General features: G+C 61.0%; 48 protein-coding genes and 5 pseudogenes (1 of these 53 running past the window's edge). 35 read left to right on the top strand and 18 right to left on the bottom strand.

What is annotated here, in order from left to right; genetic code table 11:
- The 4 genes from ABID37_RS23710 to ABID37_RS23695 all read left to right on the top strand — a co-directional run.
- Positions 1-154, top strand: partial view of an amidohydrolase gene (locus ABID37_RS23710; RefSeq protein ID WP_354199363.1) — the final stretch only. Its footprint begins 1,292 nt before the window's first position; 154 of the gene's 1,446 nt are visible here — the last part of the coding sequence; the start codon falls outside the window, past its left edge; its stop codon occupies positions 152-154.
- Positions 155-176: 22 nt separating this feature from the next.
- Positions 177-314 carry a hypothetical protein gene (locus tag ABID37_RS23705; protein WP_354199361.1) on the top strand — a complete coding sequence of 46 codons (138 nt, stop codon included), beginning with the start codon at positions 177-179 and terminating at the stop codon, positions 312-314.
- A gap of 188 nt (positions 315-502) precedes the next feature.
- Positions 503-1,449, top strand: a protein-coding gene (locus ABID37_RS23700; protein ID WP_354199359.1) for an IS630 family transposase whose coding sequence is annotated in 2 segments (ribosomal slippage) — positions 503-842 and positions 842-1,449 — 948 coding nt in all. Because the reading frame shifts where the segments join, the coding sequence is not laid out codon by codon here.
- 280 nt (positions 1,450-1,729) lie between these two features.
- A complete protein-coding gene (locus ABID37_RS23695; RefSeq protein WP_354199357.1) occupies positions 1,730-2,947 on the top strand; it encodes an MFS transporter in 1,218 nt (405 codons plus the stop codon).
- Between the two features lie 82 nt (positions 2,948-3,029).
- On the opposite strand, the pseudogene purU reads toward ABID37_RS23695, so the two are convergent.
- From purU to ABID37_RS23680, 3 genes and pseudogenes are all read right to left on the bottom strand, one after another.
- A pseudogene (gene purU / locus ABID37_RS23690) lies at positions 3,030-3,203 on the bottom strand (formyltetrahydrofolate deformylase); the annotation flags it as partial.
- A 25-nt stretch (positions 3,204-3,228) separates the two neighbouring features.
- Positions 3,229-3,468 carry a hypothetical protein gene (locus ABID37_RS23685; protein ID WP_354199355.1) on the bottom strand — a complete coding sequence of 80 codons (240 nt, stop codon included), beginning with the start codon at positions 3,466-3,468 and terminating at the stop codon, positions 3,229-3,231.
- 781 nt (positions 3,469-4,249) lie between these two features.
- Complete coding sequence (locus ABID37_RS23680) at positions 4,250-5,089, bottom strand: AraC family transcriptional regulator (protein ID WP_354199353.1); 840 nt, start codon at positions 5,087-5,089, stop codon at positions 4,250-4,252.
- Between the two features lie 372 nt (positions 5,090-5,461).
- Here ABID37_RS23680 and ABID37_RS23675 point away from each other — a divergent pair, with 372 nt between their 5' ends.
- The 12 genes and pseudogenes from ABID37_RS23675 (at position 5,462) to ABID37_RS23620 (ending at position 16,702) form a co-directional block, all read left to right on the top strand.
- Entirely contained in the window at positions 5,462-7,798 is a 2,337-nt protein-coding gene (locus ABID37_RS23675; protein ID WP_354199351.1) for a xanthine dehydrogenase family protein molybdopterin-binding subunit, read from the top strand.
- Complete coding sequence (locus ABID37_RS23670; RefSeq protein WP_354199349.1) at positions 7,795-8,676, top strand: FAD binding domain-containing protein; 882 nt, start codon at positions 7,795-7,797, stop codon at positions 8,674-8,676. The genes ABID37_RS23675 and ABID37_RS23670 overlap by 4 nt, the downstream gene beginning before the upstream one ends.
- Complete coding sequence (locus ABID37_RS23665) at positions 8,673-9,176, top strand: (2Fe-2S)-binding protein (protein ID WP_354199347.1); 504 nt, start codon at positions 8,673-8,675, stop codon at positions 9,174-9,176. The genes ABID37_RS23670 and ABID37_RS23665 overlap by 4 nt, the downstream gene beginning before the upstream one ends.
- 133 nt (positions 9,177-9,309) lie before the next feature.
- Positions 9,310-10,527: an ABC transporter substrate-binding protein gene (locus tag ABID37_RS23660; RefSeq protein WP_354199346.1), complete on the top strand. Its 1,218-nt coding sequence runs from the start codon at positions 9,310-9,312 to the stop codon at positions 10,525-10,527.
- Between the two features lie 98 nt (positions 10,528-10,625).
- Complete coding sequence (locus tag ABID37_RS23655) at positions 10,626-11,495, top strand: branched-chain amino acid ABC transporter permease (protein WP_354199344.1); 870 nt, start codon at positions 10,626-10,628, stop codon at positions 11,493-11,495.
- Positions 11,492-12,466: a branched-chain amino acid ABC transporter permease gene (locus ABID37_RS23650; RefSeq protein ID WP_354199342.1), complete on the top strand. Its 975-nt coding sequence runs from the start codon at positions 11,492-11,494 to the stop codon at positions 12,464-12,466. Before ABID37_RS23655 ends, ABID37_RS23650 begins: the two co-directional genes overlap by 4 nt.
- The gene (locus ABID37_RS23645; protein WP_354199341.1) at positions 12,463-13,230 is read left to right on the top strand and encodes an ABC transporter ATP-binding protein; all 768 of its coding nucleotides are present in this window, start codon (positions 12,463-12,465) and stop codon (positions 13,228-13,230) included. Before ABID37_RS23650 ends, ABID37_RS23645 begins: the two co-directional genes overlap by 4 nt.
- Positions 13,223-13,933 (top strand): ABC transporter ATP-binding protein, encoded by a 711-nt coding sequence (locus tag ABID37_RS23640; RefSeq protein ID WP_354199339.1) that lies wholly within the window; start codon positions 13,223-13,225, stop codon positions 13,931-13,933. The genes ABID37_RS23645 and ABID37_RS23640 overlap by 8 nt, the downstream gene beginning before the upstream one ends.
- A gap of 41 nt (positions 13,934-13,974) precedes the next feature.
- Positions 13,975-14,436 (top strand): SRPBCC family protein, encoded by a 462-nt coding sequence (locus ABID37_RS23635; protein WP_435521631.1) that lies wholly within the window; start codon positions 13,975-13,977, stop codon positions 14,434-14,436.
- A 296-nt stretch (positions 14,437-14,732) separates the two neighbouring features.
- Complete coding sequence (locus ABID37_RS23630) at positions 14,733-15,041, top strand: helix-turn-helix domain-containing protein (RefSeq protein ID WP_354199335.1); 309 nt, start codon at positions 14,733-14,735, stop codon at positions 15,039-15,041.
- Positions 14,992-15,660, top strand: a complete 669-nt coding sequence (locus tag ABID37_RS23625) for a DUF6088 family protein (protein WP_354199333.1) — start codon at positions 14,992-14,994, stop codon at positions 15,658-15,660. The genes ABID37_RS23630 and ABID37_RS23625 overlap by 50 nt, the downstream gene beginning before the upstream one ends.
- Positions 15,657-16,702 (top strand): annotated as a pseudogene (locus tag ABID37_RS23620) (nucleotidyl transferase AbiEii/AbiGii toxin family protein). The gene ABID37_RS23625 and the pseudogene ABID37_RS23620 overlap by 4 nt, the downstream one beginning before the upstream one ends.
- 24 nt (positions 16,703-16,726) lie before the next feature.
- Here ABID37_RS23620 and ABID37_RS23615 read toward each other — a convergent pair.
- On the bottom strand, positions 16,727-17,026 hold the full coding sequence (locus ABID37_RS23615) for a hypothetical protein (RefSeq protein ID WP_354199332.1): 300 nt from the start codon (positions 17,024-17,026) through the stop codon (positions 16,727-16,729).
- Between ABID37_RS23615 and ABID37_RS23610 the strand changes: the two are divergent.
- A pseudogene (locus ABID37_RS23610) lies at positions 17,021-17,175 on the top strand (transposase); the annotation flags it as partial. The gene ABID37_RS23615 and the pseudogene ABID37_RS23610 sit on opposite strands and share 6 nt — an antisense overlap.
- A gap of 259 nt (positions 17,176-17,434) precedes the next feature.
- Positions 17,435-18,452 (top strand): annotated as a pseudogene (locus tag ABID37_RS23605) (IS110 family RNA-guided transposase).
- Between the two features lie 405 nt (positions 18,453-18,857).
- On the opposite strand, the gene ABID37_RS23600 reads toward ABID37_RS23605, so the two are convergent.
- Complete coding sequence (locus ABID37_RS23600; protein WP_354199330.1) at positions 18,858-24,329, bottom strand: autotransporter domain-containing protein; 5,472 nt, start codon at positions 24,327-24,329, stop codon at positions 18,858-18,860.
- A 435-nt stretch (positions 24,330-24,764) separates the two neighbouring features.
- Between ABID37_RS23600 and ABID37_RS23595 the strand changes: the two genes are divergently transcribed.
- A complete protein-coding gene (locus tag ABID37_RS23595; RefSeq protein ID WP_354199328.1) occupies positions 24,765-26,210 on the top strand; it encodes a sensor histidine kinase in 1,446 nt (481 codons plus the stop codon).
- Positions 26,207-26,923 (top strand): response regulator transcription factor, encoded by a 717-nt coding sequence (locus ABID37_RS23590; protein ID WP_354199326.1) that lies wholly within the window; start codon positions 26,207-26,209, stop codon positions 26,921-26,923. Before ABID37_RS23595 ends, ABID37_RS23590 begins: the two co-directional genes overlap by 4 nt.
- A 131-nt stretch (positions 26,924-27,054) precedes the next feature.
- Here the strand turns inward: ABID37_RS23590 and ABID37_RS23585 are convergent, their stop codons facing one another.
- Complete coding sequence (locus ABID37_RS23585; RefSeq protein ID WP_354199324.1) at positions 27,055-28,149, bottom strand: trypsin-like serine peptidase; 1,095 nt, start codon at positions 28,147-28,149, stop codon at positions 27,055-27,057.
- Positions 28,150-28,460: 311 nt separating this feature from the next.
- On the opposite strand from ABID37_RS23585, the gene ABID37_RS23580 reads away from it, so the two are divergent.
- The 4 genes from ABID37_RS23580 to ABID37_RS23565 are packed head-to-tail and all read left to right on the top strand — an operon-like array spanning position 28,461 to position 39,254.
- The gene (locus ABID37_RS23580) at positions 28,461-35,543 is read left to right on the top strand and encodes a hypothetical protein (protein WP_354199322.1); all 7,083 of its coding nucleotides are present in this window, start codon (positions 28,461-28,463) and stop codon (positions 35,541-35,543) included.
- Entirely contained in the window at positions 35,540-37,351 is a 1,812-nt protein-coding gene (locus ABID37_RS23575; RefSeq protein WP_354199320.1) for a hypothetical protein, read from the top strand. The genes ABID37_RS23580 and ABID37_RS23575 overlap by 4 nt, the downstream gene beginning before the upstream one ends.
- Positions 37,348-37,944 (top strand): SCO family protein, encoded by a 597-nt coding sequence (locus ABID37_RS23570; protein WP_354199318.1) that lies wholly within the window; start codon positions 37,348-37,350, stop codon positions 37,942-37,944. The genes ABID37_RS23575 and ABID37_RS23570 overlap by 4 nt, the downstream gene beginning before the upstream one ends.
- A 41-nt stretch (positions 37,945-37,985) precedes the next feature.
- On the top strand, positions 37,986-39,254 hold the full coding sequence (locus tag ABID37_RS23565; protein ID WP_354199316.1) for a c-type cytochrome: 1,269 nt from the start codon (positions 37,986-37,988) through the stop codon (positions 39,252-39,254).
- Positions 39,255-39,441: 187 nt separating this feature from the next.
- Here the strand turns inward: ABID37_RS23565 and ABID37_RS26270 are convergent.
- The 3 genes and pseudogenes from ABID37_RS26270 to ABID37_RS23550 all read right to left on the bottom strand — a co-directional run.
- Positions 39,442-39,614, bottom strand: a pseudogene (locus ABID37_RS26270) (ISL3 family transposase); the annotation flags it as partial.
- Between the two features lie 644 nt (positions 39,615-40,258).
- The gene (locus tag ABID37_RS23555; protein WP_354199313.1) at positions 40,259-40,807 is read right to left on the bottom strand and encodes a dihydrofolate reductase family protein; all 549 of its coding nucleotides are present in this window, start codon (positions 40,805-40,807) and stop codon (positions 40,259-40,261) included.
- 91 nt (positions 40,808-40,898) lie between these two features.
- On the bottom strand, positions 40,899-41,324 hold the full coding sequence (locus ABID37_RS23550; RefSeq protein ID WP_354199311.1) for a hypothetical protein: 426 nt from the start codon (positions 41,322-41,324) through the stop codon (positions 40,899-40,901).
- A gap of 97 nt (positions 41,325-41,421) precedes the next feature.
- On the opposite strand from ABID37_RS23550, the gene ABID37_RS23545 reads away from it, so the two are divergent.
- Both ABID37_RS23545 and ABID37_RS23540 read left to right on the top strand, forming a co-directional pair.
- Positions 41,422-42,009 carry a TetR/AcrR family transcriptional regulator gene (locus tag ABID37_RS23545; RefSeq protein ID WP_354199309.1) on the top strand — a complete coding sequence of 196 codons (588 nt, stop codon included), beginning with the start codon at positions 41,422-41,424 and terminating at the stop codon, positions 42,007-42,009.
- Positions 42,010-42,218: 209 nt separating this feature from the next.
- Positions 42,219-42,497: a DUF982 domain-containing protein gene (locus ABID37_RS23540; RefSeq protein WP_354199307.1), complete on the top strand. Its 279-nt coding sequence runs from the start codon at positions 42,219-42,221 to the stop codon at positions 42,495-42,497.
- Between the two features lie 6 nt (positions 42,498-42,503).
- Here ABID37_RS23540 and ABID37_RS23535 read toward each other — a convergent pair whose 3' ends face one another.
- The 4 genes from ABID37_RS23535 to ABID37_RS23520 form a co-directional block, all read right to left on the bottom strand.
- Positions 42,504-42,899, bottom strand: coding sequence for a RidA family protein (locus tag ABID37_RS23535; RefSeq protein ID WP_354199305.1), 396 nt, complete (start codon positions 42,897-42,899; stop codon positions 42,504-42,506).
- Positions 42,900-43,079: 180 nt separating this feature from the next.
- Entirely contained in the window at positions 43,080-44,594 is a 1,515-nt protein-coding gene (locus ABID37_RS23530; protein ID WP_354199303.1) for a malonate--CoA ligase, read from the bottom strand.
- A gap of 22 nt (positions 44,595-44,616) precedes the next feature.
- Positions 44,617-45,987, bottom strand: coding sequence for a malonyl-CoA decarboxylase (locus ABID37_RS23525; RefSeq protein ID WP_354199302.1), 1,371 nt, complete (start codon positions 45,985-45,987; stop codon positions 44,617-44,619).
- Between the two features lie 120 nt (positions 45,988-46,107).
- A complete protein-coding gene (locus ABID37_RS23520) occupies positions 46,108-47,079 on the bottom strand; it encodes an isocitrate lyase/PEP mutase family protein (RefSeq protein WP_354199300.1) in 972 nt (323 codons plus the stop codon).
- 193 nt (positions 47,080-47,272) lie between these two features.
- Between ABID37_RS23520 and ABID37_RS23515 the strand changes: the two genes are divergently transcribed.
- The 6 genes from ABID37_RS23515 to ABID37_RS23490 are packed head-to-tail and all read left to right on the top strand — an operon-like array spanning position 47,273 to position 52,939.
- Complete coding sequence (locus ABID37_RS23515) at positions 47,273-47,749, top strand: tripartite tricarboxylate transporter TctB family protein (protein WP_354199298.1); 477 nt, start codon at positions 47,273-47,275, stop codon at positions 47,747-47,749.
- 9 nt (positions 47,750-47,758) lie between these two features.
- Positions 47,759-49,264 carry a tripartite tricarboxylate transporter permease gene (locus tag ABID37_RS23510; RefSeq protein WP_354199296.1) on the top strand — a complete coding sequence of 502 codons (1,506 nt, stop codon included), beginning with the start codon at positions 47,759-47,761 and terminating at the stop codon, positions 49,262-49,264.
- Between the two features lie 14 nt (positions 49,265-49,278).
- Positions 49,279-50,184 (top strand): isocitrate lyase/PEP mutase family protein, encoded by a 906-nt coding sequence (locus ABID37_RS23505; RefSeq protein ID WP_354199294.1) that lies wholly within the window; start codon positions 49,279-49,281, stop codon positions 50,182-50,184.
- A 21-nt stretch (positions 50,185-50,205) separates the two neighbouring features.
- The gene (locus ABID37_RS23500) at positions 50,206-51,171 is read left to right on the top strand and encodes a Bug family tripartite tricarboxylate transporter substrate binding protein (RefSeq protein WP_354199292.1); all 966 of its coding nucleotides are present in this window, start codon (positions 50,206-50,208) and stop codon (positions 51,169-51,171) included.
- The gene (locus ABID37_RS23495; RefSeq protein ID WP_354199290.1) at positions 51,168-52,214 is read left to right on the top strand and encodes an AbrB family transcriptional regulator; all 1,047 of its coding nucleotides are present in this window, start codon (positions 51,168-51,170) and stop codon (positions 52,212-52,214) included. The genes ABID37_RS23500 and ABID37_RS23495 overlap by 4 nt, the downstream gene beginning before the upstream one ends.
- Positions 52,215-52,240: 26 nt before the next feature.
- Positions 52,241-52,939 carry a GntR family transcriptional regulator gene (locus ABID37_RS23490; RefSeq protein ID WP_354199288.1) on the top strand — a complete coding sequence of 233 codons (699 nt, stop codon included), beginning with the start codon at positions 52,241-52,243 and terminating at the stop codon, positions 52,937-52,939.
- A gap of 402 nt (positions 52,940-53,341) precedes the next feature.
- Here ABID37_RS23490 and ABID37_RS23485 read toward each other — a convergent pair whose 3' ends face one another.
- The 5 genes from ABID37_RS23485 to ABID37_RS23465 all read right to left on the bottom strand — a co-directional run bounded on the left by ABID37_RS23485 (position 53,342) and on the right by ABID37_RS23465 (position 56,060).
- Positions 53,342-53,908, bottom strand: a complete 567-nt coding sequence (locus ABID37_RS23485; RefSeq protein ID WP_354199286.1) for an outer membrane protein — start codon at positions 53,906-53,908, stop codon at positions 53,342-53,344.
- A gap of 385 nt (positions 53,909-54,293) precedes the next feature.
- Positions 54,294-54,758, bottom strand: a complete 465-nt coding sequence (locus tag ABID37_RS23480; RefSeq protein ID WP_354199284.1) for a Ros/MucR family transcriptional regulator — start codon at positions 54,756-54,758, stop codon at positions 54,294-54,296.
- 336 nt (positions 54,759-55,094) lie between these two features.
- Positions 55,095-55,358 carry a DUF1488 family protein gene (locus ABID37_RS23475; protein WP_354199282.1) on the bottom strand — a complete coding sequence of 88 codons (264 nt, stop codon included), beginning with the start codon at positions 55,356-55,358 and terminating at the stop codon, positions 55,095-55,097.
- Positions 55,359-55,390: 32 nt separating this feature from the next.
- Entirely contained in the window at positions 55,391-55,570 is a 180-nt protein-coding gene (locus tag ABID37_RS23470) for a YheV family putative metal-binding protein (RefSeq protein WP_354199280.1), read from the bottom strand.
- A 106-nt stretch (positions 55,571-55,676) separates the two neighbouring features.
- Positions 55,677-56,060 carry a hypothetical protein gene (locus ABID37_RS23465; protein WP_354199278.1) on the bottom strand — a complete coding sequence of 128 codons (384 nt, stop codon included), beginning with the start codon at positions 56,058-56,060 and terminating at the stop codon, positions 55,677-55,679.
- 463 nt (positions 56,061-56,523) lie between these two features.
- On the opposite strand from ABID37_RS23465, the gene ABID37_RS23460 reads away from it, so the two are divergent.
- The 3 genes from ABID37_RS23460 (at position 56,524) to ABID37_RS23450 (ending at position 57,533) form a co-directional block, all read left to right on the top strand.
- The gene (locus ABID37_RS23460) at positions 56,524-56,733 is read left to right on the top strand and encodes a cold-shock protein (protein ID WP_354199276.1); all 210 of its coding nucleotides are present in this window, start codon (positions 56,524-56,526) and stop codon (positions 56,731-56,733) included.
- A 136-nt stretch (positions 56,734-56,869) separates the two neighbouring features.
- The gene (locus ABID37_RS23455) at positions 56,870-57,103 is read left to right on the top strand and encodes a hypothetical protein (protein WP_435521630.1); all 234 of its coding nucleotides are present in this window, start codon (positions 56,870-56,872) and stop codon (positions 57,101-57,103) included.
- A gap of 187 nt (positions 57,104-57,290) precedes the next feature.
- Positions 57,291-57,533, top strand: a complete 243-nt coding sequence (locus ABID37_RS23450) for a hypothetical protein (protein ID WP_354199274.1) — start codon at positions 57,291-57,293, stop codon at positions 57,531-57,533.
- Positions 57,534-57,671: the final 138 nt, after the last annotated feature.

Below are 57,671 nucleotides of genomic sequence, written 5' to 3'. Positions count from 1 at the left end.
GTCCACCGCGCTCGATCTATTCGGCGATCCGTCTCTCGTGGAGGCCGCGAAGAAAGAGTTCCGGATGCGGTCGCTCAAGGAACCCTATGAATGTCCGATCCCTCCGGATGTCATGCCCGCGCTCCCATCCCGGCAGGCTGAAAAGGCAAACTAGCACTGCTTTGGCAGATTGAAAGATGATGCTCGATTTGACGGTGGCAGTGGGGGCATCGGCATTCCGCGTCGATCAACATCAGGGTGACAATGACGGCGCGCCGCGAAATCAGAACCAAGGCCTTGGCCTGAAAACGCCGCTACATTGGGACTGGCATTGACTGGTAGAAACAGACCGTTGCCGAAACACAGGCGTAACCAGATTCCGACCTATCGTGACCGGATAAAGCTCTATTCGGCGAAGTTGCCGTTGCATACACTAGAGCGTTTCCCTGACTGATTGAATCGGATGGCTTTGCAAATCAGTCTGGTTCTGATTCAAGCTATCTGCCGATGGAGGTCGGCAGATATGTCGAGAGCTCTTTCCGTTGATCTTCGCATACGAGTGCTCGCGGCCGTTGACGGCGGCGCATCGCATAGAGAGGCGGCCGAGCGTTTCGGTGTGAGCGCAGCAAGCGTGAGCCGTTGGCGTAACCTGCGAACTCACCAGGGAAGTGTTCGACCCGGCCCACTCGGCGGCGACCGCAATTCCCACAAGACAGAAGCTCATGCCGATCTGATCATGACCTGGCTCGGCGAGCATCGGGACGGCACCCTTTTCGAACTTCGCAATGATATGGCTGCCCAGGGCATCGCAATCAGCAAGTCGGTGTTGCATCGCTTTCTCGTCCGGCACGACCAGACGCGCAAAAAAAGACTGGCCATGCGGTAGAGCAAAGCCGTCCGGATGTTCTGGAAAAGCGGCAATTCTGGTTCGAGGAGCAACTCGATCTCGACCCGGAGCGTCTCGTATTTATCGACGAGACATGGACCGCAACCAATATGGCCCGCACTCACGGGCGATGCCGCAAGGGAGAGCGGTTGCGGATGGGTTTTCCTCACGGTCATCGTAAGACGACCACATTGGTTGCGGGCCTACGCAACACCGGGATGGTCGCGCCACTTGTCATAGACGGACCGATCAACGGTGAATGGTTCGAAGCTTATGTTGCCCAGGTTCTGGTTCCGACGTTGAAACCGGGGGACGTTGTCATCCTCGATAATCTGTCCAGTTACAAACGACCGGCAGCAAGGGAATTGATCGAGGCGGTCGGTGCGACAATGATGTTCCTTCCACCCTACAGTCCAGACTTCAACCCCATCGAGAAGGCCTTTTCAAAGCTGAAGGCACTCCTGCAAAAAGCTGCCGAGAGAACCGTCACTGGATTGTGGGATCGCATCGGCAAGTTGATTGATCTGTTCGAGCCAAAAGAGGCTCAGAACTACTTCAATTCCTGCGGATACGATCCAACATGAGAGGGAAACGCTCTAGAAGGAACGGGGCGTTGGTGCCAAATCTTTCCCTTGTTTGACATAGGTATTAAACCATGACTTCTGAGAAGTATCGACTGGGCGCTTATCTTGACTCGCTCCCAATGAACAGGCGGCACTGGACGGTTTTCAGCCTCTGTTCGGCTGGCTTTCTTTTCGACGCCCTCGACTTCCAGTTAATGGCTCTTGCTGCTCCCGCGATCGCGAAGGAATGGAAGATTGAGCCAGGAGCAATGGGCTTTGTATTGTCCGCGACCGTGGTCGGATGCTCGTCGGTACGTACCTGTTCGGAGTTGTTTCTGATCGGCTTGGCAGGCGCTTCGGCTTCCAGATCACGATTGCCATTTTTGCAGTTTTCTGTGGACTTTCCGCCTTTGCTCAGAATGTCGAACAACTCGCTGTTCTGAGATTTCTCACCGGCATCGGAATTGGCGGGCTGGCCCCCGTCGACACTGCCATCATGACGGAGTTCATGCCGAAGCATAGCCGTGGGAAGCTGATGGCGCTTTGGGCGCTTTTCTTTCCGGCAGGCGGCGTCGTTGCGGCTTTTGCAGCTCGATTGATTGTCCCGGAAATTGGTTGGCGGGCGCTCTTTCTGGTTGGGGTTACGCCAGCGTTCCTTGTTTTGTTGATCCGAATGTTAATTCCGGAGAGTCCGAGATTTCTTTTGACTATCGGTAGAACAGACGAGGCGCGCAAGAGTGCCGAATGGCTCGGTATGAAACCGCTGTCGGCGGCAATGGCAACGGCGATTGTTAATGCGCAGCCATCGGCGCAACTAAAGTCGCGCAGCCAAGTCACCCTCAAGACGTTATTCTCGATGGATTATCGGAATAGGACCGTCATGCTGTGGTTGCTCTGGTTTTTCTGGAGCTTCTCATACTTCGGTTTGCTGCTCTGGCTACCCAGCCTGCTCGCTCAATATCACAACTTTGAGCCAACCGATGTGTTCACCTTCGTCATTGGTTTCATGACAGCTGGCATAGTCGGGCGGATCCTGGTTGCGTCGGTCATCGATAAGTTGGGACGACGATACAGTATCTTCTTGCTGGGGCTCGGTGCGGCAGTAATGGCGGTGGTGTTCGGCTACCAAACAGATCATACCAGCCTTTACGTTGCGGGTTTCATTTTTGCAGCGTTTCATGACGGAGGGCTAAGTGCAATTGCACCTTACACTCCTGAACTCTATCCCACGCAACATCGGGCAACAGGTGTTGGATATGCCCAGGCTTGGGGGCGCGTGGCCGCCATTTTGTCACCTGTTACCGTTGGATATCTTTTGTCCGCCGGGTTGATGTCAGTCTTCATCGTCTTCGGCGCGGGCTACCTGCTAGCGGCAATCGTTGTGTTCGCTTTCAATACTGAGACTTCCGGCCTAGTGCTAGAGGAGGCATCACTCGAGGCGGTAGGGAGCAACAAGCATGACGTCGAAACCGGTTGTAAGGTAAGCGAGGACGTGGCGGAGTTGCGCTTCGGGGGGTGAGGGCGGTACGGAGCCGGCTCATTGGATACCTCCCGAGGCCTACGGAAAGAAGCAACAAGGCGGAATTCTCGTTTACGTTAGGCTACCCCATGCGCTCCGAGGCGAAGGAGCCCGGAGATGCAGGGAAGACGACCGTCTTGTTGCCATTGAGGAAGACCCGGTTGTGGATGTGGGCGTGGATCGCCCGGGCGAACACTTGGCTTTCGACGTCTCGGCCGAGGCTGACATAGTCCTCCGGACTCTGCGCAGCCATGATGGTCTCCAGTCGAAAGCGATGAAACTCAGAGGGTGAGCTCGGGTAGGTCGTTCGGGCGCCGGCACGCCATCAGAGCATTAGCGAGAAGGCAGGCAATGGTTATTGGGTCGACGCCGCCGAGAACCGGCGTGAGCGCACTGGCGACCTTGGCAGCGCCGGCATCGATGTCGCCCACCAGCCGGGATTCTCTAACCCGCCTAGTTTGATCCAGTCGGGCTTCACAATGCCGAGCCGGCCCAGCAACCGTCGTGAAAATGGGTTTCATCCTCACGCCCGGGCGCTTATGTCGCTGACGAGCACGGTGTCGCCCTCGCACGCGAGGTCAGCGACTGGTTCATCCATCCGCGCCTGTGCACGGCGGATGACCGCAACAGACGCGCGCCGGCCAGCGTTCCAACCTGCATACCCCCCCGGCTGGAGGCGAGGGTGAAACTCATGACGAGCATCTCACTGATCCACTGTCGCCAGATCCGCTGACCGCGCTGACCGGAATGAGAGTGGGCCAGTTGCACCGCCTGTTCGCTGGCCAGTTCGGCGTGTCGATGTGGTCTTCTATCGGGACCTGCGCCTTGCCAAGCTGATGAGCTTGTACAGCAGAGCGCGCCTTTATTGCTGGAGATCGTCTTGGTGGCCGGCTTTTCCAGTGCGGCGCATTTCACCCGCTGCGTCACCGAGAAATACGGATTATCACCGAACCGCAAACGGCGTGGTAGCGCCTTCATCCGTACGGGTGGCAAATCCAGATGCGGGTTGACTGTACATAGCTCGTAGGCGGTGGTCCAGCGCGCAGCAAATCGGCGTCGGCGCTCATTTTTTCAAGTGAGCGAAGGTTTACCCTATCGTCGCTCGTCGGTGGCCTTGACATCAGATCGACTTTAACCAATCCGACCCTCGCGGAAATGTCGGTGACCACCAGTATGCAGCATCACCTTCTGGAGCAGCATACTGCTGGATTTCCACTGCGGACAAGGAGGGCAGCAGTTCGGTTTCAATTATACGAGACATTGAAGAGGGCAGACGGAGCCGTATCAGTGGGGGGCGAAACCTTATCCTCTGCCGATCCGGTTGCGCATATAAGCTTTTGGTGCTTTGCCGAAAGTACGCTTGAACATCAGCGTAAATGCGCTTGTCGATTTGTAGCCCAATTGCGTTGCGACAGCATCCACGCTGTGTCCCTTGCTAAGCTCATCAATCGCTGTCATCAGAGAAAACTGTTGGCGCCACCGTCCGAATGTCATTCCCGTTTCTCTCAGAACAAGTCGCCGTAAGCTCTTTTCACTAAGTGCAAGTTTGTCGGCCCACTCGGTGATCGTATCCCTGTTGTCTGGTCTCCTGGAGATTTCGTGGACGATAAGGCGCAAACGCTCATTGCGGGGAAGGGGCATAAAGAGTTGCTCAAATGGTAAGCCGGAAACCTGATCCAGAAGCACCCGCGCGAGGCGACCTTCGGCACTCTCTTCAATGTAGTCGGGCTGAATCGTCGCGAAGTGCTGAATGAGCTCGCGGACGAGCGGCGTGATCTGGAGCGTTCCGGGCTCCGTCGGCATCTCCGCGACTGCGCTATCGATGTAGATATAAGTCACGAAGCTATCGGGTTCGGCAAACGTCGCATGCGCCATTCCACCGGGAATCCACAGCGCAGCATCCGATGGGACAAGCCAAATCCCGTTGTCGAGTTCACAGATGACCGATCCGCGTGACGCGAGAGTGAGCTGACCCCGTACGTGTCGGTGCATTGGAACGCTCTGGCGTACATCTTCGATTTTTACCCTAAGAGACACGACAGAGCGATCCATCTCATCTGGATCGAAGGCCAGCAAGCTGGCCATCAAGGCGCCGTGACCAATATTCGACGTATTCTGGCCGGTTTCGCTTCTTTCCTCCATTAATCGCCTCGCGTATTCTCTAAAGAAACAATACTTCGTACGGGTGAAGCTTTCGGCAGCAGAGCAACAAAACTAAGGCGATACCGCCTGCTCGCTGAAATCTGGTCCAAATAGCCGCCTCATTAAAGGCGCCCCCAAACATGGAGATTGTATGATGGGAGCTTTCCATGATTCAATGTCATCGCTCATTTTGGCAAGCTGTTAAAATTATAGAGCTAAGCGCGCTTTTTGGGAAGTCCCGCTGCGCCCCATCGCGGCCAAATCCATCCGTTGGCGACCAGGATCGTTCAGCGTGCGCCGATTGCCCGGCGAGATTTACCTGCCTGGCGGCAATCGAATTTCTACGACAGCGTCGAAAGGATAGCCTAGCAAATGAGTGACCTCTTCATCGGGTCGGCGGTTCTTCGTGGCGAGGATCCGCGCCTGCTCACAGGCAAGGGGCGATATATCAGCGACGTTGCAGCGCCGGGCATGCTTCATGCCGTCGTCATACGCAGCGTTTATGCGCATGCCAAAATCAAATCCGTGGCTGCAAGCAAAGCGCTGGCCCATCCGGGTGTAGTCGCGGTCTATACCGCCGGCGATCTGGGCTCGGCGCAGATGAACCTGCCCTCCTTCGGCCAGTTTCCCAAACAACTCATGAACGAGCTCCGGCCGCTGGTTCGGGAGGCGGCCGTCACGACGCTTGCTTCAGGCAAGGTGCGATACGTCGGCGAACCGGTCGCGCTTCTTGTCGCGGAAGATCCCTACGTGGCCGCCGATGCGGTGGAGCTTGTAGACATAGACTACGAGCCGTTGCCGGTCGCAGCCGATGTGAACGCGACGAAGGTGCGAGTTTTCGACGATTGGCCAGACAATGTGGCTTTGGACATGGTCGTGGGCAAGGGGGATGCTGAGGCGATCGTCAATTCGAGTCCGCATGTGATCGCAGAGAAATTCTACAGCCACCGCTACACGGGTGTTCCGCTTGAAGGGCGAGGCTGTCTCGCGATCCCAGATGCCGGTGGACAAGGTCTGACGATTTGGACAGCCCATCAGATGCCTCATTTTAATCGCTCGCTGGTATGCGAAGCGCTGAGATTGCCCTCTTTCGCCGTTCGGGTTGCGCAACCCGACATCGGCGGCGCGTTCGGGCAAAAGGCAGGGCTTTATCCGGAAGATGTCCTTATCCCTTTCGCGGCCCACAAGCTGCAAAGGCCGGTCAAATGGCTGGAGGATAAGAACGAGCATTTCATGGCTTCAAGCCATTCCCGGGAGCAGATGTTCGAAGCAAGGCTGGGTCTAACCGAAGATGGCGCGATAACCGGCTTGACCTACAGCGCCATCGTTGATGCCGGCGCATATTTGACGTTTCCGGTCGTTCTTCCCTATCTGGGGTTCTGCCATCTCCTGGGTCCTTATCGAATTCCCGTGATCCGTGCGCACATCCAGTCCATTCTGACGAACAAAGTCACGTCAGCGCCGTATCGCGGCGCAGGCCGACCCGAGGCCGTATTCATGTTGAACCGGCTGATGGATCTCGCCGCCGAGGAGCTGAATCTCGACCCGGCCGAAATCCGCCGGAGGAACTTCATACAACCTGAAGAAATGCCGTACTCTCTCGATCTTCCCTATCGTGACGGATCGCCGATGGTGCTCGACAGCGGAGACTATCCGAAGGCGCTCGAGATGACCCTGGATGCGATCGGTTACGAGCGCTTTCGTGAGGAACAGCGTGAAGCGCTCAAGCAAGGTCGCTATATAGGAATCGGCATTGCGTGCAATGTCGAGTCCGGAGGGATCGGCCCGGTCGAGAGTGCGAGGGTCGAAATTGCGACCGACGGCACCATAGGAGTCTTCGTCGGTATCACCGACACCGGACAGGGCTCGAAAACCTCGCTTGCTCAGGTTTGCGCGGCAATTCTGAAGGTCGAACCCGGAAAAGTCCGCGTATCCACCGGCGATACCGCGGGTGTGCAATTCAGCCGTGGGACTTACCATAGTCGAGCGGCCGTGACGGCGGGCAACGCGGTCAATATGGCTGCGATCGCAGTGCGGGAAAAGGCTTTCAAGATTGCGGCGCACCATCTGGAGGCCTCCGTCGAGGATCTGGAGATTCACGGTGGAGATGTCCGCGTTGTCGGCGTGCCGGGCATGAAGGTATCGCTCGCGGAATGTGCAAAACTTGCTCTGCCCGAGGCTTCAAGACCGCCAGGGGTGACGCCCGGCCTCAACGAAACGAGCTACTTTGAAGCTCCGCAGGTCGTCTGGGGGAATGCAAGCCACGTGGCTACCGTCGAAGTCGACAAGGACACGGGGGCATTCAAGGTTCTCCGCTACGTCGTTCTGCACGATTGTGGTACCGTGTTGAATCCGATTATCCTCGAAGGGCAAGTCCATGGCGGTATCGCCGCAGGTATCGGCGGGACGCGCCTGGAGCAGCTCAAGTATAACGAAGAGGGGCAGCTCCTCACGGGAACGCTGGCCGACTATATGCTCCCTCGCGCGTCCGACATGCCGAGCATCGAACTGCTCCACTTGGAGACGCCATCTCCGCTGAACCCGCTTGGCGTCAAGGGTGGCGGTGAAGGTGGAACGATCGCGCCCCCTGCCGTGTTCGCTGCGGCGGTCGAGGATGCGTTGAGACCTTTTGGTGTCCGTATCACGGAAACACCGATAACGGCTCCGAAGATTCTGGCAGCGATCCGTAATGCGAAGGTCAAAGCATGAAGCCGCCCTCCTTTTCATATCTCCGGCCGGCCAGCCTGGAAGAGGCTGTTGTCGCCCTTTGTGAGTCTGGCGACGACGCGATGGTACTCGCTGGAGGACAAAGCTTGCTGCCGGCGATGGTGCTGCGCGTGGCGCGCCCATCCGTACTCGTTGACATCAGCAGTCTTCGCGAACTGCGACAGGTCGAGATTGACGATCAATGCATAACGATCGGCGCTGCGGTAACCCACAATGAAATTCTGCACTCCGATGAGCTCGCATCCGCAATGCCGGTGCTGCGAACAGCCGCCGGGTGGATTGCTCATTATTCAATCAGGGAGAAAGGGACGTTCGGCGGAAGTCTTGCGAACGCCGATCCTGCTTCCGAATGGCCCTGCATCGCCATTTGTATCGGCGCTACGGTCCATGTTGCGGGACGAGAAGGGTCGAAGGCGGTGAAAGCGGAAGAGTTTTTCCTAGGTCCGCTGACAAGCGCACTCGAGCCCGGGGAAATCATTACCCATGTCACTATTCCGAGATTGGACGATGGCGAGATCGTCGTCTTTGACGAGTTGGCTGCCCAGCACGGTGCATTCGGATATGTCCTCGTCGCCATCAAGGCGCGGCTCGTACGAAACAGGATCAAGGACATTCGCATCTGTGTCGGCGGCTGTGGCGGCGTACCTGAATTGGCGATGTCGCATGCCGAGGAGTTCCAGGAGGCGGAACTGAACGAGCAATTGGCTGTGCAAATGGCGGAAGTGACTGTAAAGCGACTTGAGCCTGACGGCGACAGGTACATCGCGTCCGACGATCGGCGCCAGATGGCGGCTGAACTGATCCGTCGCAATCTGCTGGAGCTTGGAGCGAAGCTCGGCCAGGGAAAGTTAGGTGCATGATGACAGTGCAAACCATCCCGATCACCCTTACCGTCAATGGCAACTGCGTCGCGGCTGAAGTCCCGCCCCGATTGCTTCTTTCGGATTTCCTGCGACACAATCTGGGTCTGACCGGAACGCATGTATCGTGTGAGATCGGCGCCTGCGGCGTATGCACGGTTCTGCTGGACGGCAGGCCCGTGAGGTCCTGTCTCACCCTTGCCGTGCAGGCAGACGAAGCTGAAATCGAGTCGGTCGAGAGCCTCTCGGATGGTGATGAGCTTTCCCCCCTGCAGGCGGCGTTCTGGCGCAACCACAGCCTTCAATGCGGATTCTGCACGCCGGGGTTCCTGATGACGCTGACCGCGCTTTTTCGAAGAAATCCGAATGCGTCGGACGAAGAGATCCTCGAGGCGCTGGATAACGTACTTTGCCGATGCACCGGCTACGTGAACATCATAAAGGCGGCCAAGCAGGTTCGCGATCAATTGAGTAGTCATATCCGCAAGCAACCGGCATAGAAGCTGCGGCTGTAACGCTGCCTGCGGGCCGTCCTGGTTCAGAATTCGCGAAGGCCGTCTTCGTGGAAGCATCGCTGTATGCGACGCGATGCCAAAAATTATAACAGGGAATACTTAACTTGGGAGAACAGGAATGAGCAGAAAGCTGAAATATATTTCGTCGCTTGCGGCGACGATCTCCATCCTTCTGGGCGACGTAAATCTCGCCATGGCGCAGGATACGGTCAAATTCGGAATCCTGACCGGCATGTCGGGCGACTACGGCCCGTGGGGGCAGGCCGGCCTGGCCGCGGCACAGATCGCTGCCGACGAGATCAACGCGGCCGGCGGAATCAATGGCAGCAAACTCGAGCTCGTCGTCGCCGACAACAAGTCCACGCTGGAGGGCGCGGTAAGCGGCTGGAAGCGTCTGGTCGAAGTCGAAGGCGTGATCGCCGTCGGCGGGATGGAAAGCGACGGCGCCCTCGCTCTGCTTCAGGAATCGGCAAATTCCAAGGTCGTCATCATGTGCCCCGCCTGCGGCACGCCGAAGCTGAAGACACTGGGAGGCGACTATATCTTCCGTCTCACGGGAGGCGATGACGACCTGGGCGTCATTCTGGCGCAGATCGCGCTCGGCAAGGCCAAGGATGCCGGGGCGATCACCCAGGGCGGCCTCGATGCGACCGAGAGCATTACCGGCGTCTTCCGCAAGTCGTTCGAAAAAGGCGGCGGCCAGTTCCTGAACGACACGCATGTCAGCGCCGACACGGTCAGCTTCCGCGGGGATCTCGACCAGGCCGTCAATGCCAGCCCCAACCTGCTGGTCTCCACCGGTCTCGAGGTCGGCATCCGCCTACTCAGTGACTACCAGCGCCGCAACTACCAGGGCACGATCTACGCGATCCCGGAGATCATCTCCCAGGAGGTGGCCGAGCTGGGGTCCGGGTTCTTCGACGGGCGCATTTTCGGCGTCAGCCCGACCTATGACCTGGAGAGCGCGAGCTACAAGAGCTTTGCGGAACGGTATTCGAAGAAGACCGGCAAGCAACCCTCGCCGGCCATGTATGAACCGAACTACTACGATCAGATCATCCTGTTGGCGCTGGCGGCGACCGCTGGGGACGTCACCGGTCAGGGAATCCGGGATAACCTCGTCAATGTTTCCGGTCCCGACGGGGAGAAGGTCTTCAGCTACGCTGACGGCGTCCGGGAACTGAAGGCCGGAAAGGACATCGACTACGAGGGGGCTTCCGGCCCCATCGACTTCAACGAATACGGCAATGTGGTGAGCCGCTATTCCGAAGTCACGCCGCGCAACGGTGAATGGGTCAACGTCTCGTCCGTCGAGCTGGATCCCGATCTCCGCTGAGACGGCTTGCCTCGGTTGAACCGGGGACGTTGTCGGCACACGGCGTCCCGTGTGCCGACTCCGGAAAAGAGTATCGCCCCCTGGGAGATAAGTTACCGATGCAATACATTTTCTTTGCCCTGATAACGGGCAGTACGCTGGCGCTGGCTGCGGTTGGTTTCGCATTGGTGCGCCAGACCGAGGGGTTCCTCAACATCGCCCATGGGCAATTCATGCTGCTGGGTGCTTTCGTGGCCCATACGCTGGCGACCACCTATGGACTCAACCTCGGCCTTGCGATTGCGATCACGGTGCCCCTTATCGGCCTTGCCGGTCTGGCGACGGCCTGGCTCGTGTTTTTCCCGCTGCGGGACAAGGGGCTGCTTGCGCAATTCTTCTCGTCCGTCGGCGTCGCGTTCATCGTTTACGGGATTGTAAGCGCCCTGTGGAGCGGGCGGGCGATCAAGGTGTTCCCGATAACCTCCGACTTTTCCATCGCGATGCCCGGCTTTTCGGCGACCGCCATCGAACTCGGCATCGTGATCGGGGCATGGCTGGCCGTGCTTTCCCTCCATCTGTTCCTGGCGCATACGAGGGTCGGAACGTCGATCCGCGCCATTGCCGGCAACGCGGAACTCGCTCGGGCGCGCGGCATCAATGTGCGCCTGGCCATCGGCTCGGTCTGGTTCGTCGGCACCGCCCTTGCCGGCCTGTCCGGCATCCTGATCGGCCTCATCGGCGGGGTCGGCATCGAGCTTGGGTGGCACTATATCCTGATCATCCTGGCGGTCGCCGTCCTCGGGGGCCTGCGCACCCTCTACGGTGTTCTCATCGGCGGGCTCCTGGTCGGCGCCGTCATCGAGTTGAGCACCCTCGTCGTGCCCAGCAAGTACGGCGTCCTCATCGCGTTCGGATTGATCGTCGTCACGCTGCTCGTGAAACCCGAAGGCATCGTCTCCGTCAGCAAGCGAAAGGAGGCCAGCGCATGAGCGGCAACCTCGTATTCCTGGCCGGTCTCGTCACCTTGGCCATGATCTACGCAACCTACACGATGATCCTCAACTTCGAGGCCGGGTGGGGCGGCCTTTGGGATCTCGGTTCGGCCGGCCTGATCGCGGTCGGAGCCTATACCTTCGCGATCTTCACCGCGCCGCAGGACGGGATCGTGTTCGCGCCGCAGCAGTCCCTGATCGTGGGCTGGCTCGCGTCGATCGTCGTCACCGCGGCCGTGGCCTACATCATCGGAAAACCCGCCCTGAGATTGCGCGGCGAGTATTTCCTGATCACCACATTTGCCTTCTCGGTCATGGCCATCGAGTTGATCACCACGGAATCCTGGTTGACCGCCGGCTCGGGAGGGTTTCGGACGATCACGCGACCGTTCGACGGTTATGTCGGCAGCCGGGAGTATAATTTCTTCCTGTGCGGCCTCTCGATCGTCGCGGCGTTTATCGTGTATCTGCTGCTGCGCCGCCTGGGACATTCCCCCTTCGGGCGCGCCTTGCGGGCCACCCGCGAGAACGAGGCGGCGGCCACCTCCGTGGGGCGCAACATTCCCGAAATGCGATTGAAGGCGTTCGTCTTCGCCGGCGCCTTGTTCGGCGCGACCGCGCCGCTCTACATCTTCTATGTGAGAAGTCTTTATCCGCATATGTTCGGAGCAACGCTGACCTTCACCTTGTGGACGGCGATGGTCATCGGCGGCATCGGCAATCTCAAGGGCGCGTTCATCGGCGCGCTGCTGCTGATCGGCGCGACGGAGGCGACCCAGTTCCTCCAGGTATCCGTCGAACATGCGAACGTCCTGGCGGCCGCCCGGCCCATCCTGATTGGCGTCGCGCTGCTGGTCGTCATCAGGTTCCGGCCGCACGGCTTGCTTCCGGAGACATTGGCTTTCAGGCAGCCGCGCGCAAGGGCGCTGGCATCCTGCGCGCAAGAGCAGAGGACGGTCACGCAATGAGCCCTCTCCTGAATGTTCAAAAGGCGTCCCTTCACTTCGGAAGCCTGATTGCGCTGGACGCTGCCACGCTGTCGGTGGAGCCCGGCACGATCACCGGTCTTATCGGCCCGAACGGCGCAGGCAAGACGACGCTGTTCAACGCGGTCACCGGATACGCCCGGCTGACGTCCGGGGAGGTGACTCTGGACGGGTCCCGGATCGAGGGGCTTGCTCCGCATGCCATCGCGAAGAAAGGCATGGCGCGCACGTTCCAGACCTCGGCGGGCTTTCCCAACCTGACCGTCTGGGAGAACCTGATGGTGGCTGGCTGCAGCCGGTCGTCGGAGAGCCTCCTCGGTTCCATCCGCGGGCGCCGAAACTGGTCGGACGAGGAGCATGCGGTCGACAAGGCCGCCGAATATCAGCTGCGCCGTCTCGGTCTCAGCGATCTTCGCGATCGCTTGCTGCGCGACGTGTCGATCCCCGATGCCCGCCTGGTCGAGATCGCGCGGCAGTTGATGATGTCTCCGAAACTGCTTCTGCTCGACGAACCCGCGGCCGGCTTCGGGCCGGAGAAGATCAGTCTTCTGACGCGGGTGCTGCGCACGCTCAACGAGCAGGGCACGACCGTCCTGATCATCGAGCACAATATCCGGTTTGTCGTCGAGCTTGCGTCCACGGTCTTCGTGCTGGCGCGCGGCCAGACCATTTTCGGCGGGCCGGCAAGCGACGTCACCCGCGACAAAGAGGTTCAGCGAAACTACCTGGGAGGCGCCCATGCTTGATATACGGGAAATCAATGCCGGCTACGGCCCCTCGAACGTTCTGCACGGCCTTAGCCTGACGATCCGGCAGGGCCAGCTCACGGCCGTCTTCGGACCGAATGGCGGCGGCAAGTCGACATTGGCGAAAGCCTTGGCGGGGCTGCTGCCGATCACCTCGGGAAAGGTTTTTTTCGAAGGCGAGGACGTCACGAGACTGCAGGCGGAAAGGCTTGCCAGAAACGGCCTGCTGCTGGTTCCACAAGAGGGAAACATCTTCGCCAATCTTTCTGTAGAGGAAAACCTACGTCTCGGAGCAGGGCTCAGCCGCAAGACCGGGATCGGCGCGGGGATCGAGAAGGCGTTTGCGATGTTTCCGATACTCAGGCAGAGGCGGCAGCAAACCGCCGGCACGCTGTCGGGGGGCGAGCGCCAGATGCTGGCCATCGCAAGCGCCATCATCGCCGACCCGAAGCTTCTCATCCTCGATGAGCCGACGAGCGGCCTCGCCCCGGTCATCGTTCACCAGCTCATCGAGCAGGCGGTCAAATACGCCCGCTCGGGCGCGACGGTTGTATGGATGATCGGCGACAGCGTCGACGCGATCCTGCCATACGGCGATAAGGCCGTCCTGGTGCATGGCGGGCAATGCGTCGGCCAATGGACGGCGGCCGACATGCCGAGCGGCGATCATCTCGCGGATCTCTACATGGGAAATCTGCACTGACCTGTCCGGTCAGTCGTTGTTCATTCCAGCACAAGAAGGGTATTCCCGTGGAAATAAGAGACGAGCACAGGATCGATGCGCCCGTGGAGAAGGTGTGGGCCGCGCTGAACGATCCGGAAGTTCTGCAAATCTGCATTCCGGGATGCGAAAGGCTTGAAAAATCGACGGACACCGACATGTCCGCCACGGTCGTCCTCAAGGTCGGTCCGATCAAGGCGCGCTTCGAGGGATCGGTTCAGCTTTGCGACCTCAACCCTCCCTGTTCCTACACCATCGTCGGCGAGGGCAAGGGCGGGGTTGCCGGGTTCGCCAAGGGGAGCGCGGACGTCACCCTGACGGAACAGGCGGATGGCGGAACGCTTCTTCGATACAATGTCAAGGTCGATATCGGCGGCAAGATCGCCCAACTGGGGTCCCGGCTGATCGATTCCACCGCGCGAAAGCTCTCGGCGCAGTTCTTCAGCAAATTCGTTAGCTCCTTGGATAAGGAGACGGCATTCTGAAAGGCAGGTGTCAACTAATGCGACGTGCAGTGCCATTAATGCCATTGCTCCCAATTCCTCTCTTGGGGCCATGTGTGGACATTCTCCGCATTGCAAGGACCCTACGACTATGACAAGGCACTCTACCGCCAGCGCCACAAGGTCGAGAATCCATTCGCCAAGCTCAAGGACTGGCGACGTGTCGATCGTGGTGATGATGCACCATGGCGAGCGGTGTCGTGGTCATCGCGAGGATCATGACACCGTAGCCGGTTGCCGCGCTGAACAAGGCGACCAGATAGGCAGGCTGCAGGACAATGGCCTGCCGGCATCGGATGTACCTGCCTCCTCCTTTGGGGCAGGAACACGCAGACCCGCCAGCACGCCGGCGCCGGCGAGCGACCGGAACTGCCGAAGGATCAGGAGATCATAAGCCTACTGCCGTGGTCCTTAGGGGCGTGCTGAATCTGATCGATGAAGTCGGTGTTCGTGAGCTGACCGGGAGAGAGCGGTATAGCGCTGGGGCGTCCTATGATAGGCCGGGCGCGCGTCCGAAAAATGTAGCATGTTTCGGACATGACGACTCTCGCTCAAGATACCGATCTGCGTTCTCGGCTGCTGGCTAGGGTCACCTCCCAGCCCGAAGAAGTTTGGACGCCTGGTGACTTCGTCGATCTCGGCGGTCGTGACGCCATCGACAAAACACTCCAGCGCCTCGCCGCTGCAGGTGAGCTGCGACGTATCGACCGCGGACTCTATGACCGACCGCGGCACAATACGTTGACCGGCCGCCCCACCGTTCCCGACTACCGCGCCGTGATCCGCGCCGTCACGCGCCGCGACCAGGCGCGTGCCGTCATTGACGGAATGAGTGCTGCAAACGATCTCGGCCTTACCACGGCTGTACCCGCGCATATCGAGGTCCTGGTCGATGCCCGGCTAAAGCCGATCAAACTCGGCAAGCAGGTGATCCACTTCAAGTTCGCCGCACCAAGCCGACTGTATTGGGCGGGCCGGCCTGCCATGCGCGTCGTCCAGGCGCTGCATGGGATGCAGGACATGCTAAGCCAAGACATCGAGCGCGAGCGCGTCCAAGAGGTGCTGCGCCGCCTATTTGCCGATCCCAAGCACGGTAAGGCGATCCAAGATGACCTTCACGCCGGTCTCTCCGCCCTGCCGATCTGGATGCAGGAATTCCTGCGAGATTTGATCACGCCTGCTCAGGGCGAGGCGGTGCAACGGTGAGCACGGCCCCCTACAGCCAGGTCATAAAGACGCCCGCGCGAGACCGCCTCGATCTATTTCTTGCAACCGCCAACCGCCTCGGCGCCCCCGTCGGCAACATCGAAAAAGGCTTTTGGGTCTGCTGGACTCTGAACGCGCTCTATCACGAGCGTCCCGCCACCGCACCGCGCCTTCTCTTCAAAGGCGGTACATCATTGTCAAAAGCTTACGGTCTGATCCAACGCTTTTCCGAGGATATCGACATCACCGTCTTCCGCGAGGACCTCGACGAACCTGCATCAGTCGAAGAACTCGAGGCGCTCTCGAACAAGAAGCGCCGCGCCAAGCTCGAAGCTATCCGGGACACGTGCCGCGCTTATATCCCCGGCCCGCTTCGGGAATTCCTCGCCGAGCAACTCGACGATGCCACCGACGGCGCCGGACGTATCGAGATTGACGACGCCGATCCCGACGGACAAACACTTCTGGTCTGGTATCCTGAGGTCGAGCCGCGCGACGATGCTTATGTCCGCCCCACCGTTCGGATCGAATCCGGCGCGAAATCGGCTCTCGATCCAAACCGAGCGGTCACGATCCTCCCCTACATTGCCGAAGAGGCCCCGACCCTCGAGCTTGCCGTCCCCGGCGTAACCACCGTGGAAGCCACGCGGACGTTTTGGGACAAGGTCGTCATCGCACATGGCTGCGCCGTTGGTATGAGCGGCGCGGCGTACTCAGACAGGAAGGTCAGCGCGTATCTCGGCACTATTACGACCTCCATTGCCTTCTCAACTCAGATGTCGGTCGCGTGGCCCTTGCGAATCTCGCACTTGGGGCCGATTGCGTCCGGCACGCAAGGATGTTCTTCGACCGGCCTGACTATGATCTGGCCTCGGCCGCGCCGGGAACATTTGCAATCGATCCTGTTGAAGGAATGGTCGAGGCACTCACGGATGACTACGCCAACACAGCGGCGATGATCTTCGGACCTGCACCTCGCTTCGAGGAAGTGCTCGCATCCGCAGTCGAGATCGAACATCGGCTTAATGAGGCTCCAAGCTGACGCATCCGCAATCGAGAGGCGCGCTCACTGCGCGGAATTCGTGATACTCGTCAGCTTTTGATCGTCGGGCCGACTCGCATGCCATTCAACGAGCAGGCTTTCCTTATTTTCCTTAACGGCGCGCAGAGCGGCGGCTCCGCCACGAAGCTTGCGTTTCCCGGCCACAACGCGCGGCTCATCCTCGATCGAGATGATGATGGGACCCTCGTCAAAGACGGCACGAATGAACGCATCGAACCTCTCATGCGGCATTGCATGGAAGTGATCGTCGATCAGCTGCAGGACATTCAGGGAAGGATTGACACTCTCGATCGAGCTATTCATGCGTGGTACCGGCAGACCGAATCAGTCGCCGGCTCGAGACGGTTACAGGCGTTGGTCCGATCACTGCAAGTGTGCTAGCGGCGACAGTGACCAATCCGTCGGCATTTTCTTCCGGACGCCAGTTTGCGGCATGGCTCGGCTTAGTACCGGTTGAGCCCGAGGATCGGAATAGCCCGCCAGGGGTTGTGAGCATGATACTCGATGTTCTGATTGGGATTCCGACCCGCGAACTTCACCAGGGCCCGCAGCTATGAGGGCTGCTTCGTAGACGCCGGACACATGGCTTGCACCCGACCGCCTGTTCAGGTCGTCACCAAAGACCCCTTGCAATGTGGAGAACAATGGTATGGACCCCGCCCTTGTGGCGAGGTGGAATCTCGAGCGTTCACTGCGATGAAGGAGGATGTCATGCAGGTCGTTCGAATAGGTCTGGATCTGGCGAAGTATGTCTTCGAAGTTCATGGCGTCGATAGCCATGGGCAAATCGTCGTGCGAAAGACGCGGCGCCGCGATGCGGTAGCCCGCTTCTTCGCCAATCTGCCACAATGTCTGGTCGGCATGGAAGCCTCAAACGGAGCGCATTATTGGGCAAGGGTGCTTTCCGATCTCGGCCATGAGGTTCGGCTGATCAGTCCTCAGTTCGTGACGCCATACGGTTAAGTCGAACAAGAACGACCGGAACGATGCGGAAGCCATTTGCGAAGCGGTCGGCCGGCCATCAATGCGTTTTGTGCCGCCGAAGTCGACTGATCAGCTGGCGGTCCAGGCCGTTCATCGAATTCGTCGACGTTTGATTGCCGATCGAGTCAGGCTCGCCAACCAGATTCGCGGGCTTCTTTCGGAGCACGGGATTGTCATTGCTCGTGACATCTCGCAGTTGCGGCGCGGCCTTTCCATCATCGCGGGGAGCACCGATGATAGTCTCAGCGACCTGGTCCGATCGCTCATGCGCGAGTTGCAGGCGGAATTGACCGAAATTGACTATCGCATTGCAGTCTATGATCGGGAGATCCGGGAGATATTCCGCACCAGCGACCAATGCCAGCGGCTTGGCAAGATCGAAGGCATCGGTCCAGTAACTGCTACAGCCTTGATCGCCGCTGTGGGTGATCGAAGCTGCTTCAAGAATGGCCGTCAGTTTGCGGCTTGGCTCGGCCTGGTGCCGAAACAACGATCCAGTAGAGGACGAGCCCGTCTATTCGGTATCAGCAAACGTGGAGATCGATATCTGCGCACACTGACGATCCATGGTGCCCGCGCTGGCGGCAAACAGGATCCGCGAAGCCTCTGGCTCGACAAGCTGCGGCAACGGCGACACCCCAACGTTGCCGCCGTCGCGCTGGCCAATAAGAATGCGCGGATCGTATGGGCCATGCTCTCGGCCGGCACATTTTACGAATCTGCGCTGGCAGTAACGGCAACCTGAGGCAAGTCAAAAAAGAATCGAGCAAGGAGGTTCCACCCCAGCAATTACAACAAAATGGCAGGAGATGGTGACACGGTCACCCCGTCGCTTTCCTAACCTGATGTGTGGACCGGCACGGCTTTGAGCCGATGTCTTGAGAACATTGAGGTGGAAACGGGCGAAAATCCATCGAGGCTCGCGGCGAAGCAATGAAGAGCCGTATCATGAAGCCGAATATACGTCAGTTGTGACCGATAATCTGATCCAGTCGACCTGTTGCAATCGGACGGGGTCCATATACATCCACACACGACCCCATTCTCCATTTAGGTGAGCGGCATGACGCGACCGACTGCAAGCGTTAACGTCTCGTCTTTTCGGCGGTCGGAACAGCCCGGAAACGGTGGGCAGCGGTCATTCTGCGACCTAGAAGCGCTTGGCGATTTCCAGCCCGAAGGCATCGTCCCACTGGTTGCTTCCGAACGCAGTGCGGTAGTCGAACCCTAGGGTCCAGTCCTGCGGAAGTTGTGCCTCGAGTGATAGGCCGAGGGTCATGTAGCTCCGTTTCGAGGCTTCGATATCGAGCCGGTACGGCAGGTGATCGAGGTCGATGTAACCCAGGTTGATCCGGCTCGACCCGGCGAAATCATGTGTGTATTCGACACGCGCTCCCGGTGTCAGCGAGCCCCAGGTCGTCTTGAAGGCGTATTCCGCGCGAAGGCCGATCACGCCGGACACCGTGTCGATGCTCTGATCCCCGTAGCGCAGGCCGAAACCGCCCCCGCCGTCTTCCGCAAAGCTTTCGAGCCATGTGCGGGACAATTCGATACGCCCATAAGGTGAGACGAGCCAGGTTTCGTCACGAAATTCGTAGGCGGCGGTCAGCGAACCGAAGACCTGATGCCCTGACCGTTTGCCGGTCGCGAAGTCGCCAGTCGCAGTGACATAGCGTCTGCTGTCGAAATCGAGCCAGCTCCCGCCGACGAGACCATCGAGGAAGAAATTGTCGAACGGCTTGTAGCTGCCATAGACAGCCGCGCTGTAGGCATGGCCCGTGCTTTGCGTGCTGTTGGCGCCAACGTCGGTGCGGTCGCGGCCGAAACCGACGCCAAAGCCGGCGATGAACTTCTGCGAGAAGCGATAGTCGACACCGGCGCTGACCCCGACCATCGTGTGGTCGAGATCGAGCCTGCCCCTGTTGCTCTCGCCGAAGTTGATATAGCCGCCCGTCCAGATCGCGTAGGGCCCGAGGTTCATGCCGTCATTGCCTATAGAGCTCGTGGAGGGAGCCTCCTCATCCGAGGCGAGGGCGCCGCTTCCCGATCCGCCGGCATTCTGTGGCGCATAGCTGAGGAGACCGGGAGTCTCGTGGGCCCTTTCGACCAACTCCCGGATTTCGCGATCGCCGGGCTTTTCCTTTGCATTGTAGCCGAGACGCAGATTCATGCTGTTGCTGCGCCGGTCGCCTTCGTTGTGCAACTGCTCCAGCCGGTCGTTGAAGTTGCGCGTCTGCACCTGTGCGAAGCGCTTGGCGGCATCGACCTGCGCGCTCAGCAACCCGATCACCTCCGGGTCTTGCGAAGGGTCCGGCCGCCCGAGGATCGTGAACGCTATGGTTCCGGGCGCCGACGTTCCGGTGGCGTTGGAAAGGGTGAAACGGATATCCGTCCCGCCCGTATAGGTCGAGCTGGAGGCGAAGACGAGGCGATAGCTCTGGCCGTCACGCTCTATCCGGGCAGTGCCGGCCTCGGCATTGGAGAGGTCGACGATCGCCGCATTCGTGAACGGACTGCCGCTCGCGCCTTCGGTGAGGTCGACTGATACCGTCTCGCCCGCATTGATTTCGATTGCGCGGGTGACGACGGTCGGCACCGGCTGCGCCCGCTCGACCGTCACCGCATAGGTCCGGGTCATCATGCCGTCCTCGGCCGTGACCACGACCTGAATTGCGGTTGGGCCGACCGACAAGGCAATCGCCTGGCTGGCGCTGCCCGATGCCACCGTCTGCCCGTCGACGACGATCGTCGCGTTGGCGTCATCGGCAATCGGCGCCAGTGTCAGGCTATCGACGGCATTGGCGACCGCCACGACATAATCGAGCGCATCGGAGTCGAACGCAGGATCGAGCGCGCCGGCACTCGGCGTCAGTCCTGCCAGCCTTGCGTTGGTGGACGCTGTGCGGGTGACCGTCACGGTGTAGGTCTGCGTCGTCGTGCCGTCCTCGGCCGCGACGACGACGGGGATCGCCGTGGTGCCGATTGCCAGCGCGATCTGTTGGCTGGCGCTGCCGGAGGCCACCGCCTGGCCGGCGACGGTGATCGTCGCGTTAACTTCGGCGGCAGTCGGCGTCAGCGCAATGCTGTCGGTCGCGTTGTCGACGGCAACGGCATAGGCGAGCGTCGCCGGATCGAAGGCCGGATCGAGCGTGCCGGCGCTCGGCACAAGGCTCGCCAGCGTTGCATTGGCGGACGCCGCGCGGGTGACCGTCACGGTGTAGGTCCGGGTCGTCGTGTTGTCCTCGGCCGTGACGACGACGGAGACCGTCGTCGTGCCGACCGCCAGCGCGATCGCCTGGCTCGCACTGCCGGAAGCAACCGCCTGGCCGGCGACGGTGATCGTCGCATTGGCATCGGCCGCCATTGGCGTCAGGGTGATGCTATCGGTCGCGTTGTCGACGGTGACGTCATAGTCGGCCGTTGCCGGGTCGAACGCCGGATCCAGAATGCCGGCGCTCGGCGCCAGACCCACCAGCGCCGCATCTGTCGAACCACCACGCACCCATGGCGTACCGGACGCAAACGGTGCTGTCATCGGATTGCCGGCAAGGTCGATGATCGATCCATCGGCCAAAACATCGAGACGCAGCGAGCCGGTGCCGGATATGTCGCTGACATTGATATGATAGGTCACACCATCCGCGGTGCCGATACCGCCAACCGTGCCCGTGGCGGAATCGGTTGTCGTCAGCACGAAATCCGACGGATCGACCCCATTTACCTGCTCGGAGAACGTCACGTCGAAACCGACCGTCGTCGCATCCGATGCCGGGCTGCTGCTGACCGCGCTGGAGATCACCGTCGGCGCCACGGCATCGACGAGGACGCCGCTGGTGCTGCCAACGTTGTTGAGTGTCAGGTTGGCCTGCGTGCCGCCGGCAGCGCTTGCAACGGCGCCGCCATTGGCATCGATGGCCGTGATCGCAATACCGTCTATGTCTTGGTCGCCGGTGTGGACAACATGCCGGAAGACGAGAGCGCCTGAACCATTTCCGGACGCATAGTCGGCATAGCGTGTCACCGTGCCGATCGCCAGCCCGATGCGCGGCGTACCTCCGGTCGTGTCGACAATGACGTTATCGCTGAAATCCACCGTGAAGGACAGGATGTCGCCAGCCCGGTAATATCCGTTGGCCGGAACCGCGACGGACGAGACCGTCGGCACAGCGACCGGTGCTTCATAGGTAAAGCCGTCCGCCAGCGTCACGCTGCCGCCCGGCGCCGTCACCACCACGTCCGCCGCGCCGGCCGATCCGGCCGGCGTCACCGCCGTGATATGCGTTGCGGTGACGGTGCCGATCGCCGCCGCCGTGCCACCGAAAGTCACGGCCGTCGCGCCGTTCAGGTTCGTGCCGGTGATGGTGACCGTCGTGCTGCCCGCCATCGGGCCGGTGTTCGGCGAGACGTCGGTGATCGTCGGCGCGTCTTGCCCAATCGTCACCGACACGTCAGCCGGCGGCGAACTGAACGGACCCGTTCCGGTCGAACTGTCGATTGCGACTACGCTGAAGGTGAACGTTCCTGCCATGGTGGGCGTGCCGCTCAGGGTTCCGTCCGCGGCCAGCGTCAGTCCGGGCACCATCGTTCCTGAATCATGGGCAAAGGTATGAGGAGGCGTGCCGCCGCTCGCGCCGCCCGCGATGGACTGGCTGTAGGGGGCGCCCACGATGCCGGCGGGCGGGTTGGTCGGCGTGTAGGTGATCGTCGGCTGGTTGACGGTTATGGTGACTGTGCCGGTGTTGTCACCATATATGCCGGTGTCGTACTGGAACTCATCCGTTCCAGAGAATCCGGCGTTTGGCGTGTAGGTTGCCGATCCATCTGCGTTGAGAACGATGGTTCCATGTGTCGGGGCGACCACCAGAAAATAGTGTGACACCCCGTCGTTCACCACGCTTAGGTTCAGCTGCGTTTCGAACTCCGTCGTGAAGGCGAAATCCTGCAGCGGGGGATCGACGACGGTGATCGTCACCGTCGCTGGCGAGGATGTGCCACCGGCGTTGGTAGCGGTATAGGTGAAGCTGTCCGGACCGGCATAGCCTGTATTGGGTGTATAGGTGATCGTTGTGCCCGAGGCGGTCGCGGTGCCGTTTGTCGGAGCTGTGCCCACGGCGACCGAGCTGGCCGGCACGCCGGTTATGTCCAGCGTTATCGGGTTGCCGCTGCTGCCATAGGCTACAGTAGCAGAGACGGGATTTGCCGTTGGCGGCGAATTGTCGAACGTGAACGCTGCCGGCGCAAAGGCGAGACCAGCATCGGTATAAACCTCGACATCGACAACCCCGCCCGGATGCGGCGGCGCCTCCGCGAGGACCGTGTTATCGTCAACGCCGGTGACGCTTGCCGAGACAACACCGCCGAACAGGACCATCGAGGGTCCGGTCAAGCCAGTGCCTGTGATGGTGACGATCGTCGGGTATGCGCCGGCGTTTGGCGAAATGCCGGTGATCGTCGGTCCCGCTGCGTCGTCATCCTGGATCGTGCCGACACCCTGAGCCTTGACCACCGTTGCGCCGACAACGTTGGTCACGTTGACGAAGAAGGTCTTGTCCGGCTCAGCGAGCGTGTCGCCGTTCACCCTCACGGCGAAAGTTCTGACAGCGTTGCCCACGCCCATGTCGATACCGGTACCGCTGCCGGCCTCATAGTCGACCCCGGCAATCGCGGTGCCATCGGCCGTGGCGATGTCGAATGTAACAGACCTGAACTGGGGAAGAGGCTGGTTAAGCCTTATCTCGAACGTGGCGGTGGTGGTGCCAGAGTCACCTTCGACAACGGTGACGTCATTGATCGACAGAAGCAGCTCCACCGGAGCGTCAAAGGTGAAGGCACCGGGCGCCGTGGCCCCGCCGCCCGGCGTGACCACTTCCACGTCCACCGTGCCCTGCGCATGCGGCGCCGTGCTGGCGGTGATTTGCGTGGCGCTGTTGACCACGAAGCTGAAGACCGGCTCTCCGCCGAAGTTGACTTCGGTCGCGCCGGTAAAGTTCGTGCCGGTGATGACCACGCTTGTGCCGCCCTCGGCCGGGCCGGTATCCGGCGAGATGCTGGTGATCGTCGGTCCCTCTGCGGTCGGACCGGCGACCGTCAGCGTGAAGGCTTGCGATGCAGAGTGGCCGTATCCGTTCGTCGCCCTGGCCGTGAAGTCGAAGCTTCCTTCTTCGCTCGGAATGCCCCACACCGTACCATCATTGAAGCTCATGCCTGTCGGCACAGCGCCAGACTCCAGCGTCAAGCTGAACGGGCTATCGCCACCGTTCGGCACGATATCGAAGAAGCCGTGCTCCCCCTCCACCAGTTCGGTCGACCCTATGCCCATCATCATGATTGAGGTTTCATAGCCGGAGACATGACATGTTTCCGTGATGGTCGCCTGCCACCTGTCACCGCTGTCGTGAACGATGTTGCAGCCGCTCGGGCGCGACGCATACGTCCATCCGGAAGGGAAGGCGAAGTCGAAGGTGACCGTCGTGCCAATGTCGACGGAATCGCCGTTGGACAGGAATCCGCCGGGGCCACCGTAAGCCATGACAAATGCGGAATCCCAGGTGACGGTGGCCGTTTGCGCCTGCGCTGGTGCGGAGAAACCCAAGCCGGCAAACAGGACCGCAAGGAGAAGCATGAGCCGTGACAGGCGCGAGGCCGATCGGGACCCACCCCATCCAGAAGCGACCCCATTCCGGAATCGAACGCTAGAATTGGCCATGCTCACCCCCGCCTGGACGAACCGTCCCATCAGAACGGTCAACCACTGCCTGTGCGGCGAGAGAGTGTTGCAAGATCGATGGCGCGGCGTCCCCTCATGGCATCGCGCCGGTCAATCCTCTCCATATCGACATTCCACCAAGCGAACCGGGGCGCGTGGCGGAAGGATCGTCAGTGCCGCATCAAATCCGGCTTACGATAGGGTCATGGCGGCCAATGAATCCACCGATCAATTCTGCTCAATTCTGACCAATTCTTGCAATTTCGCCCGTGACTTGCCTCGGCGCGTAAGTCCTGCGAGTTTCAGACCCGATGCAGCGGAGGAACGGCAAGGTCTTGCGAATGGTCGGGGATGCTTGATCTCAAGACGGTCCTGGTGGTCACATTCGCGATCGCCTGCCTGCAGGCTATCGCCTGGACGTTCGTCTGGCTCGCGTGGCGCCACCTCTACGAACTCAGGTTTCTTGCTGCGGGCCTCGCCGCGATAGCGCTCGGCCTCTTCCTGATGATCGTGCGCGGCATGGAGCCGGCCGCATGGAGCATCGTGCTGGCCAATCTCGTCATCAAGATCGGCCTCGTACTTCTGGCCGAGGGGCTTGCCCGTTTCCTGGGACAACCCCGCTACAGTTGGATCGGCGTGTCTCTGCTGGTTTTCCAGCTCGTGACCTGGACCATGGCGGTGACGACCGACCCCGGCAACGTCGCCATCCGGATCCATCTATCGACCGTCTTCACCGTGATCATGATGTCGATCATGTGCCTCGCGCTGTTGCGCGACAGGACGCAGCCGCGCCTGTTGCGCTGGATCACGATCGGCATCCTCGTCGAATATATGGTCGCGAGCATCATGCAGAGCGTGATCGAGCAAGGGCTGCCAGCTTCGGTAAGTGCCGTCGTTCTGGCGGATCACAACGCCTGGTATCTGATGCAGGGCGCGCTGTTCCAGATTGCCTTCTTCGCCTGCGTCCTGTTCATGGTCAACACCCGCCTGTCAACCGATCTGCGCGAGAAGAACGAAGCCCTGTCACGCGAGATAGAAGAGCGTCGAAGGCTGGAAACGAAATTGAGCGCCAGCCTGGAAGCCGAACGGGCGCTGCGCGAGGAACAGGCGGACTTCATGCGTGTCGTCAGCCATGAGTTCCGCACCCCGCTTGCCATCATCCGCAACGCGACTGAGATGATACGCCTTGTGGGCCACAAGTCGCCCGAGGCCACACGCGAACGCATCGCCGGAATCAGCGAGGCGCTCAACCGGCTGTTTTCCCTGATCAACCGTTTCATGTCGGACGACCGGGAGAACCGCTTCCAACCCGAGCCAATGACGATAGGCTCCCTGCTGCTCGACGTGCGACTGCATTTCAGGATGACAAATCAGGGGGAGCGACTGAACCTTACCGCGGATGACGAAAGGACCTCATTGTTGGCGGACCCCGAAATGCTGACGACCATCATAATCAATCTCATCGACAATGCCCTCAAATACTCGCCTCCGGATCAGCCGGTCGACGTCGACGTGCGTCGGCGCGACGGTGATCTGGTCATTCAGGTGCGCGATCGAGGTATCGGCATCCCGGTAGGCGAACTCCACAAGATCGGGAGGCGCTTCTTCCGGGCCTCTAATGCCACAGCGCGCGGCGGGACGGGCCTTGGCCTCTATACATCGCGCAAACTGCTTGCCTATCACGGCGGAACGCTGAAACTGGTTGCTAACGAAGATCGGGGGATGACAGCAACAGCATCCCTACCGTTGCCTGCTGCGGAAGCGGCTCGACCCCATACGGACCACGTAACGGCATGACGCATATTCTCATCGTCGAGGACGAACCGCGGTTGCGCGCGGATCTGGTTGACTTCCTGCACTTGAGCGGCCTCAAGGCTTCCGGCGTTGCTACGGCCCGTGAACTACGGGAGGAATTGTGCGGTGGCTGGAGGCCGGCAGTGGTGGTCCTCGACGTCGGACTGCCGGACGGGAACGGCTTCGAACTCGCCACCGAAATACGCCGTGACCACCCGTGCGGCATCATCATGCTGACCGCGCTCGGCGACAGCGATGACCGGATCCGCGGCTTTGACAGCGGCGCCGATATCTATCTCGTCAAGGACAGCACATTACGTGAGATCGAAGCGGCAATCCGCAGTTTGCTGCGCCGCACCGGTGACCTGTCAACGATGACCGGCAACGACGATCAGTGGACGCTCGACAGCACCGGCTGGCTTCTCACCGCACCAAGCCAGGAAACGCTCAGGCTAACTGCTGCGGAGTTCACCTTCATGAAGGTTCTGTGCAGCCGCAGCGGCGAGGTCTGCCATCGCGAGGAACTCGTCGACATACTGGCGCGCCCACGGTCGACTTTCGACAACCGGCATCTTGATGCGGTCGTCAGCCGGCTGCGCCGAAAGATCGAGGCTCGTACCAATCTACCGGCGCCGATCAAGGTCGTGTATGGCGTCGGCTACATGTTTACCGCTTCGATCATTGAGCGCACCAGCCCGACGCCAAGTACAGGATAGTTGCCGAGCGACAGCTATCTTTAGGCTCTACACATCGGGCGTTCTGGCGAACCCAATCCCGCCGCTCCAACATAGCTCTTCCTCAATCGCACTTGTACGACGACAGATGGCTCCATCTGGCTGCAAAACTCTTACGTGGGCTCGACGATCCCCCATACGGTGTCCCAGGGCTCGGCACTGGATACGGTCGCCACGCTGGTGAACCCGACCCCGGCATCGATGATGCGCTGGTCGCAGGCCATGTCAGCCGCCACGATGGCCCAGTTCGCCACCGGGGGATCTCCCCAGAAATGGACGCCGACCACCTCTCCGGTATCGAAGCTGATGACCGGAGAGCCCGAGCTGCCGGCGAGCGTCGAACTGTCATGGGTCAGGCAGCGCGCGCCTTTCTTGAGGTACTTTATGCCCCGCGCGGCCGGATTCTCGACGACAATCGGATCTCCGAGGAAACCCGGTTGCAGCCGCTTGACCTCGAACGCGTTGCGCATGATCTCGTTCTGGACATCCTCCGGCTCGGATTTGTCGCGCCCCGGATAGCCGATCACCGCGCCGGCCTTGCCCGAACCGGCGGCGGTGGCATCGCTCGCCAGCGCCAGCGGGGCCACGCCCGGCGGCATGCCCTCGATCTTCAGCAATGCAATGTCCCAATAGGGATGCATCATGACAACCGAGACGATGCGGAACGAGCGCGTCGTATCGTCAGGGTTTCCGATCTCGCGGCCAAAGTTGACGCAGGCGTTCTCGCTGTGGAGACCGATGAAGCGCGTTCCGGTGCCCACCGCGAATTCATAGGCAACGTGGCGATTGGTCAGAAGCAGGTTCTGGCCGACGAGGAATCCGGTGCCGAGAGGCGTAACAGTGCCGCTCTCGACCAGTTCGACCCTGCCGACCGCGGCGATCGCCGCCTCCATGCGCGCTTTCACCTCCGGATCGTTGAGCCGGGCCCAGTCTTCGTGCTCGACATCCGCATAGGATCCTTCCACCACATCGATGACTGGACGCCGCTCGGGCAGGATGATGGAACGGAGATAGAAGGTCTCGTTCGCGGTAAGGTCGAGGCCTTCCTCCAGCTTCCGCACCAGCTTGCGGCGATCGACAAATCTGCGCGGACGGAGGCGCGCGCCGCCTGCCGCCGGTCCGGTCTCGGCGATGTCGCGCAAGGTCTTCCCGCGCGGGAGCAGCCGTTCGACCTGGGCTCTCAGTCGCCGTGTCTCTTGTGCAGTCATCCGAGCCTCCCTCCGAACATCGCGGTTCCAGCCAGTCCCATAGCGGATCGTTTCCGCGCCGGATGTGAAATGCTTCACGGACATCGGATTGAAGCGCTGTCAGGCTGCGGGCACCGACATTGACTCACTTTCCTGCTTCTGCGACATTACGCAACGTAAGGCACAAATAATGCCAAAGAATTTTCCAGCCATCAAGCGAAGGATTAAATTTAGTTTATATTTATCTATTAACATAAATATCGGCTTTCCAAGGTCTAGGGCGGTTCTGAGAGGGGTTTGCAATGAGTATCCCTAAACTTGGACTTAAATTGGTGAAATCATGTCTTCTGGCGCAGGTCTTTCTGCTGCCGGTTCCAGGCAAGGCGGCCGTCTCCGATGCGGATCGTGACGCCATGGCATGTTCATCCATAGCGGGAAAACGCACGGTCTGCGCAGATGTGGCCGCACTCGACCAGACGCTCGTCTATAACCGCTTCGGCTCCTTCAACCCCTTCGGCATGATCTATACGCTCAAGCGCGATCTCAGCGCGGCAGCCGAGCCGCCCGTTGCAGTCGATGCGGATGCGTGCGGGCACCAACTCGGCACCGAGCCGGGCACCGGCCCGCTCGAGGCCGGCACTGTGCGGCTGAAGGATTGCAAGCGTCCGCGACCGCTAGTGCTGCGCGCCAATGTCGGGGACATCCTCCACCTGCGCCTGACGAACCTGCTGCGCGAGAAGAACCCGGGATTCAGCGAGACCTTCTGCCGGCAGGGCGAAGGCAATCAGGACAGCTTTTTCCGCAGCATCCGCAACTGGGTTTCGCAACGGCCGGACGACAGCGTGGCGCACGGGGAGGCGGCCTGTGCCACCGGCAGCGCGGCCCAGCAGACCACCGACGGCGCGCCCAACGAAGGCAACTGGCCTCGCACGCGCGGACTGAATTTCGCGATCCAGGGTCTCACGGCGGTCAATGAAGCGGGCGAACAGGACGGGATCGAGCCTGCCTGCACCGGCCTCGCCGCCGTCGCGCCGGATGAGGCGATCGATTGCTACTACCAGATAGACCGCGAGGGCCCCTATTTCATGGCCAGCACCGCTGCTCCCTCCGGCGGCGAGGGCGACGGCGGCTCCATCACCCACGGCCTGTTCGGCGCGGTGGTGGTGGAGAAGAAGGGCACGGGCTGGTATCGCAGCCAGGTCTCGCGCGGCGCCTTCGACGCGGTATGGGACCCCGCCGGCACCGCGCCCCATGCCCGCGACGGCGCGCAGGTCGCCGATATCGCCAGCTACGAGAAGACCGACGGCAGCGGCGTGCCGATCCTGAAGCTCACCATGGAGCGCGGCCCGGATGCGCATGAGATCGTGCATTCCGACCTCAATGCGATCGTCTACAGGCCGGAGGCCGGCGATACGCCCGCGACCGCCTTCCGCGAATTCTCCGTCTTCTTCCACGACGAGCTGAAGAGCTTCTACACGCGCAACTTCGAGGAGCTGGCGTCCTCCGGGCAACTCGCCGGCGTGCGCGACGGCTTCGCCATCAACTATGGCGCCAGCGGCATGGGCTCGATCCTGCTCGCCAACCGCAAGGGCATCGGCCCGTCCGCCAATTGCATGGAATGCCTCTACGAGGAGTTCTTCCTCACCTCATGGGCCAATGGCGATCCGGCGCTGCTGGAGAATTTCGCCGACGACCCGTCCAACGTCCATCATTCCTATCTCAACGACGAGGTCGTGTTCCGCAACTTCCATGCCGGGCCGAAGGAGACGCATGTCTTCCACCTGCATGCGCACCAGTGGTTCTCCGGCAACGACACCGGCCGGGGCAGCTATCTGGACTCCCAGACGGTCGCGCCCCAGCAGGGCTTCACCTACAATATCTACCATGGCGGCATGCGTTCCTACGCGGCAGACGAGCAGCAGAAGAAGGGCTGGTGGGGCACGTTGGGTTCCGGAAACCGCAACCGCACCATCGGCGACTCCATCTTCCACTGCCATCTCTACCCGCATTTCGCGCAGGGCATGTGGGAGCTGTGGCGCGTTCACGACGTGCTGGAGGACGGCTCGCGCCGACTGCCGGACGGGCAGCTCGAGCCCGGGCTTTCGCTGGCCGAAGTGTTCGGCAAGACGAAGAAGCGGCGCGGCAGCGTCGATCCCGAGACGGGCCGGCGCATCGTGCAGGCGAACGGCGAGGCGCGTTTCGTTGGGACGCCGGTGCCCGCGCTGGTTCCGCTGCCGGGACATGCCTGGCCCTTGTTGCCGACCTATCCGGAAGGCGATATCGTGCAGCAGGCCGACGGCACGCTGACGCCGCCGCAGAACGCGCAGGAAGAACAGGCGGGAACGACCATGCCCGGCTATCCCTTCTATGTCGCGGGCAAGCCCGGCCACCGCCCGCCGCAGGCGCCCATGGACATTGCACGCGCGGCGGACGGACATGAACTGCCGGCGGGCGAATATCTCGACGGAGGCATGCCGCGTCATGTCGTGACCGACAATGCCGGGCGAGAACTTCCCTTCAAGCTGCCTGCCGAGCCCGTCGCACTCCCTGCCGACATCCAGACACAGGCCGATGCGCTGGCCAGCGACACGGTGCGCAAGAGGGAGAAGCAGCAGTCGCAGGTCGTCGCCAAGGCGCTTGCGCTGGGCGACATGACGGCTCACCTGACGAGTTCCGAGCTGACATTACTCGACTATGACGGGACACCGCTCGAAAAGGCCGCCATGGGCTTCCACGCCAACGGCGTCGCATGGCAGGGGCCGGCCCTGTCGCTGCGCAAGGCGGACGGCAGCACCGTCGCCTTCGACGGCGCGAGCGCCGGCTATCCGTCCCTCGGCACGACGCCCGGCGCGACCTTCTTCGTCAACGGCTCGGCGCCGAAGCCGGGCGCGCCCTTCGCCGATCCGTGCGGCGCGCCGCGCCTGTCGCAGCAGGACCCCGGCGAGCAGGGCGGCGATCCCTTCATCGTCGGAGGTGGCAGCCCCTTCTGGCCGGACCCGGCGGTCAGCGGATACCGGCGCTACGAGGCATCGGCCGTGCAACTCGACCTCGTCACCAACCGGGCCGGATGGCATGACCCGCAGGCGCGCATCAACGTGCTGACGGCCAATTCGGACCACTACAAGGACGGCGAGGGCCGCATCTCGCCGCGCATCAGCGCCAGCGAGCAGCCGTTCTTCTTCCGCGCCCTGTCGGGCGAATGCATCGAGTTCCGCCACACCAACGAACTGCCGAAGGAGCTGGAGCTCGACGATTTCCAGCTTCGCACGCCGACCGACACGATCGGCCAGCACATCCATCTGGTGAAGTTCGATGTTACCTCGTCGGACGGCTCCGGCAACGGCTTCAACTACGAGGACGGCACGCTGGCGCCGGACGAGATCGCCGCGCGCATCTGCGCGGCGCGTACCGCCGGCATGGAGGTGAAGGCCACGCGCGCCGCCGGCGAGCTTGCCCTGCTCGGCGCGGAGCTTTGCGAGCAGGTCACCGAAAACGGCCATCAGGTCTACAAGGTGAAGTCCGAGCACAAGCAGCTGTGGCGCAAGAAGCGCAGCGAAGAGCCTCGTCGCTTCCAGACCACGGTGCAGCGCTGGTTCGCCGATCCCATCCTCTCCGGCAAGCGCAGCGGCGATGATGGCGGCGCAGAGGCCGGCAATTTCGACCGCACTATGCGCACCGTCTTCACCCACGACCATTTCGGCCCGTCCTCGATCCAGCAGCACGGCTTTTATTCCGCGCTCGTCATCGAGCCGGCGCGCGCGCGCATCTGCGACCCGGCTGTCGGTGGCGCCTGCACGCAGGCGCGCGGCGACCGCAGCCTGCAGATGGGAGACGCCAACTGGGTCGGCACCAACAAGCGTGTCGAGGATCCGGGTGCGCTCGACCCGGAAAGCGTGAACTATCGCGAGTTCGCGCTCGCCGTCGCCGACTTCGCCACCCTTTACGACCCGCGCGACAGCGAGACGGCGGCGGATCTCGATTCGCGCCTTTCGGCGTCAGCCGAGGGAGCGGAAACCTCGCAGGGCATGGGGACGCTGGCCTGCGAGGCGCGGCACGCCGCCGATCCCGCGCGCATGCAGGCCGCGTGCGGCTCGGCGCTCGCCCGTGACGACGCGGGCTGGTTCGGCGCTCCCGGCGACGTGCCGCCGGCCTGGGCGGCGGCCGGGCGGCCGGGCGACGCCGCGGAGCATCGCGCCGACCTGCTCGCCAGCCTCATGACGCAGGAGGACAGCGATGCGCTGCGGACCCATCTGGTCGAATATCGCCGCATGGCCGCAGGCTATGCGAGGGACGACGCGTTGGGCCGCCTCGCAAAGCCGGTTGCGCCGCCCCAGCGTCCGGAATCGATCTCCGTCGATCATCACGACCCCTATCTGGTGAACTATTTCGGGGAGCCCCTGCCGCTTCGCGTGGGTGCATCCAGCAGCGGCGGGGAATGCGCCCTGAAGCCGCTACCGCACTGGCTCTCATCGCTCGAGACGGGCGTGCGCGAACGGTGCAGCATCGATATGCAAAAACCGTTCCCGCAGGGCGACATGGCCAACGTCTTCCTGTCCTCGCTGCATGGCGATCCCGCCACGCCGGTCTGGGAGACCTATACGTCCGACCGCGTGATGTTCCGCCTCATTCAGGGCGCGCAGGAGGTGCAGCACACCTTCACGCTGGAAGGCTACAACTGGCCGCGCAACGTGGACCAGCGCTTCGCCTCCGGCATGGTGCCGCTCGACGACGATACGCCGCTCGGCACGCATTGGAAGGCATGTCAGGCGCGGGTTCTCAAGCGCGAAGGACTGCCCGATATGCTCCTTTCCGGCGCCGGCAGGCCCGACCAGTACCATCAATGGCTGCGCCAGGGGCCGCAAAGCTTCCCGGCTCCCGCAGACCATGCCTACTGGGAGGCCTATGAAAACTACATGGCCGAATGCCTGAACGTCGAGGGGCGGATCGCGGCGCAGGAAGTCGGCATCTCGGAGCATTTCGAGTTCGCGGCCGCCTACCGCAATGATCTGGGCGGAGCCGAAAGGTTCGCGCCGGCATCCGCGCAGGCGGCCGCCACCACTGAAGCCCGGCTCGCGGCCCTGCGCGCGCTGACGCCCTCCGACACACTCCAGCATTTCGGCTCGGTGGACGCCTTGTGGAACGGTGCCTGGAGCCTGCTCAGGGTCTACAAGGACCAGGACGCCAGGGATGGCACGGCGCTGGCGGAATGTGCCGCCTTCGGCCGCGACATCGGCGACGGCGGGGCCATCCGCACCTGCCTTGAAAGCAAGGACAGGATCGGCAAGCGGCTTCAGCCGCTGCCGCGCGGGGGCGCCGAGGCTGCCGCGCGCCCCGACGACGACCGGCCGGCGACGCCGACGGTGTTCGGCTGCCGTATCGGCGCGCCAGTCGTCCATGCCACGGCGATCGCTATCGAGGCGCGGCGCGTGTTCGGCCGCTCCCTGCCGGGCCAGCCGGATACGGGCACGCCCTATGGGAACGGGCTCTACGACCGCAACGGACTGTTCCTGGCGATGGTCGATCCGAGGCGCATCACAGCGTCTCCACCGGCCGGCACGCCATGGGCCGACTGGCTGGAGCGCGAAGGCGCGTGGACGAATATCGACGCATCCCGCGTCGTGGCGGCTGTGCGCGAGGCCTACAGCCGGCCCGAGCCCTATGTGCTCAATGTGCGGGCGGGCGATTGCGTCAAGCTGACGATCGTCAATGCGCTGGAGGAATTCGGCGGCAATCTGCCAGTCTACAGGAACCGCAAGGGCCTGATCGACGACCTCGGCGATGCGCCGATGCCGAGGATCGTGCCGCTCAATGTCGAGCCGGACTGGGCGCCCGACGAGGCCGTTGGAGGCGAGGAGCACGCCAACCAGCCGCTGCGCTTCGTGCAGGCCGACCGCTCGAACATCAGGCCGTCGGCGCGCTTCGCGCTCGACCTGCCGCTGCCCGTGCTCAACCACCAGCAGGACGTCTCGCGTCCCACGGGCTGGAACCGCAAGGGCGCGCTGGCCCCCTCCCGCACCGGCAGGCTGACCGTGCGTGACAGCAACGTATGGAGCGAGCGCGCCGCCAATATCGAGCAACTGACCTTCTATGCCGGCAGGGTCGGCGTTCCCGAGGGCTTCGACCCGGATGCGCTTCCGGCCTTCTCACGGCAGGACCTTCTGGCCGAGGACAGCGCGCCCGTGCGCGACATCCAGCTCGCTTTCGCCGATGCGGTGCTGGCGCGGCTTGATCTGGCCGTGCCGGTTCTGGAGGTGAGGAGGGCTGCCGCCGGCTCCGCCCGGACGCTGAACGTCAACGGCGCGGGCTATGAGATCCATGTGCCGCAAAGCGGTCCGCCGGTCTCCATAGAGCCGCTGTTCGCAAGCGATCCCGCGCTGCGGGACGACATGCTCCGGCTCTGGAACGACTATGTGCGCCAGCTCTATTCGGCTTCCGTCCACTGGATGCCCTATGCCTTCGGGGCGCTGCCCATGAAGTCGTCCGGCGATGTGATCGGACACGGCGTGCATGGCCTGTTCGGAGCGGTGGTGGTCAATCCGCGCCATGCCGGCTTCTCCCGTAACGATGGCATGAGGCTGGAGCCCCTTGTCGCCACCTGCGATGAGGCGACAAGGGAAGGCTGCGTCCATGCGGCGGTGCGCGGCTCGGGTGAGCGCGACCGGCCGACATGGGCGGTGCGCTACACGCTCGACGGGCAGGACGGCGCCGCGCACCGGGTTCGCGAGTTCACCCTGTTCTGGCAGGACGGCCTCAACCTGCGCGACACGGCCAGCAGGGACAGGTGGGTCGGGCGCGACACCGCCACCGACACGCCCCTGTCGCCGCGCCTCGTATCCGACTGCGCGGTCTGCGACGATAGCTACGACCTCGGCGAGGCCGGCGTGAACTATCGCGCCGCACCATTGCATGTCAGGCTGCGGGGTGAAGCCGGTTCTGGCGGAGGCGACCCGCCGGAGCGGCATTTCAACCTGAATGCCTATGATTTCGGGCCTTCCTTCTACATGCTGCGCGACGAAGAGGCGGGTGCGGGCCGCACCGACGTGCCGGTGCTGCGCGCCGAAGCCGGTGACGAGGTGGTGATTCATGTCGTCCACCCCGGCGGGCGTGCGCGCCAGCGCGCCTTCGTCACCATCGGGCAGGACTATGACGACTTGTTCCCGGGCTTCGGCTTCCCGCACTCCGCCTTGCTCGCCCCCGGCAAGGCGATGCATGCGGCCCTGACGAAGCCTCTCGCCGCCGGCTGCTATCTGTGGTTCGACGGGCCGACGCCTATAAGGGCCGCCGGTGCGTGGGGCCTGCTGGATGTCGTGCCCGAGGGCGCGGCCGCTTCCGCGACGATGTGCAGGCGAGCGGAGGGCGCGGCCATTGCCGGCGGGCCCACCGCGCCCGCCGTCGACGGAGCGCAAGAGCAATGAGGCGGCTGCGCCATGCGGGACGTGCTGCTGCCATACTGGCCGCGCTGTCCTGCGCCGGCGCTCATGCCGACACGTTCCAGTCGAGCCTCACGGCGACCGTTTCCCTGACCGACGGGCAGGGAAACACGATCGAGCGACCGGAGCGCGGTTCGCCTTTCCGCATCGGTGTCGTGCTGATGGACGCCGTCACCGGCACGCCGCCGAAGGGCATGCTCCTGCAGGCATGGATCAGGCCGCTTGGCGACGGCGCGATGAGTTGCCAGGATGCGGCGCGTGCCTTTCGGGTGACCCGCAGCATCGCCGAAGATTCGGTCGATCTCAACGGCATCGTGCTGGCCCAGCTCAATCGCGACGGCAGTTTCGGCATCGTCGATCCCAAGCTCAATTTGCGCTCCTCCAACATGATCGGCGCGGCCCGCTTCGACGCGCAGCCGGATGGCTTCGCCGTCGATCCGCGCAGCCAGACCGCCTATTTCGCCTTTGCGGATACAGGGACCGTGGAAGCGGTTTCGCTGGTGGACGGCGCGCGAAAGCCCTTCGCGAAAGACCTGCACCGACCCACGGATATCGCCGTCGGCCGGGAGGGCGATGTGTGGGTCGCGCAGGCCGGGACCGGCGGTCTGGCGCACTTCTCGAATCGGGGCGAACGCCTGCCGGATGTCGGGGTCGGTTCGGGCGGGGTTGCAATTGTCGAGGCAAGCGACGGCTCGACGTTTTTCGCATATGCGGCGGACGGCAGCGGCGTGCTCGTCGATCGCGCGGCCGGGCAGGAGCGGGCGCGCGTCCATTCCGGGCAGGGCATTACCTCCGCCGCCACGGCGGGCGCGGCCCTCGTCCTGCTGGAGCGCGACGGGATGCGGGCCCAGATACGCTTCGCCGATGCACCGAAATCGTCGCAATCCGTGCCCCTTGCCGGGTCGGCGGCGCGGGTGGCGATCGATCCTTCGGGAACCTACGCCTTCGCCTTTTCCGGCAGCGGCAACATCGTCACCATCGTCGATATCGCAACGGCCCAGGTCGTGCAGGCGGTTTCGGTCGATGGCGCGGTTACCGATATGGCGTTCACCGACAGGGCCGTCTACCTGATGCTCGCGGATCAGTCGGCGGTGCTGGCGATCGACCCGGCGACGATCGCGCTCGGGCGCGCGCCGTCGATCCGCAGGGTTCCCATCGGCGTTGCCGGCGCCGATACCGGGACGACGAAAGGATTGCTAGTCCCACTCCTGCCTTCCCGGACTGTTCTGGCGGTCAACGCCGAAAGCTATACCGGGTTCATCCTGCATGAGGAGATGGCCATCGGCGACGTGCCGCCAATGGATTCGGTGCGCCTGCGCGGCGGCGTGCCGATGGCAATCAAGGTGGCCGACCGCAGCTTCCGCGAAGTGTCGCCCGGCCGCTACGAGACCTTCGCACGCATCGCACGGCCGGGCCAACACGAACTGGTGCTGACGACCGGCATCGCAGGCATGACCGTCTGCTTCCCGATCCGCGTCGAAGGCGCGGCATCCGAAGGCAGGCCGGCGAAACTCACGCTTCGCGTGACGCCTGCGGCGGGCGGCCTCCGCGCGGGAGTCCGGCAAACGGTTTTCGTCGATGTCGTGGACGACAAGGGCCGGGCCTATTCCGCCGAAAGCGTCGAACTGATCGTTCCCAGCCTATCGTTCAGCTGGACAGGCCGGTTCATCGCGCGCCGTGATGGCGGGGGGCGGCTGGCGGCGGAAATCCTCCTGCCCCGCGCCGGCACCTACGCCGTACAGCCATCCGCCAATCAGGCAATCGCCCCCGCCACGCTGGAGGTCGGTTCATGATCCCTGTCAGATATTTCCTGATAGCCCTTCTGGCGGCCGGTCTCGGCGGCGGTGGCGCAATGCTGATGAACCGGAGCGCAGCGGTCGAGACTGTGGACGGCGCCCGCGCCTTTCCCATGGAGGTCATCGAACTGCCGGACATCGCCGTGCTGGACGGTGAGGGCAGGGCGCTGAGCCTCAGGAAGGAAGCCGTCGGCGATGCGCTGCTGGTCGTGAATTTCAATTTCACCACCTGCGAAACCATCTGCCCGGTCGGCAACGTGGTCATGAAAGCCATAGACGACAGGGCGAGGACCGAGGTCCCCATGCCTGTGCGGCTGCTCTCCATCACCATCGATCCGGCGCGCGACACGCCCCGGAAGATGCGCGAGGCGGCCAGGGAGGCCGGCGCCAGCGCACAGTGGCTGTGGTTGACCGGCGCACCGGCCGACATCGACCTGCTGCTCGGCCGCTTCGATGCCAGGGCGGCGGACATCCAGTTCCATGATCCGATGTTCTTGATCGGGGATGCGCGAAGCGGGCGGTTCCGCCGCATTGTCGGTCTGCCGAAGCCCGAGCGGGTTCTGGAGGAATTGCGCGGGTTCGCCTCTTGAGGTGTGCCTTCGCCGCGCTCGGCTTCTTCGCGGCATGCGGCGTGGCGACCGCAAACGAGGTCGACGCCGGCCGCGCCATCTTCGAAACGGGCGTCGGCGTCACCGCCAGGATCATGGGAATGGATCTTCCCGGCACGGGCTTCGCCTGTCGCCGGTGCCACGGGCTTGACGGGGCGGGTGGACGGGAAGGGGCGACTGTCATGCCAGCCATCGGCTGGGACAAGCTCGCAGCGCCTGTGGCCAGCCGGCCAGCCTACACACCGGAACTCTTTCGCAAGGCGCTGGAGACGGGCATTTCCCCATCTGGCAGAGCCCTGGATGCGGCAATGCCCCGTTATCGCCTCGATGGCGCACAGGCAGATGCCCTAATGGCCTATCTCATGGCGCTTCCCGCTATCGAACGCCGCGGTATCGAGGCGGATGCCGTCCATCTCGGCGTGCTTTCCACGCCGCGCTCGCAAGCGCTCGCCTCCGCTTATGCTGGCGCGCTTGAACAGGCGCTTGCCGAGCGCATACCAGCGCACGGCATCTTCGGCCGCACGGTCAAGGTGCGGCCGGTCGGGGTCGCGGCCGGCACGGACCTGAAGACTGCGGTGGAACGCAGCCCGGTCGTCGCCATGATCGGCCTTGCGCCGGCCGACTCCGGTCTCATCGCGGACCTGCTCGGCGACGGGATGCCGGTATTGTTCCCGTTTTTCCCACTCGCGGGCACCGAGGACCGGGATCTCGCACACGGCCTGATGGCCGACTGGCCGGCTGTGGCCGACGCAATCGCGCTCAGGATCAAGGCCGACGGCCGGAGCGATCTTATTCTCGCGGCGGGCGATGCCGGCGACGGGCGTCTGGCCGCGCTCGCCGCAGCGCTGACGAGGGCGGGGGTATCCTACCGGCTGGGGGATGATCTGTCGGTTGGCATGGCGAGCACCGTGCTGCTGCTGCCAAGACCCGGCGCCGCCGACGCATGGATTACGCGGCTGCGGCGCGATGCTGTCCTCTACGGCATGGCAGAGGATTTTGTCGCCTTGCGCGTCCGGCTCAATGGGGCCGGAATCCGTTACAGGCTGGCGGTGCAAGGCACCAGCGTCGCATCGATGGCAGCAACGGCGCAACTGGGCGCACTTGAAGCCCACGCCCTCATGGCGGCCGACCTCTTGCACGGGCTTCTCCTGTCGGCGGGCCGCGACCTGCGCCGTGCCACCTTGCTGGCAGGATTCCGCAACTTGCGCCGTCAAGCGGCCCCTAACCTCCTCCTTGACTATGCCACCCATCCGGGCAGCGGAACGGCGGCGGTGGAATTTATCGTGGAATAATTTGATGTAATCCGTTGCCCGGCGGCGATACAGTCAGCGGACAGCGGTCCCTCATGCCGACCAACCCCACTTGCGCCTAGTGCGGAGAGGATAGGCTGAATTCGTTGTTCTGACTATCTGACGTCATCTGTTCTTCCTGTTTTCATCAGAAATTCGGCTCTCACGCACACCTGCTGACATGCGGCTCCTACGATGTGCCGATCAGTCGTGCTTGCAGCAGATCGAGTTTTGCTCTCCCGTAGATCTGGCGTTTAATGAGCTTCAAGCGTGTGATCTGGCCATTTGACCACGGTGAGATGATTGCGTTTCTTACAGCGTCGAGGTCCTTTCCACGCCGCTGGCAAACGATCCGACCAGGCTATTCTGGGCAGCTTCCAGCTCCTCGTCGAGCCTTCGTGCTGTCTTCGAGCGGATCATGGACTGGAAGTCACCAATGGCCGTGCGGGCGACAACCACTTCAGGGACGTTCACATCGATTGCCGCCACCAGTATTGCTTCGGATTTTGCAAGCTCATCGCGTGCGGTGGTCATGAGCCGGGCGATGTTTCGTGCCGATGGTGTTCTGGCGAGCCCACTCTGATTGGCCTTTCCCGCAAGGCGTCGGCGTTGGGCCCATTGCGAGATGACGTCGCTCTAGCCTGAAAAACCTTCGCCTTGATCTCGCGCCAGAGTGCTAGGGCGTTCCGCGCCCCTTCCGCCCAGCGACTGTCGAGCCACGGCGCCATGGACGCCTGTTGGTCGTGAAAATCGACACTATCCAGCCTGATCTCACCTATGATCCTGCCGTGAACCTCGATTACCCAAGCATGACAATGATCAATCAGCCTTTGGACCCAACGAGCCGCACTGTCTCTTGTTGAGGCTTACCGTGCTTCGGCAAACATTTCGATTACTTCGGCATGATTACCTAAGGAAATTCGAGCTTCCACGTCATCGACGGAAGCCTGTCGCAGCTTAAGATATTTTCCTTCCAGTAAGCTCGTCATGGTTTCGCTCCAGGGGCATCATTCATCCCGTTTCGTGAAAAGGCGCAGAAGATGACCGCTTGAGAATGACGTGCTCGCGAGCATTTTCAGCTCCAGCGCCTTCGGCAGATCGAGGAATAAGGGTTTTCCGCCGCCATATGCGACGGGATTTGTGATGATCGCGAATTCGTCGATGAGATTGGCCCTCACGAGTGATTGAGCGAAGCTGGCGCCTCCCCACGCAATAATTTCGCCATCGTGCTTGCGTCGCAAAGACGCGACCTCGCTGGCCAAATCGCCACTCGCGATCGTGCTTTCTGACCAGTCGGCAACCTTTAGCGTCTTGGAGAAAACGACCTTCGGAATATCGTTCATCGGCGCGGCGTAAGGGTCTTTCGATGTTGGCCAGACCGTCTTCATTTCCTGATAGACGACCCGCCCCATGATATGTGTGCTTGCATGCGAAATCCGGTCGAGTTTCCAACGCTTCAACTCTGGAGGTTCCGGCATCGCGCCGACGGCCATGCCATCCGGCTTTACAACGTATCCGTCGAGCGATGCTGTCATGATCAACGTGACCTTTGACATTTGAACCTCCCTTTGGTGTCTGTAGTGACAAGACGAATGACAACCACGCTCTTCGACATAAGACTGGAATTTTGTCCGCGATGGTCTTTCCTCAACCTCGCGCCGCCCAGATGGTGATCAGCGCGATAGGGCCAAAGATGACCCACTGGATGAGGTCCCACGGATTGCCGAACCAGGCGAAGCTGAAGCCAAGGCAGAGCAGGGCGAGGGCAAGGTAGTGCCCGCCGATGAACCAGGCCAACGGCATACGCCAGGCCGGGCGATAGGCGGCGACCAGCATTCCGATGGCGCCGATCGCGGCCAGCAGTGCGATATCGTACCAGACGATGTCGAGCACCGCAGTGACTTCAGGGGGCAGGTCAGCAGCGTAAAGCGGCACCATCACCTCGGTGTTGCCACTGACGAAATGATAGACCACCGCCGATCCGCTCAGGGCAGCGCCCAGCAGCAGGCCATAGCGCCGCATCGGGGCGACTGACATGGGGGTTGGCGTGCCGATGTCCGTTCGGATGGCCATGATCTGCCCCTATTCAATACGGTGCCGTATGGTACGTGAATAGTTGCGCTGAGTCCATACTTGTGCGTATGGAAGTCGAAAATGACGCAGGAAACCCATGGCCAGACGCAATACGCTGCAGCCGAAAGACTGGATCATCGGGGCGACCCGCGCTTTGGCCGCGGGCGGAGTGGACGCGGTGTCGGTCGAAGGCATCGCCAAACAACTCGGTGCATCCAAGGGGTCGTTCTACTGGCATTTCGCCGACCGGCCGGCGCTACTTGAAGCGGTGTTCGATCTGTGGGAACGCGAAGGGACGGCCGATCTGATCGAGCGGGCCGAGGCCGTCGCTGACCCGGCCGAGGGCCTGCGAGTGCTGGCGAGAGATACCCTGGATGCCGAAACCAACGGTATCGATGTGGCGCGAACCGAAGCAGCGATCCGCGCCTGGGCCTCGCGCGACCCCGCTATAGGCAGACGCTTTGCCCGCATCGAGGACAACCGCACGGCGTTTCTTGCCCAGCAGATTCGTGCACTGGGTTATGACGAAGTAACGGCTCTGCGACTGAGCAAGGTGGTGCATCTGGCCGTGGTGGGGCTGTTTGCCGCCCGTGCATCGGGGTCAGCGCTGGCCGAGGACGAGACGCTGACCTTCATGGTTGAGTGGCTGATCGCCGATGCGCCGGGCAAGGGGCGTCGAAAGTAGCACTGCGATCGCATCGCATCATGAGCATGGTCGCCGCTGTCGTGGCCCATGCCGAGGCAATTCCCGCCAGATCGTCGGCCAGAGAACGGCTGGACGTGAGTGGAAGAACGAACCCGCTCGCGCAGGATGGGCGGCAATGTTGAAATCCCGACGATATGGCATGGCGGCTCCCCGTTGACTCCCTGCCGCTCTTTTCGTTGACTAGACTGATGAAAGACAAGCCCTTTCATAAACCAGTAGTCGTCTCCCCGCGCTTCGGACACCTCCGCCAGATTCGGACGGTTGCCGAAGCGGGCAGGGTGCTTTTGCACGAATGGCCGGAAGGCTTAAACCCGAAAAACAACCAGGCTGCCAAGATCATCATTGAAACCCTCCGGGGAAATCGGAAACCGTCCGAAGCGCGAAGAGCATTGATCGATGCGGCTCAGGCAGCCGGCATCCTGATCGACCATGACCAAAACGACGGCCATCAGATCGCGGCCGAGTAGCAGATCTCAGCCTCCAGAGTTGACGCAGTCCATTTCGATTTCGACCAGCCAATCAGGATCGATGAACCGGGAGACTTGCACGAACGTGCAGACGGGTCGGATCTCACTGAAGACTTCGCCGTGCGCACGGGCCGCTTCGCGCCACTGATCGATTTCTGTCAGCATGAGGCGGGTTCGGATTACTTGGTCCAAATGTCCGCCGGCCTCTGTGATGGCCTTAGCTGCAATCTCCAGACATAATTTCGTTTGGGCGTAGACATTTCCCTTGTGTTCGGCCTTGCCATCCGGTCCGATTGGTGCAGTTCCTGCCACTGCAATGTGAGGCCCAACTCTTACGGCACGGCTGAAGCCGATCTCCGGTTCAAGCGGCGATCCCGAAGAGACAAGTTTGCGCTGTTCCATCTTCCAACCTCCTTCCTACCTCTGTGCCGACCGCACGATCCCCGATGTAACATCCAGTTCCGCAACCCCTGTGTCGAGATCAGAGCAGTCGCGAACCATTTCAAGCTCTGCTCGTTTGATCAACTGCCCCGCCGAGATGGAGCATTCCGCGGGGTCGGCAGGCGCGGATGGGTCGTCGTTTCATCCACTGTAAAGCTCCGCAAATTGCTCGCGCAAAAGATTCTTCTGCACCTTACCCATGGTGTTGCGTGGAAGTTCATCGACGAACAGCACGCGTTTGGGCAGCTTGAACCGGGCCAGTCGTTCCTCCAGCGGGGCGATGATATCACTCTCTGTCAGGGCAGGACTGCCGGTAGGCACGACGACCGCAGTAACGGCTTCGCCAAAATACCCATGCGGAAGACCGATAATGGCGGATTCGACCACGCCGGGCAGCGCATCGATCTCGGACTCGATCTCCTTGGGATAGACGTTGTAGCCGCCGGTAATGATCAGGTCTTTGCCGCGGCCGACGATATGCAAATAGCCGCGCTCGTCGAATTTCCCCAGGTCACCCGTTATGAAAAAGCCGTTACCGCGCAACTCCGCCGCAGTCTTGTCCGGCATGCGCCAGTAACCATTGAAGACGTTCGGGCCGCGCACCTCGATCATGCCGATTTCCCCACTGTGCAGTTCAGTGCCGGTTTCCGGGTCAGTGATGATGATCTCGGTGCCCGGCAAGGGCATTCCCACGGTGCCTGCGATCCGCTCTCCATCATAGGGGTTCGAGGCATTCATGTTGGTCTCTGTCATGCCATAGCGTTCAAGGATCGCGTGACCGGTTCGGGCCTGCCACTCGCGATGCGTCTCCGCCAGAAGCGGCGCCGATCCGGAGATGAACAGCCGCATCCCCGACGTGGCTGCATCATTCAGCATGGTATGCTGCAGCAGCCGGACGTAGAAGGTCGGCACACCCATCAGCACAGTCGCGCGAGAAAACAGTTCCACAACCCTGTCCACGTCGAACCGGGGCAGAAAAATCATCGAGGCGCCGGAGAACAGGGTCACGTTGGTTGCGACGAAAAGGCCATGTGTGTGGAAAATCGGTAGCGCATGGATTAGAATATCCTGTTCGGAGTAGCGCCATGCTTCGCGCAGCACCTTGGCATTGGAAACCAGATTTGCGTGCGTCAGCATCGCGCCCTTTGACCGGCCTGTCGTCCCGGATGTGTAGAGCAGGGCTGCCAAATCGCTGCAGTCACGCGGTACCGTGTCAAATGCAACTGGTGCTGTGTTGGCGGCATCCATCAAGCTGCCACGTCCATCGGCATCCAGCGTGACAACCTTTGCCGCTGCCTGTCTGGCGGCGCCAGTCAGTTCCTTTTGCTTGGACGGATCACAAACGAAGACCCGCGGTTCGGCATCGCCAAGGAAATATGAAATTTCTGCCGGCGTATAGCCGCTATTCAGTGGCAGGAACACGCCGCCGGCCCGCACCGTGGCAAGATACAGGACGATCGCTTCAATCGATTTCTCGACCTGTGCCGCAACGCGATCGCCCGGTATGACGCCAAAACCGACAAGCGCATTGGCCATCTGTCCCACGCGATCGAACAGATTGGCATAGCTGATGCGTACGCCAGCAGGGGTCTCGATGGCGATCGCATTCGGATCGGCTACACCGCGTGAGAGAATGTAAAACAAGTTTGCGTTCATAAGAGTTGGTCCCGGGATGAAATCAGGAGCGTTTGCCGGCGGGCAGAGCGCGCTTCACACTGTCTGCGGCGGCAACGAGGCCGCGCTCGGCAAAACCTTCATGGTTCGTCTCGATTTGGCTGAGGTCGTAAAGATAGTTGACCATCAGACCGTGGGACTGTTTCAGGCCGTTGGCTGAAACGTCGCCCAGCAAGTTCAGCCGGTCCAGCCGCGCGCCATTTCCGAGGTGAAAGCGCGCGACCGGATCGACGATACGGCCCTTCCTGTCTCGCGCATGCAGGAAATAGGTTGCGGCGGCGGCCAGAAGAGGGCCGCGCAATGCATCGACGACAGCCGGATTTTTGTGCCAGCCGGGATTATCCAATTCGCAAAAGATTGCGCGCTGGGCGGTGTCGATCAGTTCCGATGCTTCGTCCTTGCGGTGTCGCTCGAGCCAGGCACCAAAAGTCGGGACTGGCGAAAGCGTGACGAAAGTCTTGACGTTGGGCAACTCGGCCTTGAGTTCCTCGACCACCTGCTTGATCAGGAAATTGCCGAAGGAAACCCCGGCGAGCCCTCGCTGGGTATTCGAGATGGAATAGAATACCGCGGTGTTGGCGTCTTCTGCGCTTATGGGGCGTCGTCCGACATCGAGCAACGTGGCCACGTCGCCGGGTATCTCCTTGGTCAGTGCAACCTCCACAAAGATCAGGGGCTCATCCCCCAGTTGTGGGTGGAAAAAACTGTAGCAACGACGATCGGTCGGTTGCAGGCGATTCTTCAGGTCGTCCCAATTCTGGATGGCATGCACGGCCTCATACCGGATGATCTTTTCCAGGATATTGGCAGGCGTTGTCCAATCTATACGGCGCAGCACCAAAAACCCTCTGTTGAACCACGAAGAGAACAGGTGCGCGAAATCCTGGTCAACGCTACGCAAGGCCGGGATATCGGTAAGGTGGCGACGCAATCTCTCGCGCATACGCACCAGCCCGGCAGTTCCGCCCGGCGCAAGATTTAATCTGCGAAGCAATTCCTGCCGAAGCGGCTCTGAAGCAGAATGGAGTGCTTCCATAGCCTGCATGTCCTCTGGATACTGAAGGAGCCTTTCCAGTGCGGCTTTCACGGCGCCGGGATCCGGTCCGAAACGGTTTGCAAGATTCTGCAAAAAGGCCAATCTTGTATCATCATCCGCAACCTCGAAGGCTGCCAGTAATTCTTGTGCAATGGCCACGCCTGACGCTTCACCTCTGCGTGACAACAAGGCGTCACCTAGTTCGCAAAGATCGGGTATCGTGGCCGCATCCACTTCGCCTCGTCTCCAGAGGCGGCGGCCGCGTGCAGCCAAAATGTCGAAAAGTTCACTGAGATAGGCCGGGCGCCTGGAGCGTAGGGCCGGATCGGATGTCACCATATGCGTCCTCCGTTAGCTGGTCGACTGTGATGTCACGCAGCAACAAGACAACTGTCGGCGCTGGCTATGGTTTCGGGCATTATCGCCATCCGCCGCGAGCCAATGGGCCAAAGAGACTTATCAGTTATTTCGAGGATCGTACTCACCGAGGGAGCTTTCATATTTCTCAAGCTGCTCCTGCGGCAGGAACTGTCTTTCGATCTCCAGAACTTCGGGAAAGCCCGTGAGTTCGAGATATGAGAAAGTTCCATGACGGGAATTCTTTTGCGTCTCCATGAAATCGTTGAAGGCGTCCGCGCCACGTTCGTGGCAATCGCGTAGGAAAGCGTCCATCATGAGCTGGGCAACTTTCGATATCGAGATGTTGTACGTCGCAGCTCCCAACGCGCCGTATTCGGTAGCGGAGAGGGGAGGGCGGATCGAGCTTGCGTTGACATAGATCGGTGTGCCGGGGAAAGCTTCAGTAACGCGACGCATTTCCTCGCGGTCCTGAAGCGCCATCACCATCAGCATATCCACCCCGCATGCAAGATAGGCTTCGCAACGGCGCAGTACTTCCTCCATGCCTCCTCCGACCGCAGCGCGGGCGTCTGTTCGCGCAATCACAACGACGTCCGGGTCGAGCATGTCACGACGAGCCAAAGCGGCACGGTATTTGGCGATGGCATCGGGAACGGGAACCACCTCCACTCCCTTGGTAAAGCCGCATCGCTTGGGAAAAGTCTGGTCTTCGAGAAAGAAGCCGGCAACACCTGCCGTGATGTAATCATGTACGGCGCGCGTGGTATTTACAGGATTGCCAAAGCCTGTCTCGAGATCAGCGATGACAGGGATCGATACGGCCTGGCAGATGCGTCGGATGTTGTCGACAGCCTCCGTTAGGGTCATAAGCCCGGCATCCGGTAGGCCCATGATGTACGCTGCTGCCTGCGATCCTGAATGGAAAAACAGGCGGAAACCGGCGTTTTCGGCCAGTTGGGCATGATGAGGGGTCGCGCCCGAGATGCCAACGAGCGGCTTTGCGTCTTCGTGCAACTGTCGGCGCAACTCGGTGCTCATCCGGCCACTGATGACAGACTTCCTCAGGTGCATGAGTCCCTCCCTCGTTTGCCGCATTAGTTCCGCTAGAAAACAAATATTGTCAACATGTTTTGGGAGATGCGAGTGAATTACGACCAAAAAGCACAAAAGATAATAAGATATGTTGACAATCTGTGGATGCCTGTGAGATTGCATATTCACGTCGCAATGCGGTTCTTGCCACCTGCGGCTTGGGAGGATTGCAATGATATTTCTGCGTCGCCCGGGATTTTCCCTGGGTGTGTTCGGAGTGCTTGCCGGAAGCGCGATTTATCTGGGGGCCACCCGGATCCCCTTCGGGTTCGGCTATGACGCGGTGGGACCAGCCACCCTGCCCAAGATCATCGCATCGGGAATGATTCTCGCAGGCGGTTTGTGCCTGATGGAGCTAAAGCGCCCGCTCGACGAGGATGAACCCATTATTTTTGGGCGGCTCCTCCCAGTTGTGACCATTTCCGTGGCTCTGCTGGCTGCCGCCGCTTTCATGGAAACGGTTGGCTGGATTCCGATGGCGGCATTGGTGTTCGCTGCGGGAGCGAGCGCATTCGGCAGCCGTTCTTATATGCGCGACACGCTTCTGGGACTTGCCGCTTCTCTTGTGGTGCTGCTTGTCTTTTCCTACGGGCTTGGTATCCGCTTGCCGCTTGGCCTTCTCGCCCCCGTCATGAGCCTGTTCAACTAGGAGGCCGCGATGGAGACCTTTCTCTCGCTGCTCAGCGGCTTTTCTGTCGCCTTCACCCTTCAGAATCTGGGCTGGTCGATGATCGGCGTGACGCTTGGAACGATGATCGGCGTATTGCCGGGTCTCGGCCCGGCAGCGACTGTAGCCCTGTTGATGCCGCTGACGGTGGGGTTGGAGCCGGTATCGGCGTTCATCATGTTCGCGGGCATCTACTATGGCGCGCAATATGGCGGTTCCACAGCTTCGATCCTGCTGAATACGCCCGGAGAAGCGGGCGCCATGATGACCGCCATTGAAGGCAACGCCATGGCGCGGAACGGTCGTGGCGCGCAGGCGCTGGCGACCGCCGCCATCGGCTCCTTCGTGGCGGGGACGATCGCCACCGTTGGCCTGACCTTTACCGCTCCACTGCTGGTGGACCTGTCGCTGAAGTTGACGGCGCCTGACTATTTCTCGCTGATGGTGCTTTCACTCGCTTCGGTAACAGCGCTGCTGGGGCGCTCGGTCGGCACGGGACTCCTGGCGCTGTTCTTCGGCCTGTTCCTCGGCACCATCGGGCTTGATCCACAGACAGGGCAGGGACGGTTCACGTTCGGCATCGTCGAACTGCTGGATGGCATCGACACGGTTGTCGTGGCGGTCGGGCTCTTCGCGGTCGGCGAGACGCTGTTCACGGTCGCGAATCTGGACGGTGCGCGGGAGAAGATCCATGCCATCAAGGGATCGATCCGCCTGAGCCGCGCCGATTGGGCAAGATCGTGGAAACCCTGGCTGCGTGGCACCGCGATCGGTTTTCCCATCGGGGCGATCCCGGCTGGAGGCAGCGAGTTGCCGACCATTCTGTCCTACACGCTGGAGAAGAAGCTTTCGAAGCATAAGGACGAATTCGGCAGCGGTGCGATTGAAGGCGTGGCGGGTCCCGAGGCCGCCAATAACGCCTCGGCCGCGGGTGCGCTTGCGCCGCTGCTCGCCCTTGGGCTTCCCACTTCGACCACTGCCGCCGTCCTTCTGGCCGCGTTCCAGCAATATGGCCTGCGCCCCGGCCCCATGCTTTTCGACACTAATCCCAATCTAGTCTGGGGGCTGATCGCCAGCTTGTATATCGGCAATGTGCTGCTGCTGATCCTGAACCTGCCGATGGTCGGCGTCTGGGTTCGGCTTCTGATGATTCCAAAGCCCTGGCTTTATGGCGGCATCCTGATGCTCGCGACACTAGGAACCTATACCCTGAACGGCAACGCCTTCGATGTTGTGCTCATGTGGGTCTTGGGCTTCGTCGGTTACCTCATGCGGGTTATGAACGTTCCGATTGTTCCGGTGATCCTGGGTCTGATTCTGGGACCTCTGCTCGAACAGCAGATGCGCCGCTCCCTCGCAATAGGGCAAGGGGACTGGACCGTCTTCGTCACGCATCCGATCTCGGCTCTCCTGCTGGTACTCGCTGCCGTGATTGTGCTGATGCCGATCATCCGTCACCTGCGAGGCGCACGCCGGATCCCGCAACACCAATCCTGACCACGGAAAATTTCATGTCGAGACGCAAGCAGTATCGCGCCCTTATCGAACAGAGAGCCGGACACATCCTACCCGGGGTATATGACGCCTTGTCGGCGCGCATCGCGGAGGATCAGGGATACGGTATGATCGGCGGCGGAGGCTTTGCCACGATCGGTTCATTGCTGGGTGGCCCGGATATCGGCCAATCGAATATGCGGGATTATGCCGAGCATTATGGTCGTATCTGCGCCGCCGTGAATGTACCTGTTTCTGTCGACGCCGATACCGGTTTTGGCGATGTCCATAACGTTATCGAGATGGTGCGCGCCTTCGAGGCCGCGGGGGTCTCGGGGATCATGATCAGCGACCAGACCTTTCCCAACCGTTGTGGCTATCTACCCGGAAAGGCGGTCGTTCCGATCGAAGAAATGCTTGCCAAGCTGAAGGCCGCCCTTGCAGCTCGGCGCGATCCTGATCTCGTCATTATCGCCCGTACCGACGTCTACGCCGGTCACGGTCTCGAGGAAGCCTTGTACCGCTGCCGCCTCTTCATGGAAGCCGGCGCAGACATGGCCAAGCCGCAAGGCGTGGATCGGCCCGGGGAAATTCGCCGTGTCATGGCCGAGGTCCCAGGGCCTTTCGCAGCCACCCTGTCGCAGGCCGCGCGCACGCGCTTCACAGATATTTCGGACCTGCGGGCATTGGGGGTTGCGACCATCAGCCTGCCTTCGATTGCTCTCTTCGCGGCTGCTCGCGGGGTTCGTGATGTGCTCGAGCGGCTGGCGCAGGCCCAGTCCGTAACCGCCATCGAAGCGGATGTAATCGGATTGGACGAATACAACCATATCGTCGGTCTTGAGCGCCGACTCGCCGAAGAGGCGGCCTGGCGGGATGAAGCGCGCCGAATGCTTAACAAGCATCCGGCAACAGCACAGTAGACTTAGGCAATGGAGGAAAAAATGTTTGCCAAACGTATTGCAGGTGCCTTGTTCGCCGGTTGTCTGACCCTTTCACCTATTCTCGCAAAGGCCCAGAACATGCAAAATCTGGGCATTACGGTGCCAGGCGGGCCGGGCAGCGGTCTCGACCAGGTGGCACGTGCCATGGAGGACGCACTGCGCAAGGAAGGACTGGTGTCTTCCGTTTCGATTACGAATGTGCCGGGCGGTGGCGGCATGATCGCACTGTCGCAGTTCATTACGACAAAGGGTGACGACGCGTCCGCCGTGGTGGTGCAGGGTGCCGGAACTGTCTTCTTTCCCCTCACCAACGCGACACAGGTCTCCCTCGCGGATGTTCGCCCTCTCGCGCGGCTTGCAGGAGAATACGAAGTCATCGCCGTGCGCACCGACTCGAACATAGCCGACTTTGGCCAGCTCATGGAAAAGTTCAAGGCTGATCCCGGCAGCATCGCCTGGGGCGGCGGCTCTCCGGGCTCTACCGAGAACATATTCTTTGCGCGACTCGGTAAGATCGCCGGGCTGGAGCCCCGGCAGGTGAATTTCATCCCGCATCCCAACACCGGTGAAGTGGTTGTCTCTGCGCTGAACGGGCAGGTGACGGTGGTCGGGGGCGGATTGCAGGATTTCCTGACCCAGGTCGAAAGCGGCAAGATGCGCGTGCTGGCCGTAGCCTCGCCGGAACGGCTCCCGGGTCTGGATGCTCCGACACTGAAGGAACTCGGCTACGATCTGGTGTTCGCGAACTGGCGCGGTGTTTCGGTGCACAAGAAACTGCCCGAGGCAGATGCAAAGACCATCGCCGATCATATGCAGGCGCTGGTCAAGTCACCGCGCTGGCATGAAATTCTGAAGGAGCGCGGATGGCTGGATCTGTATCTTCCCGAGGCAGAGTATCAGACCTTCATCGCTGACGAGACCGAAAGCGCCATGGAGATTCTCACCGATCTGGGCATCGCCAAGTGAAATTTGCAGGCGCGGTCAACAGGCAAATTTTCAGCCATACATTGTTGATCCTGCTTTTTGCGGCAGCAGGCGGAATGATTTTTCGCCTGCTGCATTTTCCGTTGCCATGGACGCTGGGCTCGATGACCGTTGCGGCCATCATCGCGCTCAGAAATTCAACGCTTGTCGTGCCCCCGGTCTTTCGGGATGGCGCCCGTCCTGTAATCGGGGTGATGGCTGGTAGCGCTTTCACACCGGTGGTCTTGGGGCAGATCGCCACATGGTGGCCTGTCTTCGTCCTGCTCATCTTGTTCTTTCTGAGCGTATCGGCGCTCGGTGGCATGTTCTTCCGAAAATTCGGATTTGACGGACGTACCGCCCTCTTCGCAGCTAGCCCCGGTGGCCTTGGAGAGATGGCAATCCTTGGCCAGCAGTTTGGAGCCGATGTTCGCAAGCTGGTTCTCGTCCACTCGGTCCGTATCATACTGGTCGTCACGCTGGTCCCTTTCGCGCTGCGTGCCATGACAGGCCTGAATGGAACCGGTGCCTCGACGATCGGTCATGCGACCGGCAGCATAATTGACTGGATGCTGCTGATGGCGTGCGTCGTCCTTGGCTACCTGATTGGACGTCATGCGCGATCCTATGGTGGCCTGATGTTGGTGCCGATGCTGCTGAGCGCAATTTTGCACGGAAGCGGAGTGACCTCCGCCGAAATTCCTTATGCCATCATCGCTGCCATGCAGGTCATCATCGGATGCATTACCGGAGCGCGTTTTGCAGGTGTGCGCTTCGGAGAGGTCTGGAAAACACTTCTTATCGGTTTTGCATGGTCTATGATCCTGATTGCTCTTTCCCTCGTGCTGGCCTTCAGTACGGCGCAGTTTGTGGACATGACGCCAGTAGCGCTTTTTTTGTCCTTTGCCCCCGGGGGATTTGCAGAGATGAGTGTGATTGCCTATGCTGCAGGAATCGAGGTTGCCTTCGTCGTTACCTGTCACGCATTTCGCACGATCTACGTCATACTGGTGTCGCCGATTTTGTGTCGAAAGCTTTTGCGGTGATATGAGGCCAATCGACCAAGGAAGCCATGATACATCAGGAAACGAAAACCTCCTCGCCAGAAGTTTCCGGAGTTGCTCGCGGCACTCTTGCCGAGCAATTGTTCGATCAATTGACGGAAGCCATCCTGCAGGGCGAGATTCCCTTAGGGTCAAAACTTAGCGAACCACTGCTGGCCCAGAAATATAATGTCAGTCGTGGACCGTTGCGCGAAGCCTTGCATCGTCTTCAGGAGCGCCGCTTGATTACACGTTCGGCCAACCACGGCGCGCGCGTTATCGAAGCCACGCCGGAGCGGCTCAACGAACTCTTCGAAGTGCGGGAGATGCTGGAAGGGCTGGCGGCCCGCTCGGCAGCAGTGAACATGACTGGTAGCGAACGCGAAGCGCTGCGCACCATCGTCGAAAATCAGGAAGCGCAGCTTGCAGGATTGCAACCCGAAGTTCACACGGCGCTTGGCGCGGCCGACCGGGATTTTCACTTTCAGATCGCACAGGCCAGCCGCAATCCGCTCCTGATTGGCCTCCTGTGCGCCGAATTATATCCGCTGCTGCGCCTTTACCGTAGCAGAAACGACAACATCGCCCTGCGCGAGCGAAGTGCCGTAGAGCATCGGAGGATTTACGATGCAATCATCGACAAGGATCCGGACGTCGCGGAAATGATGATGCGCCGCCATATTGCAAGCGCCAGAGCGCGTCGTATCGAGGCACTGCGGTACGGATAAGCCATAGAGTTTCCGACAGACTCTGCAGCGGTTCGAACATTGGCAACGCTTAAACAGCATAATTGGGTTGTCAGTCGAATGGCGGTTTATCGTCAAACTCTGCCGAAACCGGGCCGATCAGAAACAACCCCATCACAGACATGGCTCAACTGCGTCTCTGACTGCGAGTGCGTTTGCCTGGTCGCATATCGGTAGTCAAACCTCCCATATTGTGGTGGAAAGGGGAGGGGAACATAAAATCAAAGTTGCGGCGCCGGGCCTGCACGCTGCGGAGAAAGCTGCCGGCTGAAGGCGAGGGCATTTGCGAACCCGGATGTTTCCATCCGGTCGTAGTATGCCCCGACTTGAAACGGAAAGGCCCCGGACGAGCCGGAGCCGCCGTTTTTCAGAGCAGCTTGCAGATCAGAATTTATAGCTGATCCCGACGCGTACGGCATGCGTATCGAGGTCGGTCGTCATGTCGACGTCGGAATAGTCCGGGTTGAGGCCACCCGTGACGGAGCCGAAATCTGAATAACGATATTCAAGCCGGGCAGTCAGGTTGGAGGTGAAGGCATGCTCGACGCCTGCGCCGATCGTCCAGCCGGTGCGCGTGTCGCTGTAGCCATTGCCCTGATCCCCAGCGGGACCTCCCCAGTAGTCGACATCCGCGAAGGCCACGCCGCCGGTTGCGTAGAGCAGGGTACGGTCCATCGCGTAGCCCAGGCGCGCGCGAACCGAGCCCCGCCAGTTGATTTCGGTCGCGCCTGAAGATGTGCCATCCGTCCAGTCTTCATACGCGCCGTCGATATCGCTGTATTCGATATCGGCTTCGACGCCGAGCACCAGTTGGTTGATCTGATGATTGTATCCGACATGCACACCGCCGAGGAATCCATCCGGGCTGGAGTCCCCGTAAGGAACAGGAGCAGGAGTGCCGGTAACGCCGTCGGCGAAACTATGATCGGCGCTGCCCCAGGCATACCCCAACTAAACGCCGATATACGCCCCTGTCCAACTGAAACCGGCGGGTGCTGCGAGGGGCGCCTCAGCGATCGGAGACGTTTCGACTATATCGGCAGCGAAGGCGGGGAAGGCCGCAGAAGCCATCAGCCCGGCGATAAGCAGTTTGCGCATGTATCACCATGTATATTTCATTCCTGTTCCTGCATATACAATCGTCATGCCTTGCAAAACCTGCAGGGTGCTAAATCATGCGTTGGGCGACCATGGTGTGATAATTAAGCAACTCTGAGAGCCTCGCCTGATTGCGGGGCTATGCCGGAGCGAAGGACATCTACCTGCGCTCGGCAGTGTTGCCGAACCTTCGTCGCGGCGGGTTTCTTTCTCCGCTATCGAGTTCGGCTCGGGAGCTTCAGGCAGTTGCCTTTGTCCGGCTGCGCTTGGCAGGGGCGGGCTTCTCTGCTTTCTTAGGCTTGCGGCCAAGGCCCATGGTCTTGGCCAGTGCCGAGCGGGCAGCGGCGTAGTTCGGAGCAACCATCGGATAGTCAGTGGGCAGACCCCATTTTGCCCGGTACTCCTCCGGCGTCAGCCCGTAATGCGTGCTCAGATGACGTTTCAGCGACTTGAACTGCTTTCCGTCCTCGAGGCAGACGATGTAGTCCGGTGTGACTGACTTTTTGACCGGCACGGCAGGCTTGGGTGGTTCAGGTGCTTCTTCAACCGTTCCATTGATCCGGCTCTTTAGCGCCGTATGGACCTGATCGATCAGGGTAGGGAGATCGGCGACCGGAACCGGATTGTTCGAGACATAGGCCGACACAACGTCGGCGGTTAGCTCGATGAGATTGTCCGGTTGGTTTTGATTGTTCTGGGACATGAAGGCTCCATGGAATTGATCCGACCTACGAGGTCCGGTCTCTATACATAGAGATACGTGAAAGCAAAAGTCTCATAATCAGCCTAGCATCGGCAGGTCTGCACTTTTGTCGATGACAACGCAATCCGCCGTTTGTGCGCACATTGATGCGTTTGTCCTTGGCATAGCCTTGCGCCGCAACCGCCACCAAGTCATCCCCGGCGCGGATGGGCCGCGCCTATCAGCTCCCACAGCGACAATCCCGCCCTGATCGCGATCTCCGAATCGTGGCTTGTCGGGGCGCAGGTTCGTGACCTCGTGCACGATGTGCAGCCCGTGGCCTGGAATGCTCTTGGTTCATCTGCAATCCTCGGCCGCAATCCGATACGAGGTCTGCCGGCTGGCGGAATATATGCGGCGTGCGATCTCGAAGATGGACGATCGTGCCGCATCGAAGGCGGCCAGGGCGGAAGCTTCCGGCTGTGACAGGAAGCCCAGCTCTTCCAATGCCTCGACTTCGATCAGGAACGGGACAGAAACCATTCCATCGTAGCCCATGAAGCGCACACCGCGATTGGCCTCATCAAAGCTGCGGCTTCGATTCGGAAACTCAAGTCCCAAAAGATGGCTCCTCGCAGCTGGTGTCTGGGCAGCTAATGTCTGGAATGAGGGCTGCGGGAATTGCGGCTTTCAGTATCGATGATGAAACCGCAGTTCACACACTCCAGTTGAACATGTTTCCGGACCCAGGCGACGCGCTTCTTCTCTTCATGCCCGCATGCGGGACAGATCACGCCGATCTCGGCATTCTCGGACGGATTGTCCTTTCCCATCCAGATATCTCCGCAGTCTTTCGGGAGGCCAGGCATTTGCTTGTTCAGCCGCTGCGTTCCCGGCGCTCTCCTGTTCGGACCGGTGCACGATCCTCCGGCTGGTTATTCAGACCAGCCGGTTGCGTTCCTTGATTTCGAGGGCACGGCGTCGGGTGCCCACCGTGTCGTTGACGATACGCCGACGGGCTTCCTTGCGTTCCTTCCCGCTTTCCGGTTTCCGGCGAGGCTGCTTGCCCCCGGCAATGTCGGGTTCAAGCGAAGCGGGAATGACAGGAGCGTCGATTTCAAAGCCTCTGGTACCCGCCTCCCGAAGAAGGGCACGTTGCAAGTCGCAGTCGCTGACACCGAGGTCTGGAGACATGCTGCGAATGGCTTCCAGCGCCTGATGGCTCGCAAAGGGACGGGCTTCCGTTTGGCAGGCTTTCAGGAAAGTCTCGATTGCGACCCTCACGTCGCGGGGCAGGGCAGTTGGCAAATGAATGCTGGTCATTGGGTCCTCCTTCCAGAAGGCGGGATAAGGAGCCTTCGAATGAAGGCTTCAAACTCGCGTTCATCCGTCTATGGCGACAGCAGATAATGTAGGTCGGTTCCAGCCCGGCGGATCACTCGCCTATACGAGACATAGCCGGAGCCGGTTCCTTGCGCATGAACGGATCGTGCTTCTTGTAGCGCGAGAGCTTATACGTTTGCAGAATATTTACAATCGGACGCCCGATGAAATACGTCTCAGCGAGACTGTGATCGTTGAAAAATATCGAGAAGCCAGATTGTTTTCGGAAAGCCTTGCAACGAACACAATTAGAAGATAGGTATTTGTCCATCGATCTTGCTGACGAACTTTGTTTCCGCGCTTCGGCGTTCTGACGATCTTCTCCTCTCAATTTCGAAAAGACTATGGCGTTTGGCGGTCAGCCAGACGACGACAATCTATGCCGATTTGAAAGGAAATCGCCATGAACACCGGTACAGTCAAATGGTTCAACTCCACCAAGGGTTTCGGTTTCATCCAGCCTGATAATGGCGGAGCCGATGCGTTCGTCCATATCTCTGCCGTGGAACGTGCGGGAATGCGCGAACTCGTCGAAGGCCAGAAGATTGGCTTCGAACTGGAGCGCGACAGGAAGTCCGGCAAAATGTCGGCTTGCAACCTTCAGGCTGCCTGACGGGATATCGCCTCTGGTCCTTGACCACGGATGTACTGGCACTGGCCATTGAGGCGAAGCGGAGAAGGTCGGGAATTTCCCGGCCTTTTTCATTTGTGCACCCGGCCTTTTTTCGTTTGTGCAAAGGAGTAGCGAAATGGACCACGACGCAGTCAATGCTGTTTTTGTACCGAAGCTCACCCGCATGGAAACCAAGGCGGGCATATCGGCCCGCATCGCCCGCGAGATCATGGACACGGAAGTCGCGCGGCGAAACGCCAAGACGGCGCGCCTGAAGGCAGCGCGTCTCGAAAGAGAGGCAGAAAACGCGGCGAATGGGACGACTTCTGCTGCTCTGCCGAAGTGGAAGGAAACTCTTCGGAAGTCTTAAACCGGGGAAGCAAAAAGCTGCAGTCCTGGCGTCGATGGTCGCAGTTTCCCGATTATCCTCGCTCCACCCACCGAGTGTGGTAGTTTGACTGATCGGCAGTTTATTGAGGGCAGGAATACCCTATCTGTGTTTTTGCAGAGCATCAGGTTTTGGGCTGCCAACTGAAACGAACGATCTCGGAGCATTGATGAGCAACGTTGTTACCCTGCATGGCGATAAGCGCTGGAAGGCAGTTATCGAGTATCGCACCGATGAAGGCCCGAAATCTGTCGAGCATTATTTCGAGGAGATATCGGATCTCCACCTCATCATCGAACACGGACCGGACTGGAATGTCCTGATCCGCTGCACGGTCACTCTAAACCGCTCTGACGATGGCGAAGAACAAAACAGCGTCGAGAAAGCGCTGCGTGATGAGCGTATCAATTAACGAACTCTCCTGCCTTGTGCATCCGGCTGGATGAACCCAATACCTAAGTGTCTGAATCATAAAGATCGGCATGTTTTCAATGTCTTGCCAGTCTGCGCGTGAGCATGCGGATATTGGCGATGAGGACCCATGCCTCGG

This window comes from Aquamicrobium terrae (assembly GCF_040545735.1).
In the GTDB taxonomy this organism is placed as follows: domain Bacteria; phylum Pseudomonadota; class Alphaproteobacteria; order Rhizobiales; family Rhizobiaceae; genus Mesorhizobium; species Mesorhizobium terrae_A.
This window is presented reverse-complemented; position numbering and strand designations above follow the sequence as displayed.

Excerpts from the sequence above, each read along its gene's own strand:
- ABID37_RS23705 (WP_354199361.1), top strand. The coding sequence starts at position 177 with ATGATGCTCGATTTGACGGTGGCAGTGGGGGCATCGGCATTCCGCGTC.
- ABID37_RS23695 (WP_354199357.1), top strand. The coding sequence starts at position 1,730 with ATGCTCGTCGGTACGTACCTGTTCGGAGTTGTTTCTGATCGGCTTGGC.
- ABID37_RS23685 (WP_354199355.1), bottom strand. The coding sequence starts at position 3,468 with ATGAAACCCATTTTCACGACGGTTGCTGGGCCGGCTCGGCATTGTGAA.
- ABID37_RS23680 (WP_354199353.1), bottom strand. The coding sequence starts at position 5,089 with ATGGAGGAAAGAAGCGAAACCGGCCAGAATACGTCGAATATTGGTCAC.
- ABID37_RS23675 (WP_354199351.1), top strand. The coding sequence starts at position 5,462 with ATGAGTGACCTCTTCATCGGGTCGGCGGTTCTTCGTGGCGAGGATCCG.
- ABID37_RS23670 (WP_354199349.1), top strand. The coding sequence starts at position 7,795 with ATGAAGCCGCCCTCCTTTTCATATCTCCGGCCGGCCAGCCTGGAAGAG.
- ABID37_RS23665 (WP_354199347.1), top strand. The coding sequence starts at position 8,673 with ATGATGACAGTGCAAACCATCCCGATCACCCTTACCGTCAATGGCAAC.
- ABID37_RS23660 (WP_354199346.1), top strand. The coding sequence starts at position 9,310 with ATGAGCAGAAAGCTGAAATATATTTCGTCGCTTGCGGCGACGATCTCC.
- ABID37_RS23655 (WP_354199344.1), top strand. The coding sequence starts at position 10,626 with ATGCAATACATTTTCTTTGCCCTGATAACGGGCAGTACGCTGGCGCTG.
- ABID37_RS23650 (WP_354199342.1), top strand. The coding sequence starts at position 11,492 with ATGAGCGGCAACCTCGTATTCCTGGCCGGTCTCGTCACCTTGGCCATG.
- ABID37_RS23645 (WP_354199341.1), top strand. The coding sequence starts at position 12,463 with ATGAGCCCTCTCCTGAATGTTCAAAAGGCGTCCCTTCACTTCGGAAGC.
- ABID37_RS23640 (WP_354199339.1), top strand. The coding sequence starts at position 13,223 with ATGCTTGATATACGGGAAATCAATGCCGGCTACGGCCCCTCGAACGTT.
- ABID37_RS23630 (WP_354199335.1), top strand. The coding sequence starts at position 14,733 with ATGGCCTGCCGGCATCGGATGTACCTGCCTCCTCCTTTGGGGCAGGAA.
- ABID37_RS23625 (WP_354199333.1), top strand. The coding sequence starts at position 14,992 with ATGACGACTCTCGCTCAAGATACCGATCTGCGTTCTCGGCTGCTGGCT.
- ABID37_RS23615 (WP_354199332.1), bottom strand. The coding sequence starts at position 17,026 with ATGAATAGCTCGATCGAGAGTGTCAATCCTTCCCTGAATGTCCTGCAG.
- ABID37_RS23600 (WP_354199330.1), bottom strand. The coding sequence starts at position 24,329 with ATGCTTCTCCTTGCGGTCCTGTTTGCCGGCTTGGGTTTCTCCGCACCA.
- ABID37_RS23595 (WP_354199328.1), top strand. The coding sequence starts at position 24,765 with ATGCTTGATCTCAAGACGGTCCTGGTGGTCACATTCGCGATCGCCTGC.
- ABID37_RS23590 (WP_354199326.1), top strand. The coding sequence starts at position 26,207 with ATGACGCATATTCTCATCGTCGAGGACGAACCGCGGTTGCGCGCGGAT.
- ABID37_RS23585 (WP_354199324.1), bottom strand. The coding sequence starts at position 28,149 with ATGACTGCACAAGAGACACGGCGACTGAGAGCCCAGGTCGAACGGCTG.
- ABID37_RS23575 (WP_354199320.1), top strand. The coding sequence starts at position 35,540 with ATGAGGCGGCTGCGCCATGCGGGACGTGCTGCTGCCATACTGGCCGCG.
- ABID37_RS23570 (WP_354199318.1), top strand. The coding sequence starts at position 37,348 with ATGATCCCTGTCAGATATTTCCTGATAGCCCTTCTGGCGGCCGGTCTC.
- ABID37_RS23555 (WP_354199313.1), bottom strand. The coding sequence starts at position 40,807 with ATGTCAAAGGTCACGTTGATCATGACAGCATCGCTCGACGGATACGTT.
- ABID37_RS23550 (WP_354199311.1), bottom strand. The coding sequence starts at position 41,324 with ATGGCCATCCGAACGGACATCGGCACGCCAACCCCCATGTCAGTCGCC.
- ABID37_RS23545 (WP_354199309.1), top strand. The coding sequence starts at position 41,422 with ATGGCCAGACGCAATACGCTGCAGCCGAAAGACTGGATCATCGGGGCG.
- ABID37_RS23540 (WP_354199307.1), top strand. The coding sequence starts at position 42,219 with ATGAAAGACAAGCCCTTTCATAAACCAGTAGTCGTCTCCCCGCGCTTC.
- ABID37_RS23535 (WP_354199305.1), bottom strand. The coding sequence starts at position 42,899 with ATGGAACAGCGCAAACTTGTCTCTTCGGGATCGCCGCTTGAACCGGAG.
- ABID37_RS23530 (WP_354199303.1), bottom strand. The coding sequence starts at position 44,594 with ATGAACGCAAACTTGTTTTACATTCTCTCACGCGGTGTAGCCGATCCG.
- ABID37_RS23525 (WP_354199302.1), bottom strand. The coding sequence starts at position 45,987 with ATGGTGACATCCGATCCGGCCCTACGCTCCAGGCGCCCGGCCTATCTC.
- ABID37_RS23520 (WP_354199300.1), bottom strand. The coding sequence starts at position 47,079 with ATGCACCTGAGGAAGTCTGTCATCAGTGGCCGGATGAGCACCGAGTTG.
- ABID37_RS23515 (WP_354199298.1), top strand. The coding sequence starts at position 47,273 with ATGATATTTCTGCGTCGCCCGGGATTTTCCCTGGGTGTGTTCGGAGTG.
- ABID37_RS23510 (WP_354199296.1), top strand. The coding sequence starts at position 47,759 with ATGGAGACCTTTCTCTCGCTGCTCAGCGGCTTTTCTGTCGCCTTCACC.
- ABID37_RS23505 (WP_354199294.1), top strand. The coding sequence starts at position 49,279 with ATGTCGAGACGCAAGCAGTATCGCGCCCTTATCGAACAGAGAGCCGGA.
- ABID37_RS23500 (WP_354199292.1), top strand. The coding sequence starts at position 50,206 with ATGTTTGCCAAACGTATTGCAGGTGCCTTGTTCGCCGGTTGTCTGACC.
- ABID37_RS23490 (WP_354199288.1), top strand. The coding sequence starts at position 52,241 with ATGATACATCAGGAAACGAAAACCTCCTCGCCAGAAGTTTCCGGAGTT.
- ABID37_RS23480 (WP_354199284.1), bottom strand. The coding sequence starts at position 54,758 with ATGTCCCAGAACAATCAAAACCAACCGGACAATCTCATCGAGCTAACC.
- ABID37_RS23470 (WP_354199280.1), bottom strand. The coding sequence starts at position 55,570 with ATGGGAAAGGACAATCCGTCCGAGAATGCCGAGATCGGCGTGATCTGT.
- ABID37_RS23465 (WP_354199278.1), bottom strand. The coding sequence starts at position 56,060 with ATGACCAGCATTCATTTGCCAACTGCCCTGCCCCGCGACGTGAGGGTC.
- ABID37_RS23460 (WP_354199276.1), top strand. The coding sequence starts at position 56,524 with ATGAACACCGGTACAGTCAAATGGTTCAACTCCACCAAGGGTTTCGGT.
- ABID37_RS23455 (WP_435521630.1), top strand. The coding sequence starts at position 56,870 with ATGGACCACGACGCAGTCAATGCTGTTTTTGTACCGAAGCTCACCCGC.
- ABID37_RS23450 (WP_354199274.1), top strand. The coding sequence starts at position 57,291 with ATGAGCAACGTTGTTACCCTGCATGGCGATAAGCGCTGGAAGGCAGTT.